The organism is Flavobacterium sp., from assembly GCF_044373165.1.
In the GTDB taxonomy this organism is placed as follows: domain Bacteria; phylum Bacteroidota; class Bacteroidia; order Flavobacteriales; family Flavobacteriaceae; genus Flavobacterium.
Window position 1 is genome coordinate 1 of record NZ_JBILQL010000011.1, and the last position, 43,053, is coordinate 43,053.

Here is a 43,053-nt window from a genome sequence, read left to right on the forward strand (position 1 = left end):
GGAAGAAAATATTACACCAACATGTTTATAAGAAAATAGTTTGATTATTGTTTTGTTTGATTTTGACAGATCACGAAAAACCCGGCTCTAAACCGGGTTTTTTATTTTGGGTATCAAACAAACAGATTGGTAATTTGGCTTTATTTCCTAAAATACACCAAAGCCCTAGCCCGGATGGGAACAACATCCTTTTTAGCCAATGTTACGGTTGTCAACCGTAATATTGGCTGAAAAGATAGCGTGGACAGCCGGATTAGCTCCTGAAAATTGTGCAAAAAAATGTGGATAAAGTATTTGATAAAATATGTTTAGTTGTTTGGTAAGCCCAAATATTCGGCTTACATTTGCTTATAATTCAAAAAAATTCCGGAAAACATGTTTGAATTTCAACAGTATTTAGGCTTCTTAGCTTTCTTGACAATCTTAACCATTGGTTTTTGGTTGATGATTTTCTTGATTACTGCTATCATCCCTTATTGGGTTTTTGGTGGTGTGAGAGAGTTTTTGCAAGAGAGAAAAGCGCAAAAAGAAGCCGAACAAGCTGAATAATTTTTTAGACAGTTTGTTGTAAAAAAAAGCCTCGAAATATTTCGAGGCTTTTTTTATGTTACATTATCCCGGGTAATCACCGCCATCGTCTTGTTGGCCGCCACGAGTTCTTCTTTCTTTTTCTCTTTCGTTTTTCTGAACGTTGAAACGGTAAGTGAATGAGAAGTTGATTTGTCGTTCTCTCCATTGCATTTCTCCATAGGAATCAACAGTTCCGGCGATAAAGGTTTCCATTAATCGCTTTCTGGAATTGAGCAAATCGCTTACATTTAAAGAAAGTGTTCCTTTGTCTTTTAAGATGTCTTTGCTGAAGGCTAAGTTCATGCTGAAAACGCCCAAACTTCTCCCTTGTGCATTTTTTTGCGGACCATTATAAGTGGCATTGGTTTGCCAATCTATTTTGTAAGGTAAAGTTATTTTGGAGGTCAAACGGGTAAACCAAGCAACAGTGCTGTTATCAAAGTCTTGAATAACTTCGTTTCCGTTGAAGTCAATATAACTGAAATCACCATCGGTTTCATTGTAGAAGAAATTGAAGTTGCTGTTTAGTTTCCACCATTTGTATGGAGAATAATTAAAGGTAAATTCAAATCCGGTTCTGTATTCAGTGGCTAAATTGATAGGAGAACTAATGATTACAGGAATTCCGTTTTGGAAGGTACCGCTTTCTCTTCTAACGAATTGGAAAGAATCGGAAGTTAAATTACCGTAAAGCGATGTACTTAATGTTAGTTTGTTCCAACGTTTGATATAACCAATGTCAACAGCATCTGTAAAAGCCGGATCCAAATCGGGATTACCCACAAAGATATTTACGTTACTCGAGAGATTATTGAACGGATTCAAGAAACGCCCACGTGGTCTTTGAATTCTGCGACTGTAACTGATGGAAGCGCTTGTTTGCTCTCCGATTTCGTAAGTAAAGAAAGCACTCGGAAAGAAATTATCGTATTTTTTATCATTAAAATCGCTTGTAGCCAACTGATTCACTTCGATATTTGAATCTTCCCAACGCAAACCTAAAAGGAAGGAGAACTTTTTGATTTTGGTACCATAACTGGTGTAGAAAGCATTCACGTATTCTTTGTATTCTAGTATATTGGTAAACTGCGGAAAAGGAACACCATTGGTAACCACGCTGTAGTCGGTTATGTTTTTCAAAAATTCACCTTTATAACCCAATTCTATTTGACTGCCTTTGGCAAAAGGATAGACATAATCTGTTTGGATTAAGTTTCGGTTTTGTTTTTGTCTATTGGTGGTTTCATCTACAGTGATTATTGGGGTATTTGTAGCTGAGTCTGTAATGAAAGCTAAATTGTCGTCAGTATTTTTGGCAAAAGAGCCGTCAATAGTTAGCTTATGCCCATCTTTTTTAAATTTTTTAGTAAAATTGGTTGCGTATTCTATGTTTTTACTTTGGCTTTCTTCATCATTAATACGGTTTCTATCGTACTGAAAGTCAAAGTTAACATCATAATACTTTTGCAAAACATCATCTAAATTATTACCACTGCTTCTTCTGTAGTTTACAGTATTGGTCCATGTTAAGCTTTCACTTAAAAACCAATCAAATCCGAAGTTACCATTATACGATTTATTAGCTCTTTCATTTTCACGAGTTTCGTTCATGTAATCTCTGGTAGAGTTGTCATCGTTGAGATATCTGGAATTGGTTAAAGCATTTCCGGGATTATCTCTGTGGTTGTAACCTTGAGTGGTGAATAAGTTGAATTCTTTGGTTTTGTAATTGATGGTTCCGCTTAGACCGTTGTTTTTAGGATAACCGGTTGTTCCGATGAAAGTTCCGTTAATTCCTTGATTTTTGCCTTTTTTAAGAATGATATTCAGTAAACCACCGCCACCTTCAGCATCATAACGAGCGGATGGATTGGTAATCACTTCTACTTTTTCAATAGCATCAGCCGGAATTAATCGTAAAGCTTCCGTGATGTTAATAGCGTTCGAAGGTCTACCGTCGATTAGAATTCTAACATTTTCATTACCTCTCAAACTTACATTTCCTTCTACATCAACCGATACTGATGGAATGTTGTCTAAAACATCACTAACGGTTCCGCCTTTGACCATTAAGTCTTGGCCAACATTGTATACTTTTTTATCAAGTTTGATTTCAACGGTAGTTTTTTCGGCTCTTACCACAACTTCATTTAATTGGGTAGCATCTTCTTCCAAAGAAATAATTCCAAGGTTGGTATTTTCATTCAGACGTTTTTGCTTGATTTCGGTTGGCTTAAACGAAATAAATTCGACTATAATGTCGTAAACACCGGCAGTAGCTTCAACATTGAAGTTTCCTTTATTGTCGGTAATTCCGCCAAAAACAGCTTTGGGATTTTGGGTATTTTTTAAAGTTACGGTAGCGTATTCTAAGGGAAGTTTACTGGTTTTATCAATCACGCTTCCGGTGATGTTGACTTTGGCTCGTCCTGCATTAGGTTGGGCAAAAGCTAAAAATGTGTTACACAATAAAAATAGAACGGTGATAATCTGAATTTTTTTCATTTAAACGGTTTTGATTCTTGCTTTAGAGTGCAAAAATAGACTTTGGTTTAAGTGACAATTCCCAAATCTTTGTTAAATGTAATGAGGTGCTTTTTAGATAAAATCTTTAAGCTTTTCAAGTTCTCTGGCGATTATTGCTTTGTTGTCTTTGATCACTATAGGACGTTCTATGAGAATAGGATTTTCGCTTAATGCTTTAATTATGTCATTGTCGGTTAAGGATTTGTCTTTGTAGTTGTCAATCCAAATATTTTCTTTTTGGCGAACCAAGGCTATTGGTTTTAACTGAAGTTTATGTAACAAATCTTTAATTTGTGACTCAGATAAAGGGTTTTGCAAATAGTGAATCACTTCAAATGTTTGATGTGTTTCGGATAAAAAGGCCAAGCAATTTCTTGATTTTCCGCAGCGAGGATTGTGAAGGACTTGTAGCATATTTTTTAAAGCAAATTAATAGATATTTGTAGAAATAAATTAACTTAGGCGAAATTAAAATAAAGTATTCATGTTTTTAGAAAATAAAATTACTTCACAGCAATCGGCTTTAAAATATTTATTGGGATTTGTAATCATCAGCTTGTTTTATTTTTTAGGGCAAATTCCGTTAGGTGTTGCTTTGGTGGTAAAAACTTTTACTTCAGGCCAACCAATGCCTACTACTGAAGAAGCGATGATGAAAGTTTTCAGTCCGAATGTCACTTTGTTTTTAATGCTCTTGATTTTTGTGGTTACCATGATTGGAATTATCATCGTGGTAAAATTTGTTCATAAACTCAAGATGATTGATATTACTACTGCCAGAGCTAAAGTAGATTGGAAACGTATTTTTTTCAGCTTTGGCTTGTGGGCAATGCTAAGCGGAATAATGACTGTAGCAGCCTATTATGCTGCACCGGAAGATTATGTATTAAACTTTAAACCCATTCCGTTTTTGATTTTGGTTGTCATTTCATTCACCTTGTTGCCCATACAAACCAGCACAGAAGAGTTCATTTTTAGAGGTTATTTAATGCAAGGATTAGGGTTGTTGGCCGGAAATCGATGGTTTCCTTTGGCAATCACCTCTATATTGTTTGGTTTGATGCACATTATGAATCCTGAGGTGGCAAAAATGGGCCATATTATTATGGTTTACTATATAGGAACCGGATTTTTTCTGGGAATTATTACCTTAATGGATGATGGAATGGAACTGGCTTTAGGATTCCACGCGGCGAATAATATAGTTACAGCCTTATTGGTAACTGCTGAATGGTCGGCACTTAAAACCGAATCTGTTTTCAAAGATATTTCAACTCCTTCTGTTGGATTTGAAGTGCTGACTCCAATATTAATTATTTTTCCGGCAATATTGTTTATCTTTAGTAGAAAATACCAATGGACTGATTGGAAAGGTAAATTAACCGGGAAAATCCAATCACAAGTTATTCAACCTACTCAATATCCTGATCAAAATGTATAATCCAACTTACGAAAATGTACACAATCAATTCAAATTGAATGGATTTCACCTCAATCGAGAAGACCTTTGCCGCGTGGCTTACAGCTTTATCAAAGAAGGAGAAGACTTTGAAAAGCCGGTAGGCGATTTTTTATTGGATTGGTTTGATAGCAAACCTTTCATTGAAATGCAAACCTCAGGAACCACCGGAGCGCCTAAAATTATTTCGGTCAGTAAACAGGCTATGGTTGAATCGGCTTTGGCTACCGGAGATTTTTTCGGATTGCAACCCGGTAATAAAGCTTTGCAATGTTTGCCAGTGAAATATGTAGCCGGAAAAATGATGTTGGTGCGCGCTATGATTTTGGGTTTGGACTTAGAGTTTGTTGCTCCAAGTTCACATCCGTTAGAACTTTTAGAGATGGATTTTGATTTTGTGGCTATGGTGCCTTTGCAAGCTCAAAATTCGTTGACTGAACTGAAAAGAGTTAAAAAAATGATAGTGGGCGGTGCAGCTGTCAGTAAAAATTTAGAAAGGCAATTGTTGAAGTTACCCACCCAAGTTTTCGAAACTTACGGTATGACGGAAACCATTACCCATATTGCCGCCAGAAAATTAGGAGAAAAAGTATTTACGGTTTTACCGGGAGTGACCATTTCTTATGACGACAGAAATTGTTTGGTGATACACGCTGCCAGAATTTCGGATGAAGTGATTGTAACCAATGACATTGTTGAGTTGGTGAATGAAAATCAATTCATTTTCATTGGCAGGATGGACAATGTTATCAATAGCTGCGGTATTAAATTAATTCCGGAGCAAATAGAGGAGAAGTTGTCACAAAGCATGACGCATCGCTTTTTTATAGCTTCCAAACCCGATCCTGAATTAGGAGAAAAAGTCATTTTGGTGGTAGAAGGAGCGACTTGTGATTTAGGAAGCGATATTTACAAAGACTTGGACAAATACGAAAAACCTAAAGAAGTACTTTTTATTCCAAAATTTAAAGAAACCGGCAGCGGCAAAATTATGAGAAAAGAAACCCTACAATAAAAAAAAAACGCACTTAATGGTGCGTTTTTTAATTCAATAGTTTTCCAAGTTATTTTTGCATTTTGAAGTAATAATCGGCTGAATGTTTGCCACTACCATAAACGGTGTAAAACATACTCAATCCTAAAACTATTGCGGATAACAATACATTTATACCGTTCATTTCGCCGATAAAATTGATTAGCAAAGCCCCGATTAGAATGGGTAATTGTGCTATTAAAGCCCAACGCGTCAGTAAGCCGAAAACAATCATTATACCGCCCATAATATGTGCCGATGCTACATAATGAAAGGCAAACATACCGCCTAAAAAGTTACTGGCCGGTGCAATTAAATTTTCAAATTCTCCACTGTTACTGACAAAGTAAGTTCCTTTGTAGAATAAAAACGCTCCTAATAAAATTCTGAAAGCGTCAAACCAAATTGTAGAATGAGCATTGGCCCATTTGTTCAAACCTTTTACTGTAGTATCCATAATAAATAAGTTTAAAATTCAATCTAATTTACTAATTATTAACGAGATACAGTTTGTTTTTAAGTTTTTTTATAAAACAGATCAGTATTCAATAAAGAACTTATCAATGGCTACTTTTACTTCACTATGGCTTTTAGCTTTGATGTTTGTTGCTGTCCACAAAGACTTAGGATAGATTCTGATTTTTTTATCTTGATGGAAAATGTCTATCGGCATGTTGAAATCTTCGTTGACATTCGACCATTTGGCTTCCATTTTTCCTCCAATCACTTTAATTTCAAGCTTTGGGATGGTAGTTTTTTGTAAATAATGGTTAAAGATTGGCGTTAAATTCAGACCACTTTCTGTATTGAAAAATGAAATCACAGTTTCGGTATCAATGATTTGGTGTTTGAAAGTATTGGCATAATCTAAAATCATTTTCCACCATTTAGCATCATCATTTACAACATGGCGTAAAGTATTGAGCAACAAAGCACCTTTGGGATACATATCGCCCGAACCTTCACTGTTTACCCCATAATTTCCTAGAATAGGTTTGTCGTTTTTGACATTCTTCTTTGAACCGTTGGCATAAGTCATCGCTTTTTCATAGCCTTGTTGGCATTCTACATAAACTATTTCGGTGTATTGTGTAAAACCTTCATGAATCCACATGTCGGCAATATCTTTCGAGGTAATACTGTTGCCAAACCATTCGTGACCGGTTTCGTGGATGATGATAAAGTCGAATGTTAAACCAACACCTGTACCGGATAAATCACTGCCCAAATAACCTTTAAAGTATTGATTGCCATAAGCTACTGCACTTTGGTGTTCCATGCCTAAGTAAGACGTTTCGACCAGTTTATACCCATCATTTTTAAACGGATATTCTCCAAATTTACTTTGAAAACAATCCATCATTGGTTTTACCTCTTCAAAATGAGCTTTTGCTTTGGCTTCGTTTTCGCGCAGCACATAGTAATCCAAGTCTAATCCTTTGTAGTTATCGTGGAGATGAACATAATCGGCAATATTAACTGTGATGTCATAGGTGTTGATAGGATTTTTAACTTCCCAATCCCAGCGTGTGTATCCATTTTTTAAATCCTCTGAACCTAAAAAACGGCCGTTGGAAACATTCATCAAACCGTTTGGTACTGCTACTTTTATGCTTGCGCCTCTGTCGGGTTCGTCGCTTTGCGAATCTTTTACCGGATACCACAAACTCGCGCCTGTACCTTGAACAGCAACACCAATCCAATCTTTACCATTGGAATCTTGTTTGAACACAAATCCGCCATCCCAAGGGGCATTACGAGCTATTATCGGTTTCCCTGAATAATAAAATCGGATGGTTTGTTCCGGCATGTCTTTTAGTAAAGGTGTTGGAAAATTGATAAAAACAGCATTGAATTCACGGTCATAACTGAGTTTTCGATTATTGTAAATGATACTGTCAACTTTCATGTTTTCGAACAAATCGATTTGAATGGCGGTCGAATTTTCTACCGGTTTAAAAATAATGTCATTGTAGCCAAGGATTGTTTTGGCATTAGGATCAATTTTAATATTCAAGTCATATCGCAAAACGTTGAAGCAGGTTCGTTCCTGACGCAATCCTCCTTGCAGGGTGTCTTTTCGGGTATAATTTTGGGCTATCAATGATTGAAAACCCAATAATAGTAATGAACAACCTATTATTTTTTTCATATGGAAAATGCTTTTTACAATGAGTCTGAAACCCAATAATTGTTACGAATTAAAATTCAGCAGCTATAGAAATTGTAACTATTTCTTTTGAAATGGGATGTTTAAAAGTAATACTTTCTGCGTGCAAATGCAAACGATTAGCTTTGCTTCCGTACAAATCATCTCCAACGATTGGAGTATTTAATCCGAGTTGGTGTGCCGCATGTACTCGAAGTTGGTGCGTTCTGCCGGTAATCGGGTAGAAGTAGACCAGCGTTTGATTGGCACGTCGCTCAATTACTTCCCAATGGGTTTGGGCCGGTTTGCCATTTTCGTAACATACGATTTGATTCGGGCGATTGTTTAAATCTACTCGCAACGGTAAATCGATTATACCCTTGTCTTCTTTTAACAAACCATCAAGCAAAGCCAAATAACGTTTTTTGATTTTTCTCTTAATGAATTGTGATTGAAGATTTTTATGGATTTCACTCGATTTAGCAATCAATAGTAAACCAGAAGTTGACATGTCCAAACGATGCACTACCAATGGCCCGGTAGCTTTAGGATAAAGGTTTTTAACGCGAGTGTATACCGAATCCGAGATTAGTTTTCCCGGTACAGATAAAAACTCCGCGGGTTTGTTGACTACTGCCAAATGCTCGTCTTCAAAAACAACTTCAAGGGTTTTGCCTTCAGCCGGATTGATTTGAAACGGATTGTTTTCCAGTGGAATACCTTTAAGCATGTGCGCTAGTATAGGTTCGCATTTTCCGGTACAAGCCGGATAAAATTGCCCGTGTTTTCGAACTTCTGATTTAGGAGATTGTCCCCACCAAAATTCGGCCATTGCGATGGGTTTCAGCTTATTTTGAAAAGCGTAATGCAGTAATTTAGGTGCAGCGCATTCTCCGGCTCCGGCAGGTGGATTGCCATTGAAAATTGCTCCCAAACTTTTCAGTTCTTGGTATTGGTTTAGAAAAGCATATTCAGCAAACAATTGTTGTTGCAAGGCAGCCGATTTTTGTCGGCGTTCGTCTTTGAGTTGGTTGATTTTCTCCGAGAATTGCTCCACAGTTTGGTTGGCTGCCTTCAGTAAATGATTCCAATAAAGTGTCATTTTTTTGAGTAAAATCCCTTCTTCTTGGCTTTCTTTATTGAGTTGTTCTAAATCGGCTTTAGGGTTGTTTTTACGGATTTCGGCGCGGCGTTTTTTACCGAGTTTTATCTTTTCCTTTTGCTCCAGAATTTCTTTTTCAGCTTGATATTTAGTTTCTTCTAATAATTTAATTGATTTAAGATAAAGTATATCATTTTCAAGCTGTTCAATCTTTTTATTGTAATTGTTTAATAAGACTTCTCCCTGTTTAAAAAAACTGTTTTCTTCCAACATATCAAACACGGTCGGCACAAACATCGAATGGTGATTTTGGTCGGCTAGTTTTCCTGAAAAAGCCCAGAGATAACCTAAAGTTCCTTCCGCATTTTGCACCACCAAAACGCCAAACATTTTTCCGATGACTAATCCGTCTTGGGCTTCTTTGAGTCCGAAGTTGTGCTCAAAATCGGTTTGGGTTTCGAGGTAGTTTTGTAATTCATTAGCCGCAATAATGCTTAACTCATGCGGTTCATAATAGAATAGAAAAGTGAATTTTTCCGGTAGCGGAATACCTGAAATGTCTTGAGAAAAAGCGATAAAACGAGAATTTGACTTCATCGCTGCAAAGCTAATAAGAAATCTAAATAATAATAATTAAAATAGACAATCAGACTTTTGAGATTCTTTTAATCATCCAACCGTTTACATATCAAAGATTATTAGGAGTGGAATTAAAAGCAATTCAATAAAATACACTAAGAGATTATTATCTTGTGTTTCACAGCAGATTTTTTTAAAAATTAATGATTATTGATGAAGTTGTTGAATTCATTCTTTGCTGTTTGGCTTTCAAAAAGTGCTCCATGTCCGGCGCCGGATATTTCAACAAATTGGCGACTCAAACAATTTGTACAATTCATTACCTCTTGTTTAAATGTTGGCCAAGAGTACATTTGAATAGCCATATCATCTAACCCTTGCACAAATAATATATCCGATTTGAAGCCATTGGTGAAATTTAATAATGATCTTTGATAATAGGCATTAGAGTCTGTTACGGTATTTCCGTATTCATTTCTTAAATTATCACAAACATAACTAGATGGGGTTTGACCATTCTCTTCCAATTGGCATCTAAAAACTAAATTCAATGGCCCCGGAGCATTGGCAATTACTCCATTAGTTTGATGCATAGTATTGAGACGAGTAACCAAATATCCTCCTTGAGAATGTCCGGCTAAAAATATCTTTTTAACTGTGATTCCTAATTCTTGGTTTGCTCGGTGTTTCACCCATAATAAAGCTGCTTCTGCTTGATTGATGTTGTCGCCAAAAAGTATATTGCGTTGGGGATGAGCAACACTAACAATCATCATATCTTGTCGACTTAAAATATTTTTGAATTGGTTCAGGGTGTTTTCTGCAGCGGGTAATATATTACTATCACTTTGTACAGTCCCGTGATAAGTAATTAAAACATCCACTTCATTGATGTCTGGTTTGTCGATGATAACATTGACATCAATATTGTTGTAAGTAATGGCTTTTGTTATTCTGTACGCACCGGAGGATTGCTGTGTAGTAGCATCATCGTTGTTACACGACAATAGAAGAAAAGAAAAAAAGATCAATAATCTCATAATAATAAAATTTCATATTCAACTTAAGACGCTAATTTTCATTAATGGTTTAATCTTCAAAAGGATAAACTTATCCTTAAAAATATGCTCATTAATCGGAGCGTAAAAGCTTCAAGTTAGCAATCCAAAAAATTTTGGATTTATAAAACTGTAAAGCAGTTGGAATAATTTTATCCGAGGTATCTCGTGGCGATTTTTTAATTAATCTGGCTGTAGAACCGGAGAAGTTTAAGTTGTGTTCTTTATCTAAATCCGTAGGTTCAGTAGTAAACTTGACTATTTTATTTTCCACGCTCCAAGTTCCCTTTCCTTTTTGAAAATATTCATTTGTATTGTTATTCACATAACTCGTAAAAAGAAACGTATGATCAGCATTCAAGGTTAGCTTGTAGTCTATGATTTCCCCTTTTTTGGCTTTTACATAAAAAGCGTAGCTGCCTGAATACTCATCCGTTTGAGCATTGATTGTACTGCTTAACAATACAATTAGTATGAAAAGTAATTGTTTCATATGTCTTTTAAACTTGTATCACACCTAAATTAAATTTCTTTTCTATTGGTGCATGATTCGCTGCTTCAATTCCCATTGAAATCCAAGTACGGGTTTCTAACGGATCGATAATCGCATCTGTCCATAATCTTGCGGCTGCGTAATAGGGTGAAACCTGGGCATCGTATCGCGCTTTGATTTTGTCAAATAATGCTTGTTCGGTTTTTTCATCTACGGTTTCGCCTTTGGCTTTTAAGGAAGACGCTTCGATTTGGGCCAACACTTTAGCAGCTTGCGTTCCGCCCATTACAGCGAGTTCCGCACTTGGCCAAGCAAATATTAATCTCGGGTCATAGGCTTTTCCACACATGGCGTAGTTTCCGGCGCCGTAGGAGTTTCCTACTACCACTGTAAATTTCGGCACAACCGAATTGGAAACCGCATTCACCATTTTAGCACCATCTTTAATAATTCCGCCGTGCTCACTTTTTGAACCTACCATAAAACCGGTAACGTCTTGTACAAAGACCAACGGAATTTTCTTTTGGTTGCAATTGGCTATAAAACGAGTGGCTTTATCAGCAGAATCAGAATAGATTACGCCACCAAATTGAATTTCACCTTTTTTGGTTTTAGAAACCGTTCGTTGATTGGCTACAATTCCCACTGCCCAACCGTCAATTCGAGCATAACACGTAATGACGGATTTGCCGTAATCGGGTTTGTATAAGTCCATTTCGGAGTGGTCGACCAAACGCTTGATGATTTCCATCATATCGTATTGTTCCGCTCTCGATTTGGGTAGAATACCGTAGATTTCTTTTTCGTCTGAGGCCGGTTTTTGGGGTTTTTCTCGGTTGAATCCTGCTTTTTCATAGTCGCCGATTTTTCCGACTATACTTTTGATTCGGTCTAAAGCGTCTTTGTCATCTTTGGCTTTATAATCGGTCACACCTGAGATTTCGCAATGAGTAGTAGCGCCACCAAGTGTTTCATTGTCTATATTTTCACCAATAGCTGCTTTTACCAAATAACTTCCGGCTAAGAAAATACTACCGGTTTTATCCACTATCATTGCTTCGTCACTCATAATCGGTAAGTAAGCACCACCGGCCACACAACTTCCCATTACTGCCGCAATTTGGGTAATGCCCATACTGCTCATGATGGCGTTGTTTCTGAAGATGCGTCCGAAGTGTTCCTTATCGGGGAAAATTTCATCTTGCATGGGTAAATATACCCCGGCAGAATCAACCAAATAGATAATTGGCAAGCGATTTTCCATAGCGATTTCCTGGGCACGCAAATTCTTTTTGGCGGTAATCGGAAACCAAGCGCCTGCTTTTACAGTAGCGTCATTGGCCACAACGATACATTGTTTTCCTTTGATGTACCCCATTTTTACTACCACACCTCCTGAAGGACAACCGCCGTGTTCGGTATACATTCCATCACCCACAAAAGCGCCGATTTCAATACTTTTGGCTTTATCATCTAATAAATAATCAATACGTTCCCGAGCGGTCATTTTACCTTCGGCATGTAATTTTTCGATGCGTTTTTCGCCTCCGCCGAGTTTAACTTTGACTAAACGTTGTTTTAAATCGGTGACTAAAAGTTTGTTATAATCTTCGTTTTTATTAAAGTTGATATCCATATAGTAATTAGTGTGATATAGTTTGTTGTATTTGGGAGGCTAAGCTACGAAAACGTTTTCAAAATGAGAAATGACTGCGAAATTACTCCCTGATTTAAATGTTAACAAATTGTAAATTGCAGCTAAAACATCAATGGCATATTTAATATTCACTTAACATTAGAGTAATACATTTGCATCAAATTTTAACACCATGTCTATAAACAACCTTTTTCAGTTTTTAGTTCCAAAAGATAAAAAATTCTTTCCACTTTTCGAACAAGCCACAGCTAATTTAGTAATTTTAGCAGAAACACTTCACGAAGCCGTAAATGCACCAAAAGCAGAGCGTGAAGATTATTTCAGAAAGATTGAAGAATTAGAAGCAACTATAGAAGAGATTACCCACAAAACTCACTTGGAGTTAAGCAGAAACTTTATCACGCCTTTTGATAGAGAAGATATTCATGCTTTGGTTAAAGCCATTGATAATGTAGCCGATTATATGCATGGTGCGGCCAGCAGAATGCGTTTGTACCAAGTAGAGAAAATCACCAAGTCTATCAGAAAACTAACTGAAATTAATTTAGAGTCTTGTCAGTTAATCAATACCGGTGTCAAACAATTGAAAGACATGAAAGACCACAAGGCAATAAAAGAGACTTGTAAAAAAATCAATAAGTTGGAAAGTAAAGCAGATTCAGTATTTGACAAAGCTGTTGCCGATATCTTTGAAAATGAAACCGATGTTAAAAACATCATTAAGTACAAAGAAGTGCTTTCAGCATTGGAATCAGCTTCTGATAAATGCAAAAGTGTTTCCAACGTAATGGAACAAATTTCAGTAAAACATTCATAAACAGTTTCAATAAAACCGACTTTTTATGGACTTTACTTTATTATTAATCATAATATTTCTTGCTCTTGTTTTCGACTACATCAATGGTTTTCACGATGCAGCTAACTCTATAGCAACGATTGTAGCCACCAAGGTTTTAACGCCATTTCAGGCTGTTCTATGGGCAGCTATTTTCAACTTTTTAGCCTATTGGGTTTTTGGATTTGGAGTGGCTGATACGGTAGCTAAAACCGCTCACACAAGTAGTATTGACTTGACGGTGATTTTGGCCGGTGTCATTGCAGCTATTGTATGGAATTTAGTCACTTGGTGGAAAGGAATTCCATCTTCATCCTCTCACACTTTGATTGGTGGATTTGCCGGAGCAGCCATTGCACATGGTTTTAGAGATGTAACTGATCCTGAACACGCTGGGTTCAAAATTGTAAATTGGTTAAAAGATGCCAAAGAAGGAGAATTATTGCCTTCGGGGGTTTTTATAGTCATCTTATTTATTGTATTCGCACCCTTGTTAGGAATGTTGATTTCCTATTTCATTTCTCTTTGGTTGATGTATTCCTCCAAAAAAAATGTATGGCCTAAAGTTTTAACTGTTGTATTAATGCTATTAGTCGGCTGGTTCTTGTACTCGATAATGGTTCCTTTTGAAGACATTAAAAAGCCTAGATTCGAGAGTGAATTTTGGAGTGTAATTACTGAGCCACACAATATCAAATGGTTCTTAGTAGCCATCATATTTTACAGCTTAGCTGTATTCAACTTATTGTTCAGTAGTTTTTCTACAGCCAAAGCTGAAAAAGTTTTAAAGAAAATGCAGTTGTTATCTTCTGCCGCTTTCAGTTTGGGTCATGGTGGAAATGATTCCCAGAAAGTAATGGGAATTATTGCCGCTGCGGTTGCAGTTTATATCAAATCAAATCCGAATATTGACATGTCTGCCGGTTGGTTGGATTTGAATGTGGTTTTGCCTTCTGAAAAAGATGGGGTTAAAATCGAGGGTGTGATGCCGGGTTGGATTCCGTTAACTTGTTATACGGTTATTGCTTTAGGGACATTAAGTGGTGGTTGGAAAATTGTAAAAACAATGGGCTCCAAAATTACTAAGGTAACCGCTTTTGAAGGTGTTGTTGCAGAATCAGCCGGAGCTTTGACCTTATTTTCAACAGAACATTTTAAAATCCCTGTGTCTACCACGCACACTATTACTGGTTCTATTATTGGGGTTGGTGTGACCAAAAGGGTTTCAGCCGTTCGTTGGGGTGTGACTGTTAAGCTATTGTGGGCTTGGATTTTAACCATACCAGTCTCAGCCGTTTTAGCCGCTTTAGTTTATTATTTACTTAAAATGTTTATTTAAAAAAATACATATTAAGAGGCCAACTGTATTGTTGGCTTTTTTTATAACCAATTCTTATTTGTTACCAAATCATTTACAAAACATCAAATTATTATTAAGAATAAACACAATACACGCAACTAAAAAATGAAAAAAATAGTACTGATTGTTACGCTATTCGTATCAATTTCACTTTCGGCTCAAATTACCATAGAGCAAACCAAACATGATAATGACATCAAATTATCAGCATTGCCATATTATAGTTTTGGAAAAGGGATTGGGATGACATCACCCGACAGTATTTTTCAAATGAATATTCGCTTCAGGATGCAAAATCGTGCTACCTATTTAAATGAAGAAGGGGAAGACGGAGCTTATGACGGCCAGGTAAGACGTTTGCGTTTGCGATTTGATGGTTATGTTGGTAACCCTAAATTTTTATATGCCATTCAGCTTTCTTTTGCACCGGGTGATGTTGGTGAAGTGAAAGATGGAGAAAACATCAATATCATCCGTGATGCGGTAGTTTTTTACCGACCTAATAAAAACTGGAACATCAGTTTCGGTCAGACCAAATTGCCGGGAAACCGTCAGCGTGTTAACTCTTCAGGCGGTTTGCAGTTAACAGACAGAACCATCAATAACGCCAAGTTTACTATTGATCGTGATTTTGGTTTTCAAGTACATAATATGAACGAGTTTAAGGGTAAATTTTCCTACAACTTGAAAGCCGCTCTTTCAGGTGGAGAAGGCCGAAATCAAACCGGAAAGGCCGATGACGGTGTTGCGGTTACCGGAAAGATAGAACTATTTCCTTTCGGTGCTTTTGCCAAAGACGGTACTTATTTTGAAGGAGATATTTTACGAGAAAAGAAGCCAAAGCTGTTAATGTCAGGTGCTTTCCAACAAAACAATCATGCTCAACGAACGCAAGGACAACTCGGAAATGATTTGTTTGAGAGAAGAACCATGAAATCTGTTTTGCTCGATGCCATGTTCAAATACAATGGTTGGGCTGCTATGATGAGTTATATGTCAAGAACCACTAACGAAAATGCCATAACGGTCAATCCCGATGATCTGACGGAACGCAGTTTTGTTTTTGTGGGTAACGGATTCGATTATCAAGCCAGTTACAACACCAAGTCTAACTACGAATTCATAGCGCGTTACTCCATCCAAAATGTTGGTGATGATATTGCTGCTTTGGCACCCAATACCCGTGAATACTCGGTTGGCGTAACCAAATATATTTGGGAGCACGCTTTTAAATTGCAAGCCGAAGTGAATTATGATACTTTGAAATATTTTGATGGCAGTACCAAAAACAATTGGTATGTTCGATTTCAGATTGAAATAGGAATTTAAAAATAGAGATTTTATGTGTTTTTTCTCATAAATATCTTATGTTTGTCTACGAATTAATCTCCATAATTATGAAAAAATACATTTTTAGCCTTATTTTATTAATTTCTTTTCCAATGTTTTCTCAACAAGTTCGTTCAGGTTATACAATCATTACAGCTAAACAAAGACTTGATCTCACAAGAACCTTTGAAACTGAGGAAAAAAACATACAAGGAAGTCCTTACTTAGCCGAAACATTTTTACCTGCCAATGTTTCAGGATATCAAGGTGTTTTTTTACTACGATACAATGCTCATAAAGATGAAATGGAATTTCAAAAGGATGAACAAATTCTCTATTTGGTTAAATCAGATAGTTTAGAAGTTGATTTTTTAAATAGCAAAAAAAAGTATAGCTATTTAGAGTACAAACCGGGTAAAGAAATTATTAAAGGATTTTTGATTGTAGTAAGTAATGGTGAAAAAATTTCTTTATTCAAGAAAGAAAAAGTTAATCTGATCCCAAAAGTAGAAGCCACGAATACTTATGCAAGAGATTCGCCTGCTCGCTATGAATTACAAAAAGATACTTTTTTTATAAAAATGGATGGTGTAATTGTGCCTTTTCCCAAAAATAAAAAGGAATTAATAAAAATGTTTCCCGACAAAGAGAATCCAATTGTAGATTTTATTAAGAGTAATGACACCTCTTTTTCAAAAGAGAATGATGTAATTAACCTTGTGAAATTTTTAAATTCAATTTAAATCGAGTAGCTTTAATAGCAATACTGCCTTTTGCAATCTGAATTTATATTGATAATCCTCAACGTTTTTTATTTAATTAACGTTTGTTTCGATATGGATTTTTTAATTTTGATTCAAATATTTATGCTATGAAATTTAAATCGATATTTTTAGTTATTCTTATGGCTTTTTCATTGGAAGCTAATGCTCAATTGTCACCGGTTGACTACCAAGATGGTGATAAGGCCCTAAGTGGTTTTGGAATGAAACCTAAAAATGGTTCAAATGACAAACCGGGCGTATTAATATTGCCTGCTTGGCTTGGAGTTGATGAACATTCCAAAGAAACGGCAACAAAACTTGCTGAATTGGGTTATTATACTTTTGTAGCCGATATTTATGGCCTAGACAATCGTCCCAAAGGCACTGCAGAAGCCGGAAAAAATGCCGGCTATTACAAAAAAAATTATGCTGAATACCAAAAACGTATTCAATTGGCTTTGGATCAATTGGTTAAACTAGGAGCTAATCCGGATAAAATTGTAGTTATGGGTTACTGTTTTGGCGGTACCGGTGCTTTGGAAGCTGCCAGAGGGAACTTAAAAGTACAAGGAGCTGTTTCTTTCCATGGAGGTTTGGGAAAAGATTCTTCAAGAGCTTTTGGCAAAATAGCTCCAAAAGTTTTAGTACTTCACGGTGCCGACGATCCTTTTGTGCCAAAAGAAGAAGTTGATAATTTTCAAAACGAAATGAAAGCTTCAGGTGCCGATTGGCAGATGATTTTCTATGCCAATGCCGTCCATGCTTTTACACATAAAGATGCCGGAAGTGACAATAGCAGAGGCGCTGCTTACAATGAGTTAGCAGACAAACGTTCTTGGATTGCCTTAAAAGATTTTCTGAAAGAGGTTTTATAAATTCAATTTTTTTCAATTAAAAAAGCCCAAAACAGTCAACTGTTTTGGGCTTCATCATTGCTATAAAATACAAAAGCCGACCTGGAGCGATCGACTTATGCGGTGAGGTGTAACTTCCTTTACGGAATCCTCATGGCAAATATAAAATTTAATTATGAATTAGGAATTATAAATTACGAATTCTTTCTTATAAATTTTAAACGGTAGTTTCACCAATTTGTAATTCGTAATTATTTATTCGAGTCTCTCACCAATCGTTTTAAAATTGCCCATTGTTTCAAAGCATCGCGTGCATCAACGGCAGGATAACCTAAAACCGTTTTTCCGGCTTCAATGTCTGCCGCCACACCCGAACCAGCACCAATGATGGCACCGTCGCCAATAGTTGTATGGTCTTTTATCGAAGCACTTCCGCCAATAATGACACCATTGCCTAGCGTTACTGAGCCGGCCAAGCCCGAATTTCCGGCCATTATACAGAATTTGCCGAGTTTTGAGTTGTGTCCGATTTGTACCAAGTTGTCAATCTTACAACCATCACCTAACACAGTTGAACTGAATTTGCCTCGGTCAACACAAGAGTTAGCACCAATTTCCACACCGTTGCCTAAAATAACATTTCCGATTTGCGGTATCTTAACCAAACCTCTTTCCAGACAAGGTCTGAAGCCAAAGCCATCAGCGCCAATGGTACAATTTGGATGTAAAATACAATGACTTCCTACATGACAACGTTCGCGTATCACTGTCCCCGACCAAATGATGGTGTTTTGGCCAATAGTACACTCGTCTAAAATAGTAACATTAGGATAAATAGTTGTATTTTCACCAATAACAACATTGGGACCAATATAACTACCGGCACCAATTCTAACGCCGTTTCCGATAGATACAGTATCATCAATAATTGCTGTTGGATGAATGTCTACAGAAAATATAGGAGGAGAAGGAGCAAAGAGTTCTAATACTTGCGACATCGCTAAATCAGCATTCTTTACTTTGATAAAAGCGCGCTGGTCTCCGGGTTCAATACTAATGTCCTGGTTTACAACGGCAGCACAAGCTTTAGATATAGCCCAATGCTTTTCATATTTTTTGTTGCCGATAAAGGATATTTCAGTCTCCGAAGCAGATTCTAACTGCTCCGGAGCTGTAATTTTATGTAAAGTACTACCGACGATTTCGCCTTGTATCACCTCATTTATTTCTTCAATTGAGTAAGAACGCATAGTGGTTTTGGTTGGTTATAGATTTCAAATAAATGAAAACAGATTTGAATATCCTAATAATCCAAAACAGAAAATAACGTTATTCTTCCTCTTTCTGTCCCATCATCATCAGATAGGCTTTCAAGAATTCATCAATATTACCGTTCATTACGCCGTCAACATCACTGGTTTCGTAACCGGTGCGAACATCTTTTACCAATTTATAAGGATGCATCACATAATTGCGAATTTGCGAACCCCATTCAATTTTCATTTTCCCGGCTTCAATATCACTACGCATTTCCTGACGCTTTTTCAATTCAATTTCATACAACTGCGATTTTAACATTTGCATGGCTCGTTGGCGGTTGTCTTGTTGCGAACGTGTTTCCGAACACTGTATCTGAATACCGGTTGGTTTGTGAAACAACTGTACTTTGGTTTCAACCTTGTTAACGTTTTGTCCACCGGCACCACTTGAACGTGAAGTAATAATTTCTATATCGGCGGGATTGATTTCAATTTCAATAGTATCATCGGCTAACGGATACACATAAACGGAGGCAAAAGAAGTATGACGTTTTGCATTACTGTCAAAAGGGGAAATACGCACCAATCGATGCACACCGTTTTCACCTTTCAAATAGCCAAAAGCAAAATCGCCTTCAATTTCCAAAGTCACGGTTTTTATGCCAGCCACATCGCCTTCCTGAAAGTTAAGCTCTTTGATTTTATAGCCTTGATTTTCGGCCCACATCAAATACATTCGCATCAACATCGAAGCCCAATCACAGCTTTCCGTACCACCGGCTCCGGCCGTAATTTGCAATACAGCACTCAAACTGTCGCCTTCGTCCGAAAGCATATTGCGGAATTCCAAATTCTCGATATGTGTATTGGCTAATTCGTATTGGTGGTCGAGTTCTTCTTCGGTGGCATCGCCTTCTTTAAAAAACTCGTAAGTAATTTGCAATTCTTCCGCTAAACTTTCGGTCTTGTTAAAATCTTCCACCCATTTTTTCTTCGAGCGAAGGTTTTTAACAATAATTTCGGCTTCCTTAGCGTTGTTCCAAAAGTCGGGTGCAAAAGTTTTTTCCTCTTCGTTGGTAATTTCAATCAGCTTGGCATCAATGTCAAAGATACCTCCTCAACGCACCAAGGCGTTCTACAATACCTTTTATTTGTTCGGTATTTGTCATAAATAATGTAGTTTTGTGTTTTTAAATTAGAAGCTTTTTCCCGCTGTCCACTATATCTTTTGCCTCGTTTGGCAACGAAACAAAAGGATGCCGTTCCCATCGGGGCTAGTAACAACTCACAAAAGTAGACTATTATTCTTTATATGGAAATAAATTTAATCAGCGATACTGTAACCAAACCGTCACCCGAAATGCTGCAAGCCATGTTCAACGCCAAAGTTGGTGATGACGTGTTCAAACAAGATCCCACTGTAAATGCTTTTGAAAAAATGGTGGCTGATTTGTTTGGGATGGAAGCAGCGCTTTTTTTTCCATCCGGAACTATGGCCAACCAAACCGCGATTAAATTAAATACCAATCCGGGAGACCAAATTATTTGCGATAAATGGTCGCACATCCATTTATATGAAGCCGGTGGCGCTTCCTTCAACAGTGGGGTGAATTTTAATTTATTAGATGGTCATCGCGGCATGATTACCGCCGAACAAGTAGCTTCAGGTATCAATGATCCCGAGTTTTACCACGCGCCATTATCCAAAATGGTTGGCATTGAAAATACCACCAATAAAGGTGGCGGTGCTTGTTATGATATTACCGAGTTGCATAAAATCAAGCAAGTCTGTGTCGATAACAACTTGAAATATCATTTAGACGGTGCGCGTTTGTGGAATGCTTTGGTGGCCAAAAAGCAACATCCCAAACAATATGGGGAACTATTTGATACGATTTCCGTTTGTTTCTCCAAAGGACTAGGCGCGCCCATAGGTTCTGTTTTGGTTTCCGATGCTGAAACCATGCACAAAGCTTTACGCATCCGAAAAATATTTGGTGGTAACCTCAGACAATCGGGTTATTTAGCCGCTGCGGGTATTTATGCTTTACAAAACAACCTCAACCGATTAGAAGATGACCATCGCAGAGCCAAAGAGTTAGGGCAAATTTTAAAACAGTTGGATTGGGTAGAAAGTGTGTCACCAACTGAAACCAACATCGTGATTTTTGAAGTCAGAAAACCTTTAACAGAGAAACAAGTTATAGAAACCCTTAAATCCAAAGGTATTCTCATCAGCTCTATGGGACAAGGCAAATTACGCATGGTGACGCATTTAGACTACAAGCAGGTGTTGCATGAATATGTTTTGGAGCTTTTGACCAAAATCAAATTCTGATTCAAATCAAAAGAACTTGTCCATGCCCGGTATATTCGGCATGCCTTCTTTGGCCACGGCAGCCAATTCGGCTTCATTAATAGTAGTCGCTTTTTCAATGGCTTTGTTCAGTACCAAAATCAAGTAATCTTCCAGTTGCTCTTTGTCGGCCAACAAACTTTCATCTATAGTAATCGAGCGTATTTTGCGGTTAGCGGTAACAGTCACATTTAATAAGTTGTCATTGCTTTTTTCGTCAATCAATACGCTGTCTAAGCATTGTTTTGTAGCTTCAATTTTTTGTTGGGTTTCTTTGAGTTTACCCATCATGTTCATCATGTCTCCAAACATAGGTATTCATTTAAATTAAAGTGCTAAGGTATGAAATACTGTTAATTTCTAAGTGCATAACTTCCGCAGATTTGCTAAAGTCATGCCGGCATAATACTTATTTTTGTTCCTATATTAACTATTACAATACTAATGTCAAACGCCATACAACCGCCCAAAGCGAAAATCATTCCTAAATTACTCGAAAAGCATGGTCATTCGAGAACTGATAATTATTATTGGTTAAACGAAAGAGAGAATCCTGAGGTTATTGATTATCTGAATAAAGAAAACGAATATTACCAAAAATCAACTGCCCATACTAAAGATTTCCAAAACAGTTTATTCGAAGAGATGAAAGCCCGCATCAAGGAAGATGACGAGTCGGTGCCTTATTTTTACAATGGTTACTTTTACATTACCCGATTTGAAAAAGGCAAAGATTATCCGATTCATTCCCGAAAAAAAGGCAGTATGGAAGCGCCTGAAGAAATCATGTTTGATTGCAACGAAATGGCCAAAGGACACGCTTATTTCAACTTATCAGGTTTGAGTGTAAGTGAAGACAATGTATGGGCGAGTTTTGGCGTAGATACGGTTTCGAGAAGGCAATATACCATTCAAATCAAAAATTTGCAGACCGGAGAAATCTTGCCAGTTGCCATAGAAAACACTACAGCCGGTGCAACTTGGGCAAGTGACAATCAAACCTTATTTTATTCGAGAAAAGACGAACAAACCTTACGAGCAGATAAGATTTATAAACACAAGTTAGGCACTGCAGCTAGTCAGGATGTTTTGGTGTTTTTTGAAAAAGATGAAACCTTTGATGTTTCGGTGTACAAATCGAAATCGAAAAAATACATCATTATCAACTCCAACAGTACTATGACCACGGAATATCGAATGGTTTTATCAGCCACACCGGATGATAAATTTACCATTTTTCAAAAAAGAACCCGGGGTTTGGAATATTCAATGTCGCATTTTGGGGATCATTTTTACATAGTAACCAATAAAGACAAGGCCACCAACTTTAAGTTGATGAAAACTCCGGAAGACGCCACCGCAAAAGAAAATTGGGTGGATGTTATTCCGCACCGAGACGAAGTGCTGCTGGAAGATATTGATATTTTTGCAGCATATTTGGTGGTAACTGAACGATACAATGGATTGAATCAAATTCGCATCATGCCTTGGAGTGGGGAAGGAGCTTATTATTTACCTTTTGAGAGTGAAACATTTACGGCTTATACGACTACCAATCTCGATTTTGAAACCGAAATACTTCGTTACAGTTTCCAGTCATTGGCCACGCCATCATCGGTTATTGATTTTAATATGCGAACCCAAACCAAAACCATCTTGAAGGAACAAGAAGTATTGGGAGGAGAGTTTGATAAAAATAATTATACGGAAGAACGAATTTGGGCCACCGCAAAAGACGGAACCAAAGTACCAATATCATTGGTCTATCGAAAAGGATTGAAAAAGAACGGGCAAAATCCGACCTTATTATATGCTTATGGGTCGTATGGAGTAACTATGGATTGTTATTTTTCCTCGGTTCGGTTGAGTTTATTGGACAGAGGTTTTATTTATGCCATTGCTCATATTCGAGGTGGTGAAGATTTAGGCCGACCTTGGTATGAAAATGGTAAACTCTTGAAAAAGAAAAATACCTTCACGGATTTTATAGATTGCTCTCAATTTTTAATTGCTCAAAAGTATACTTCGAGCCAACATTTGTATGCCGAAGGTGGTTCGGCGGGCGGCCTTTTGATGGGAGCTATAGTCAATATGGCGCCTTCTTTGTATCACGGCGTAATAGCTCAAGTACCATTTGTTGATGTAGTAACCACTATGTTAGATGACAGCATTCCGCTGACTACCGGAGAATATGACGAATGGGGTAATCCGAATGTAAAAAAGTATTACAATTATATGCTTTCGTATTCGCCTTATGACAATGTTACGGCACAGGAATATCCAAATATGTACGTTGCTACCGGTTTGCATGATTCACAAGTGCAATATTGGGAGCCGGCCAAATGGGTTGCCAAGTTGAGAAATTTGAAAACAGATAATAATATATTGTATTTAGACACCAATATGGATGCAGGTCACGGAGGTGCTTCGGGAAGGTTTGAAGCTATTAAGGAAATAGCTAAAGAATACAGTTTTTTGTTAGATTTAGAAGGAATAAAAAGATAATTTAAAATATTTTATTAAATTTGCAACGTTTGGGAGTCTGTAAAAATGGCTTCATAACTACGCCTTGACTAATTTATTTTATGAAAGAAGATATAAAAGCTCACGATAATGTGCTAAGTTTGATAGGGAATACGCCTCTTATCAAACTTAACAGAATCACAGAATCTTTACCCGGAAATTATTATGCGAAGGTTGAAGCTTTCAACCCGGGTCACTCCACTAAAGACAGAATTGCATTATATATTATTGAAGAAGCTGAAAGACAAGGAATTTTAACGCCCGGTGACACCATTATTGAAACTACCTCCGGAAATACCGGTTTTAGTTTGGCTATGGTTAGCATCATCAAAGGATACAACTGTATTTTAGCGGTAAGTTCAAAATCATCGAAAGATAAAATAGACATGCTTCGCAGTTTAGGAGCTAAAGTGTATGTTTGTCCGGCACACGTTTCTGCTGATGACGAACGTTCCTATTATAATGTAGCCAAACGTTTACATGAAGAAACTAAAGGTTCGGTTTACATCAATCAGTATTTCAACCAATTGAATATTGATGCGCATTACAAATCAACCGGTCCTGAAATTTGGGAGCAAACCGGTGGAAAAATTACACATTTAGTAGCTTGTAGCGGAACCGGTGGAACCATTTCAGGAGCTGCCAAATTTTTAAAAGAGCAAAATCCAAACATCAGAATCTTAGGGGTAGATGCTTTTGGCTCGGTGTTGAAAAAATACCACGAAACCAAAGAGTTTGATGCCAACGAAATTTATCCTTACCGCATTGAAGGTTTGGGTAAAAACTTGATTCCAACTGCCACCGATTTCGATTCGATAGACCATTTTATGAAAGTAACCGACGAGGAAAGTGCCCACACTACTCGTGATATTGCTAAAAAAGAAGGTTTGTTTGTAGGCTATACTTCCGGAGCGGTAATGCAAGCCATTAAGCAATACGCTGAAGAAGGTGAGTTTGATGAAAACAGTAACGTGATTGCTATTTTCCCGGATCACGGTTCTCGTTATATGAGTAAAGTTTTCAGTGATGACTGGATGAATGAGCAAGGTTTCTTTGACAGTATTAATGTAGAAGAAGCGCAAAAAGTAGAATTTATTAAATAGATTTAAATATTTAAGATAAAAAAAACGCCGAGTGCAGACTCGGCGTTTTTTTATGTTTATAAGAAAGCAGTTTGGTGTTTTTAGCCCCGATAGGAGCAAGCTACCGTGTAGCGTGGATAGCGGGAGCAGGGTTTTAAAATAAGACAATCGTTCTGCTCCTAAAAAACAAAACGCTCAGCAAATGCCAAGCGTTTCTACCTAATATCTAAAATTTAATATCTAATATCTAATATTACTCTTGCATCGTGTGATACACGTTCATCACATCATCGTCTTCTTCAATTTTTTCCAACAATTTTTCTACGTCGGCTACTTGCTCTTCGGTCAATTCTTTGGTGATTTGCGGAATTCTTTCGAAACCTGAGGATAAAATTTCTAAACCGCGGTTTTCCAATTCTTTCTGGATGGCACCGAAACTTTCAAAAGGCGCGTACATTACGATACCTTCTTCGTCATCGGCAAAAATTTCTTCCACCCCAAAATCAATCATTTCCAATTCTAGCTCTTCTACATCTTGTCCTGCGGCCGGAATGCGGAAGTTACAAGTGTGATCGAACATGAATTCTACCGAACCTTGCGTTCCTAAAGTACCGTTGCATTTGTTGAAATAGCTGCGGATGTTGGCCACCGTACGGTTGTTGTTGTCGGTAGCAGTTTCAATTAATATAGCGATGCCGTGAGGTGCATAACCTTCGAATAAAACTTCTTTATAGTTGGCGGTGTCCTTATCGGTTGCTTTTTTAATGGCGCGCTCCACGTTTTCTTTCGGCATATTGGCCGCTTTGGCATTTTGCATTACGGCTCTTAAACGCGAATTGGCTTCCGGATTTGGTCCGCCTTCTTTCACCGCCATAACGATGTCTTTTCCAATACGAGTAAACGCTTTGGCCATGGCCGCCCAACGCTTCATTTTTCTTCCTTTTCTAAATTCAAATGCTCTTCCCATTGCTGCTAGAATTTGTTTTAATTTGAGTGCAAAAATAAAGTATTAATCGATTAATGCAAATGATAGTCGACACAAATTATCCTAACGGAACGTGTGTAGAAATAAAGGTGTCACCGGTAGTATTCCACTGATTGATAATGGCATTTTTTTCTTGAAAATTGACACCGTTTATTTTATTATAATTGTCGATTTCTTTGTTGACTTGCTTCACCATCGCGTTATAGTTATCAATCTCTTCATTGGTGCGGTCTTTATCGGCTTTGGATTCCAAAGATTTTTTGGCGTTTTCAAACTTTTCGTTGAACATCATAAACTCAACTATTTTCGGCGCAAATTGTTGTCCTTGTTTTTTATAGAATTCTAAAGCTTTTTTGGTTATTAAAACCATTGAATTATCGGAGCCAAAGGGTTTAATAGATTTTAATTTTTCCAAACCTTCATCGGCATATTGGATCAAAGTCGTCGCATTTTGTTGGATGCCGCCTATATCGTTTTTTTCAATGGCATTAGACAAGTATAAATCGGTTATATTGGCTTTGAAAAAAATCAAATAAAGTTCGGTGTGATAAGCAAATACTTCGTTTGAGATTTTGATTTTTTGGCCTAACTCACTTGTGTTTTCAGATAGTGTAATATTATATTTGGCACAGAAATTTTTTTGAGCTAATTCGGCTTTTTCGTTTTCAGCATCTATCTTTTTGTTTACCAAATCGCGTGTCATGATGTAAGCTTCCATAGCATCATAAGATTGCTCTGCTACTTCTTGCATGTCGATGATTTTATCGTATTCTTCGTTGATGTTTTTTTCGGATATACTCAAATATTCCAGCGTTTGGTTACGGTATTCAATATCGCCTTTGTAACCGTCTTTGAGTGCGGCTATTTTTTTGCTGGCGGTTTGTATGCTTTTTACCAATAATTTACGGGTGTTATCAATGCGACGGGCACTTTTGGAATGGGCCACTGCCGAGGTGTATTTCCACATGCTTCTCGAAATGTTTTCTTGTTCTTTACCGATATAATTGAGGTATTCTACAGGCGTTTTGAATTCTTGAGCATTTAAGCTGAAACTGATACAAAAAAATAGGACTAAAAAAAGACGGTTTTTCATAAATTATGGTTTAAAGGTTATGCTGTCGTTTAAGATATGCAACGCTTCGGCAATATGGTAATTTTGTTTGATTTCCTTACTTCTTTCGATATTGGTACTTTTTAAATAGTCATCGAACTTTTGATTCTCAATATCGATAGAATTTTGAACTATGGTAATGTCTTGTTCTTTTTCACCGGTGGATTTAATGGTTTTCCAAAGGGAATTTATTTTGTTGACATCATCAAAAACGGCAGTAAACTGTAAAGTGATTGGAGGTAAATCGCCATCAAATAGCGGATTGATTTTAGCATTAAGTTCATTTACTTGCTTGGCATAATCGCTATTTTGAAGACGAGTCTGGCTTAATTGTACCAACTTTGATTTCATTGCTTCGTTTGCCAAACGATTGTACTTTAACTGTATGTTGAGTGCCTCGTTTTTTAAAGCTGTTTTATTGCTGTCTTCACGCGGCATTTGTTTGTCAAATAAAAGCGGTATTTCAACATCGGGTATGATGCCAGTATATTGATTGCTTTTGCCGGTAATGCGATAAAAGGTTTCCAAGGTTAGTTTTACAAACTCTTGATTTTGTTGGTCTAATGGAATGATTCGCTGCATTGAGGCTTTCCCTAAAGAGCGATTACCAACAATAATTGCTCGGTTATAATCTTGCATGGCATTGGCAAAAAATTCACTAGCAGAAGCCGAAAAACCGTTAATCATGACCACCATAGGTCCGTTATAAATGGTGCCGCGATTTTGGTCTTTGAGGATTTCTCGTTTTTGTTTTCCGTCGCTCATTACAGCTAATGGTCCAACGTCTATAAAAAGACCACTTAACCTAATCGCTTCTTCCATCGAACCGCCGCCGTTGTTTTGAATATCGATAATAATTCCGCTGATACCGTCTTCTTGGAGTTTGTAGACTTCTTTGGCGACATCATTACTAACACTCGATTTTCCGTTTTCGAAAGTGGCATAAAAACTCGGAATTCTGATGTAGCCGAAATGAGCATCACCTTTTTTAAGTTTGAAACTGTAAACGTTATTTTGATAGTCTTTCATGACTTTTTTATTCAATTTAACGCTGTAGATTTCACCGCTTTTTTTTCTGAAAGTAAAATCGGCCGTTGTGTATTCTTTAGAGCTGATGATTTCATCAATTTTTTTCATTGAAGAACATGCAATCTGGTATTCATTGTTTTGGTGAACCACTTTCAACAATTGATCACCTTTATCAATTTTTTCACTAAAATAAGCAGCACTGCCGGGAATGACTTCTTCTACAGTCATTTCATCTTTTTCGCTCATGGAAAAGTAAAAACCGAAAGTCATATTGTCTGAACTTACGGTAGCATAGAAAGACGATTTATCACTCTCTGAGAAATAATCGGTGTGCGGATCGAAGTAGGAGCAGAAGGTACTGAAAAACAAACTGTAGAACTCGGTTTTTGTTAAAGCATAACGCTCTGTTTTGCATTCGAATTTTTCAAATACTTTCGCTTTGCTGTCGCCGGCTAATTTTTCAAAGTGTTGGGTAAGTGAATCTTTGTTAGTACTCAATTCGGCAACATCTCTAAGAACATTGAAGAGCAATCTTTTTTTATAAAGATGTTTTAGTTCTTTTTCTTCTTTGGCATACGGAAAAGCATTGCGGGAAAACTGTACTTGTTCGCTACTGCTCAAGGGAAAAGGCTCTTTTTTTATATTTTGCAATAGTCTGTTGTATCGCTCAGTAGTTTTGGTGTAAGCCAAATAAAAATCTTCTAAAAAAGCACACGAATTGTTGTTCAAATAATCATCAATTTGGTATTGGTGCTTCTCCAAGGCTTTGATTTCGGGTTCGATAAACAAACGATTGTCTTCGTCGAGTCGACTTAAAAAAGTTTTAAAAACATAAACCGATAAACTGTCGTCTATCGGTTTAGGCTTGTAGTGAAAATCCTGAATCAGCTTGTTGATTTTTGAAACCGTTTCACAAGGATTCTTTTCGGTTTGCCCAAAGAGAAAGAAAGGAAAAACTAAAGCTGTTAATAAGGATTTTATCACATTATTATTTTTTGTAGAAAGGGAGTTTGACTACTTTGGCTTTTACATTATTATTTCTGATTTGGATGAAGATATCCGAATCAACGGCTGCGAATTCGGTTGTAACATAACCCATTCCGATGCCTTTTCCTAATGATGGCGCCATGGTTCCCGAAGTAACTATCCCAATCTTATTACCATTGGCGTCAACAATTTCATAATCGTGACGCGGAATACCTCTTTCTACTAATTCGAAGCCAATGAGTTTGCGAGAAACACCTGCTTCTTTTTGTTTTTTCAGATTTTCGGAATTGGTAAAGTCTTTGGTGAATTTGGTTATCCAGCCCAAACCGGCTTCGATGGGTGAAGTGGTATCGTTGATATCGTTGCCATACAAGCAGAATCCCATTTCCAAACGAAGGGTATCGCGAGCGGCTAAACCAATTGGCTTGATTCCGAAAGCTGCGCCGGCTTCGAATACTTTATTCCAAACTTGTTCTGCTTCCGAATTTTTGCAATAAATTTCAAACCCACCCGAACCGGTATAGCCAGTTGCAGAAATGATCACATTTTCAACTCCGGCAAACGGCCCAACTTCAAAATGATAGTATTTGATAGCGGCTAAATCAATCGAAGTCAGTGACTGCATGGCTTCTACCGCTTTCGGCCCTTGTATGGCTAAAAGAGAATAGTCGTCAGAGAGGTTTTGCATGTCAACGCCTAAATCATTGTGTGAAGCAATCCAGTTCCAATCTTTTTCAATATTAGAAGCGTTTACCACCAACAAATATTGGTTTTCTTTCATTCGGTACACGATTAAATCGTCTACAATGCCGCCGTCATTATTAGGCAAACAAGAATATTGTGCGCGTCCGATTTCTAAAACCGAAGCGTCGTTAGAAGTTACTTTTTGTATTAGTGCCAAGGCATGGTCACCGGTTAGTAAAAATTCACCCATGTGTGACACATCGAAAACGCCTACACCATTTCTCACGGTTTCATGTTCGGCATTCACACCTTCATATTGTACCGGCATATTGTATCCGGCAAACGGAACCATCTTAGCTCCTAAACTTTCATGAATGTGTGTTAAAGCGGTATTTTTCATTATAATTGAATTGTGTTGTTGTTTATTTAAATTGTAATGTTGCTCTTGAAAACTATTTTCTGACAAAAGGAGGTAAAAGTTTTGTACTAACTTCACCAAATCCAATTCGGACGGAACTATTTTGACAATGTCCTTTGATAATAACCGTATCATTATCGTTGATGAATTTACGCTCAGTACCATCTTTCATTACGATAGGATTTTTGCCACCCCAAGTCAGCTCCAACATCGAACCAAAGCTATCCGGAGTTGGACCGGAAATGGTTCCCGAACCCATCATGTCGCCCGAGTTTACACGGCATCCGTTTGAAGTGTGGTGTGCCAATTGTTGCGACATTGACCAATACATGTATTTGAAATTGGATTTGGAAACCAAAGTTGGTTCCACATTTTCAGGCTCAATATAAACTTCTAAGCTAATGTCAAAAGCGTGTTTCCCTTTTTGTTGCAAGTAGGGAAGTGGTGTTGGTTCCTGAAGCGGTCCTTTACAACGAAACGGTTCCAAAGCATCCATAGTTACAATCCAAGGTGAAATGGAAGACGCAAAGTTTTTAGCCAAGAATGGTCCAAGCGGCACATATTCCCATTTCTGAATGTCACGGGCACTCCAATCATTTAATAAAACCATCCCGAAAATGTAATCTTCGGCTTCGGTTACCGGAATATTTTCACCCATAATATTCGCATCGGTAGTGATAAAAGCAGTTTCTAATTCAAAATCGACTAAGCGAGACGGACCGAAAACAGGCGTAGGTTCACCGTTAGGTAGTGTTTGTCCCATTGGTCGGTGAATGGGTATACCCGATGGAATAATGGTTGAGCTTCTGCCGTGGTAACCTACGGGAATGTGAAGCCAATTGGGTAACAATGCATTAGCTGGATCGCGGAACATTTTCCCGACATTAGTAGCATGTTCTTTACTGGAATAGAAATCGGTGTAGTCGCCAATCAATACAGGCAATTGCATTTCAACTTCATCCATGGTGAAGATGACAATTTCTCGATGTTCCGGATTATCTCTGAGTTTAGGGTTGTTGCTGTCAAAAATATCACCGATGCGATTTCTTACCAAACGCCAAGTTTTTTTTCCATCGGAAATAAAATCGTTCAGCGTGTCTTGCATGAACATATCATCGGTTAAATCAATACCCTCAAAATAGTTTAATTGCTGTAAGGCACCCAAATCGATGGCGTAATCTCCAATTCGGGTTCCTATAGTGATGACATCGTCTTTAGTAAGAAAAACACCGAAAGGAATATTTTGAATCGGAAAGTCACTATTCTGAGGAACATTAAGCCATGATTTTCGATTGGGATTGTTGGTTGTATTGGGCATGATGCTGTTGATTTAGTTGTTGAAAAATTAGCAATCAAATATATCATTAACTATTAATTTAACAAACGATTTTCGTAATTTTGACCTTAATTTAACGAAATATATTGAAATGCAACGCGACGAACAAATTTTTGACTTAATCCTTGAAGAACAAGAAAGACAAATTCAGGGAATCGAACTCATTGCTTCTGAGAACTTTGTAAGTGATCAGGTAATGGAAGCAGCCGGTTCTGTACTAACCAATAAATATGCGGAAGGCTATCCCGGAAAAAGATATTACGGTGGCTGTGAAGTAGTAGACGTGATTGAGCAAATTGCCATCGACAGAGCCAAAGCTTTGTTTGGTGCGGAATATGTAAACGTACAACCCCATTCCGGTTCTCAGGCCAATACTGCCGTTTTTGCGGCTTGTTTGAAACCGGGTGATAAGATTTTAGGGTTTGATTTGTCTCATGGCGGTCACTTAACACACGGTTCTCCGGTAAATTTCTCAGGCAAATTATACAGTCCGGTGTTTTATGGTGTAGAGCAAGAAACCGGAGTGTTAAACTACGATAAAATCCAAGCAATCGCTACGAAAGAGCAACCGAAAATGATTATCGCAGGTGCTTCTGCCTATTCACGCGATATGGATTTCAAGCGTTTCCGAGAAATTGCCGATAGCGTTGGCGCTTTGTTATTAGCCGATATTTCGCATCCTGCCGGTTTAATTGCCAAAGGATTAATGAATGATCCGATTCCGCATTGTCATATCGTAACTACAACAACCCATAAAACCCTACGTGGCCCAAGAGGTGGTATGATTATGATGGGGAAAGATTTCGAAAATCCTTGGGGTTTAACTACTCCAAAAGGAGAAATCAGAATGATGTCACATGTTTTGGACATGTCGGTTTTCCCGGGAAATCAAGGCGGTCCATTGGAGCATATTATAGCCGCGAAAGCTGTAGCGTTTGGTGAAGCTTTATCCGATGAGTTCTTTACTTATGCGATGCAAGTCCAAAAAAATGCCAAAGCCATGGCGGAAGCTTTTGTAAAAAGAGGTTACCACTTAATCTCCGGTGGAACAGACAACCACATGATGTTGATTGACTTAAGAAATAAAAATATTTCCGGTAAAGACGCCGAAATTGCTTTGGGCAAAGCCGAAATAACCGTGAACAAAAACATGGTGCCTTTTGACGATAAATCACCTTTTGTCACTTCCGGAATTCGCGTGGGAACACCTGCTATTACCACTCGCGGTTTAGTAGAAAGCGATATGGAAACCATAGTAGATTTAATCGACAGGGTTTTGATGAATGCTACTAATGATGAATTGTTAGAAGACATTGCTGATGAAGTTAACGAGATGATGGGCGAGAGAGCGATTTTTGTTTACTAATCCTTTTTAATATTAATAAAAACAAACCTTCAAGAGTTTCCTTTTGGAGGTTTTTTTTATGATAAATGTTAGGCTTTCTCCACCGCAATTGTCGTAAATTTGGAAGACAAAATTCATAAAAACCAAAGTTTAATGAAATTGCTAAAAGTTCTTTATTTATCTGCACTCCTGGGATTATTTTCCTGTTCCTTAAAAGACGATAGTGCGATCCAACCAACCAAAGGGAATATTACACAAAGTGTTTATGCCTCGGGTGTGGTGAAATCAGCAAATCAATATACCGTTTACGCAACGGTAAGTGGTGTGTTGCAAAAAATTAATGTCACCGCCGGGCAAACTATTGTTAAAGGACAAGACTTGTTTCAAATTGAAAGCGATAAAGCAGTTTTGAATACTGAGAACGCAAGGTTGGCTTATCAATTAAGCAACGAAAACAACCGCTACATCCAAGATAAGATAGCCGAAATGGAAACCAAAGTCCAAGTAGCCAAAGACAAGTTGGCTTTAGATCAATCGGTTTACAACAGAAATAAGAATATCAAACAGTACAACATAATTTCGGAAGTGGAATATGAAAGGGTAGAATTGGCTTATAAGAATTCCAAATCCAATTACGAAGCTGCAGTTAAGCAACTATCCCAATTGAAAGCTCAATTAAAAAACGAGCAAAGCAGAAGCAATATCAACCTTAAAATCAACGCCAAATCCCAAAGTGACTTTACCGTGAAAAGTGCCATCAGCGGAGAGTTGTTTGATGTTTTGGTAAAAGAAGGGACTTTGATAAATCCCCAAACACCTTTGGCTGTTATAGGAAAAAACACTTATTTGCTCGAATTGGATGTAGATGAAAATGATATGGTTCGCGTAAAATTGGGCCAAAAACTAGTCGTAACTATGGACAGTTACAAAGGCGAGGCTTTTGAAGCTACGGTGGATAAGATTTACCCGATTATGGACGAACGATCCCGGACTTTTAAAATAGAAGCGCATTTCTCCAATCCTCCGGGTAAGTTGTATCCTAATCTAACTGCCGAGGCTAATATTATTATCCAAACCAAAAAAGAGGCTTTAACCATCCCGAAAAGTTATTTGGTGGATAATGAATTTGTATTAGTCAATGAGGATGAAAAACGCAAAGTTACAATTGGGTTAAGCGATTATCAAAACGTTGAAATTTTAGACGGATTGACTGCTGACGAAACCATTTACAAACCTAAGTAATGAACTTTAAACTAATATTCAATATTGCCTTACACTTACTTCGGGCCCGATTGAAGCAAACCATAGTAGCTGCCGTTGGGGTTACTTTTGGGATAGCCATGTTTATTTCTTTAGTGAGTTTCATGAATGGGTTGAATGATTTGCTCGATGGATTAATGCTCAACAGAACGCCACATATTCGTTTATATAACGAAATCAAACCTTCTGAAAATCAGCCTATAATGCTTTCGGAAAAACATAAGAATGATGTCAATTTTATCTCTTCAATCAAACCGAAAGACCGCGGCAAATCCATATACAACAGCAAAGCCATTATTCATTATTTAAAGCAAGACAAGCGCATAGTGGATGTGGCGCCCAAAATAACTTCACCCGTATTTTTCAATTCGGGTACTATTGAAATTTCGGGTGTAATTAACGGAATTGATGTTCCGGCAGAAGAAAAATTGTTTGCGCTCAGCGATTATATCATTGAAGGAAAAATAGCCGATTTAGAGCAAAACAACAGTATCATTATAGGGAAAGGATTGGCTGATAAAATGCTTTTAGTTAAGGGTGATATTGTAAAAATCACTACTGCTAAAGGCAATTTGGCTTCTTTAAAAATAGTTGGCATTTCCCAAATAGGTATTGCAGAAGTAGATGATGTAAGCAGTTATACTTCTTTAGAAACGACTCAAAAATTATTAGGAGAAGCCACTAATTACATTACCGATATCCAAATTAAGTTACACGATATTACTTCGGCTCCGACTTTGTCAAAGGAATTCCACAACAAATTTGACTTAGATGCCATCGATTACCAAACCGCGAATTCGCAATTTGAAACCGGAAGTTCTGTTAGAAGTATCATTTCTTATGCTGTTGGGATAGTGTTATTGATAGTCGCCGGATTTGGAATCTACAATATCCTGAACATGATGATTTTTGAAAAGATGGACAGTATTGCCATTCTAAAAGCTACTGGATTTTCCGGCAATGATGTAAAATGGATTTTCATTTCCTTATCCATGATTATTGGACTAACCGGTGGTGTTTTCGGATTGGTATTCGGATTTGGGTTTACTAAAATCATTGATAATATTCCTTTCAATACAGCTGCGCTTCCAACTATCAGTACCTATCCAATCAATTATAATCCGTTGTTTTATATTATCGGAATTGTCTTTGCTTTGGTAACAACTTTTATTGCCGGTTTGCTTCCGGCGCTTAAAGCCAGCAAGATTGATCCGGTGGAAATTATTAGAGGAAAATAATTATAGCACGAATGCAGGAGTATTTCGCATATAGATTTAAACAATATTCGAGGCTGAAATTTAGACAAAGTAAAGATGAACGATAAAGTTTTAGAGACCAAAGGTTTAACCAAATATTTTTACGATCCGATACAGTTTCAGGTTTTGAAATCCATTGACATGAGCATCAATCATGGTGAGTTTGTTTCGATTGTTGGTAAATCGGGTTGCGGAAAATCAACTTTACTCTATTTGTTATCCACTATGGATACGGATTATGAAGGACAGTTGTTCATTAACAAAGAACTCATCACCGGAAAATCGGATACAGAATTGGCTAGGCTTCGGAATGAAAAGATAGGATTTGTTTTTCAATTTCATTACCTGCTTTCGGAGTACAATGTCTTGAAAAATGTAATGTTACCGGGCATGAAACTCAACAAACTTTCTGAAAAAGAAATTGAGCACAACGCCATGGAACACCTCAAAACGCTGGGAATGCAAGAGCAGGCTTTGAAAATGCCAAACCAACTCAGCGGCGGTCAAAAACAACGAGTTGCAATTGCTCGTGCTTTAATTAATAAACCGCTAATTATAATGGGCGATGAGCCGACCGGAAATCTAGATAAGAAAAACAGCGATATTGTATTTGACATTTTTAAACACTTGACCCAAGACCATTATCAAACACTTTTGGTTGTTACGCATGACAACGAGTTTGCCGAAAGGACACAAAGAATTATTACCATGGAAGACGGTAAAATTATTTAACTACAATATCGTATTTCTCCAATAAACCTTTCAAACCTTCAACCGAAAAGATGGCTTTTTTAATTTTATTCTTTTCGGGATCAAAAGCGTAATCATAACTGGTGGAAAAATCGGCCTTATTGGCAATGGTGTCAATAAAAACTGCTCTTCGCAAGTTGCAATTGTCCAATAAAGCTTCGGTTAAATCACAAGCCATAAAATCAACCGAAATCATACTACAATTGATGAATTGCATTTTTCTCAATTTTAAAGCATAAAACTTGGCATAATCCAACAAGCAATCTTTAAAGTGAAATTCAAAAATCACTTGGTCGGTCATGGCAAAATTGACATTGGTGAAATTACATTTATTAAACCAAACACCTCGTAGCGAAACGTAGTTGATTTTGGCATCTTTGAAATTACAATCGAAAAAGGTACAATCCACAAACGAAATGGTTTTGAAAGTACAATTGGTAAAATCACAATGTCTGAACGTACAATTTTCAAATTCTTTGTATTGGGTATTGTCGTCGTCAAAAATGTCGAATTGGAATTCTTGGTCTAAAATATAGTCTGAGGCCATAGCGTAATTTTAAGCGGTAAATCTACTAAATAAATTCGCAAGCCCTTACTAACAATTGTTGATAAAATTTAATCCATCTCCATCACTTTTTAAAATATCAAATACCGATAAATGATACATTTGATAGTAATCTAACTTTAGTTGTATGAGAATTGAAACCGACTTAAAACTGGGCTTTAAAGATGTCATGATTCGACCAAAACGCTCCACCTTAAACAGTAGGGCTCAAGTGTCTTTAGAACGTGAATTTAAATTTTTGCACAGCACACATATTTGGACCGGTATTCCAATTATGGCGGCCAATATGGATACTGTAGGTACGTTTGAAATGGCTTTGGCTTTGTCTAAAGAAAAGCTCTTCACTACTATTCATAAACATTACTCAGTTGAACAATGGGGTAACTTCTTAAAAAACGCTCCGGGAAATGTTTGCGATTACATAGCGGTGAGCACCGGAACCGGGGAAAACGACTTTAAAAAAATCAATGCGATTTTTGAACTGCATCCGCAATTAAAATTCTTGTGTATTGATGTCGCTAATGGTTATTCGGAACATTTTGTTGATTTTTTGAGGCAAGCTCGAAAACAATTTCCGGATAAGGTTATCATAGCCGGCAATGTAGTTACCGGAGAAATGGTGGAAGAACTATTACTCGAAGGTGCCGATATTATTAAAGTTGGTATTGGTCCGGGTTCCGTTTGTACTACTCGGGTCAAAACCGGTGTGGGTTATCCGCAATTGTCGGCCATTATTGAATGTGCCGATGCAGCTCACGGTTTGGGCGGACACATCATTAGTGATGGCGGTTGTGCTATTCCGGGCGATGTAGCCAAAGCTTTTGGTGCGGGTTCCGATTTTGTAATGCTCGGCGGCATGTTGGCCGGACATACCGAAAGTGGCGGAAATTTAGTGGAAGTTAATGGCGAAAAATTTAAAGAGTTTTATGGCATGAGTTCGGAAACAGCCATGAAAAAGCACGTGGGCGGCGTGGCAGAGTACAGAGCCAGCGAGGGTAAAACTGTTAAAGTACCTTTTAAAGGTGATGTGATTGATACCTTACACGATATTTTAGGCGGATTGCGCAGTACTTGTACCTATGTCGGTGCTTCAAAATTGAAAGAATTGACCAAACGAACTACTTTTATTAGGGTAACCGAACAAGAAAATACAGTATTCGGTAAATTATAATCATGACAGAAGGCACTTCTTTTTTTAATTATTGTCCGAATTGCAGTTCGCAAAATTTTGAGTACACCAACAATTTTAAATTCCATTGTAAAAGTTGTGATTTTGTGTTATACCATAACATAGCGGCAGCAGTAGCTTTGGTATTTACTTTTGAAGACAAAATCTTGTTTACGGTAAGAAATGTGGAGCCCGACAAAGGCAAACTAGATTTGCCCGGCGGTTTTATCGATCCGGGAGAAACTGCTGAAGAAGCGGCTTGCAGAGAAGTTGAAGAAGAATTAGGCTTAAAAATTAATCAAAGAAACTTACGTTATATAACCACTTCACCCAACAACTACTTATATAAAAATGTCGCTTACCGAACGATGGATATTTTTTATGAATGTCCATTGTTATCAGATAGTGTTGCTGTATCGGCTAAAGACGAAATACAAGATTTGGTTTGGCTAAAGCGAAATGAAATTGATTTAGATAGAATCGGATTTATATCCATAAAAAAAGTTATTAGTGAATGGTTTTCATAACCAGTCAATTGCAAATGTTTTGTCTTTTTTTTAGTTTTTAAATCACTTTTGATTTGCAAGTTTCTCAAATATACCTATATTTGCACCCACAAAAAGGCCTCGTGGCGCAACTGAATAGCGCATCTGATTACGGCTCAGAAGGTTACTGGTTTGAATCCAGTCGAGGTCACTTAAAAAAGCAAAAAGTCTACAGGAGAATGTAGACTTTTTTTATGGTTTAGTTGCCCAAAGCTTTTGTAGTAACATAATACCGCCAAGCCAATATAGCCAATTGCCATTTTTTGGCTTTGGCCGGATCTAACCCTTTTTTGGTGAAACTGGGCAATACTAGTTTGTTTAATTGGGCTAAAACTTTATACATCATTGTTTTATTTGCAGCAAAAATAAAAAAAACCGCGGAGTGCGGTTTTAATCTTTTAAGTCTTTTGCGTTTTTAAGCTTGATTTTGTTTTTTTGATTTCCTTTCTGGCTTCCTCGAGTTCTTTTTTGGCCTTTTCCAATTCTTTTTTAGAATCTTCTAAGTCTTTATCGGTTGATTCTTCATTTTCCAGTTTGTTGTGCTTCATCAATCGGTCGATTTGTTCTTGCATTTTTTTCATTTGTTCAGCTATATCGTCGTTTTGACTAAAGTTAAATCCCGGAAATTCTTTCTTAGAAAACAAATCATTCTGATTGTTTTTTTGGATTTCATCTATTTCTTCTTGAGTGTAATCTTCGCCACCTTCAATTACTTTACCATCTTCGAGAACCAAAGGTTTTCTGTCATCTCTTAAGATTTTGATTCTGGATTTCGCTTGGCTGAAACCTTGTCTTCCCGGGATTTGAAAATCGAATTTATCTACCGATATACTGTCGTTGTCAAAATTGAATTGGAACTTTTTCATCATATCCTCACCCGAAATACTGCTGAAGAAAGGATTGTTGTCCAAACTGTTTTCCGGTTCGCCGAATCCCATGGAATCGCCTTGTTTGTAGAACTTAATTGTTGGTATCGGTTTAGGAGAATTGTAACTCAAATTACCTTTACTGCCGCTTTGGTCTTCAAAAGCAACCTCAATAGCTGTGATTTCGTTTTTGTTATTGCGTTTTACGTTATTGTATTTAATGTTTACACCATACTCTTTTAACGCTTTAATGTCGTCTTTCATTTCCTGCTCAGGAGTGTTCTTGTTCCACGTCATTACTACATTGTTATTGGCAGATTGATGATTTCGAGAAAAAGATTGGCTTTGGGTTTGTGCCATACTGAAAAAGGAAGTCAATGATAATAAGGTTATTAGATTAAATAACTTTTTCATAAGATAAAGAATTTATTTATGGTTAAACAATAATGATTCAAACTTATAAACTTGTGAGATTCAAAAAGGACAGATTGACAAAATTTTAACTTTTTTGAGTTGTTTTTTTGAGATCGGCTTTGGCTTTTTCCAATTCGGCTTTGGCTTTGATCATTTCTTCTTTGGCTTTGATCATTTCTGCTCTGGCCTTTTCCATTTCGGCTTTGGCTTTTTCCATGTCAGGTCTGGATAATTCCATTTCACGACGTGCTCTTTCCATTTCCGGTCTGGCTTTTTCCATTTCTTCTTTAGCACGAAGCATTTCTTTACGCACTAGTTCTCTCCTTTTGTTTATTTGCATGCGAATTTCCGGTTTCACTTTTTGGATTTGGATTTGTGCGTTTTTCATAGCATTGCCTCTGACTTTGGCGATATCTTCACCATTAATGAACACCTGTTTGTCTTCGCCATCCTCATCAGTTTCAATTTTTATATTGAATTCTCCATTGTCATCAGCATCTTTAATGATTTTTTCAATTTCAGTATCATCAGCAATCACTTTACCGTTGATGATTACCAAAGGTTTTTGCGTTCCTTTGCGAATCATGATTTTGGCTTTATCCATATCTTGCCAGGCAAAAGCTTCAGGTAACTCGGGCATTTCCGGGAACTCAGGATGTTCAGGCATTTCGAAATCAAAATCAAAATTAAAGTCATTCATCTCCGCCAAACTGTCTCCGGCAAATTTAAATACTAAGGCTTCGCTGTCTTCACCTTTTAGTCCGGGAACATTAGCCAATACGCGCATTAGTTTGGGTTTGCCGAATCCAATGGTGTCATCGTTTTTGTAAAAATGAATAGGAGCAATCGGTTCATTACCGGCTACTTGTGACACGCCTTTGTTGCCTTTTTTATCTTTGAACTCGACTTTAATTCCGGTGATTTCTCCTTTGTCGTTGCGCTTGATTTTAGAATACTTTAAAGTTACACCGTGCTTTTCTTTTAGCTTTTGAGCTTCTTTTTTAAGTACTTCATCAGTGGCGTTTTTATCGATTACCAAGCGAACTTCTTCCCGGTTAGGATGGGTTTGGCTCAAAACTGTATTTCCTATTTTTTCCTGGGCAATGGTTTTAATTTGGAAAAGCATTACAAAACCGATTAAAGCCGGTAAAATAATAGAGTATTTCCAGGCATTTTTTTGTTGTGATTGATTGGTGTTTAACATAACGATTCGTTTTTTGATTAATGATTGATAAAAATTATTAGTTATTGAAAGGCAATTTTGATTAGAAATTGATTTGAGTAAGGCCATTTGATAAACCTTCGGATTCTCTATTTGTTGTACCGCCTTTTGATCGGCTATGTATTCTAAGTTTTGGATGATGGCTTTTTTGTACAACCAAACCAAAGGGTTAAACCAGAAAACAATACAAAACAATTTAGCAGTCATTACATCGAAAGAATGTTTTTCACGACTGTGCACTTTTTCGTGCAATAAAATGCTGTCCAATTCTTCTTGGGTGTATAAAGTTGAATTGAAAACAATGTAATTAAAAAATGAAAATGGCGCTATATTTTGGTTCAAATCAACAAGGGTAAAGCTCTCATTTTTAGTTTTTTGTTGATTGTATAGCATTTGAAATAATGAAGCGAAATTAATCGCTATTCGCACCAACAAGAACAATGCAATAGCCAAATAACCAAACCAAATCAATGACATCCAATCGAATGATTCAGCAACCGGAACTTGTGGTTGGACAACTGAATTTTGAGTAGAATAAGCCACTAAATCTTCCAAAGCAATTTTAGGTCTTTCAACATAAATTACTTTAGTAAAGGTCAACCAAGGCAATAGGAGCGAAGTGAACAATCCCAACAATAAAAACCATCGATTGCTATTGAAAAAAGTCTCTTTTCGCACCATAAAATGATAAGCCAAATAGAAAAGGGCTATCAGTCCGCTCGACTTTAAAAGGTTGATGAATAAGGTTTCCATATCACTGCTTCTTTTCGATGATAGCTAATATTTCTCGGAGCTCTTCGGCTGAAATTTTTTCTTCTTCCGCAAAAAAGGAAACCAAATTTTTGTACGAACTGTTGAAATAATTGTCAATCGCCGTATTCATAAAACGTTTTCTGTACTCTTCCATTTTTACAATAGGATAGTATTGATGCGTGTTGCCAAAAGCGGTATGTCCAACAAATCCTTTGTCTTCTAAGTTTCTAATGATAGTAGAAAGCGTATTGTAATGTGGTTGGTCTTCGCTAATTTCTGCCAAAACCTCTTTCACGAAAGCTTTTTTTAGCTTCCATAAAATTTGCATGATTTCTTCTTCTTTGTTGGTTAACTTTTGCATGGTGATGTGGTTTTTATTTGCCTTTTCTGAATAGAACAAAACAAACGTATAACTATTTTTGTAGTTGCACAACTAAATTTATAGTTATTTAACTAAATTTTAAGTTTTAAAAAGAAATTATAAAGGAAATCGACTGATTTATAGAGGTTTATTTTCAGCTTGAATGAGTTTAAAAACCCAATAACCACATAAAGTCCCTAGCAATCCCAAGGTTCCCATATAAAGCCAATTCATTTGATAGCCATTGGTTTTGTAGTACTCAATAATTTCCATACCAACTTTAGCACTAAGAATGTGAGCCAAACTGAAGCTCATGGTATAAATGGCCATATAGCGACCTTCATGTCCTTTGGGTGCGCGACTTAAAGCAACTGAATTCGAAAACGGAAAGGCAAACATTTCGGCAAAGGTCATGAACAACATCATAATAACTAATATTCCAGCCCAAGTATTGATTAACATCAGAAACATACTTATGGCCATTAAAAGTGTTCCAAAAGCCACAACTTTTACTTTATTGATTTTCTTTCTTTCTACATAACTTACTATAGGCATTTCGCAGAAAAAAACCAATAAACCATTCATAGTGAGCAACAATCCGGTTTGGAATTCTGATAAATTAAATTGCTCTTTGTGATAGAGTGGAATGGTGGTAAAGACTTGAAAAAACAAGATGCCGGAAACCAAGCAAGTAAACAAAAACAGCCAAAAGGGTTTGTCTTTAAAAACTGAGTACGTTAATATTTCTCCCGGATGTTCTTTGTCGGTGAAAGCCGATTTTTTCTTTTCTTTTACTTTAACCCAAAAGATAAGAATGGCTACAATACAAGTAATCCCGTCCGCCCAAAACAAACCGCTATACCCAAGATTCATGATGATTAATCCACCTAAAGCCGGTCCGGCTGCAAAACCCAAGTTAATAGCCAAACGAACTAAGGTCAACGCTCGGGTTCTGTTTTCGGGTTTGGCATAAGCGCCAATGGAAACAAACATCGCCGGTCGGTACATAT

Annotated in this window: 39 protein-coding genes and 1 tRNA gene; 18 read left to right on the forward strand and 22 right to left on the reverse strand. The window is 37.2% G+C overall.

Annotated features, from left to right (window positions below; translation table 11 throughout):
* Nucleotides 1–375: 375 nt before the first annotated feature.
* The gene (locus ACIQ32_RS02975; RefSeq protein ID WP_396194188.1) at nucleotides 376–549 is read left to right on the forward strand and encodes a hypothetical protein; all 174 of its coding nucleotides are present in this window, start codon (nucleotides 376–378) and stop codon (nucleotides 547–549) included.
* Between the two features lie 63 nt (nucleotides 550–612).
* On the opposite strand, the gene ACIQ32_RS02980 is transcribed toward ACIQ32_RS02975, so the two are convergent.
* Entirely contained in the window at nucleotides 613–3,075 is a 2,463-nt protein-coding gene (locus tag ACIQ32_RS02980; RefSeq protein WP_396194189.1) for a TonB-dependent receptor domain-containing protein, read from the reverse strand.
* A gap of 93 nt (nucleotides 3,076–3,168) precedes the next feature.
* Nucleotides 3,169–3,510, reverse strand: a complete 342-nt coding sequence (locus ACIQ32_RS02985) for an ArsC/Spx/MgsR family protein (RefSeq protein WP_396194190.1) — start codon at nucleotides 3,508–3,510, stop codon at nucleotides 3,169–3,171.
* A 70-nt stretch (nucleotides 3,511–3,580) separates the two neighbouring features.
* On the opposite strand from ACIQ32_RS02985, the gene ACIQ32_RS02990 reads away from it, so the two are divergent.
* Entirely contained in the window at nucleotides 3,581–4,537 is a 957-nt protein-coding gene (locus ACIQ32_RS02990; RefSeq protein ID WP_396194191.1) for a lysostaphin resistance A-like protein, read from the forward strand.
* On the forward strand, nucleotides 4,530–5,570 hold the full coding sequence (locus tag ACIQ32_RS02995) for an AMP-binding protein (RefSeq protein ID WP_396194192.1): 1,041 nt from the start codon (nucleotides 4,530–4,532) through the stop codon (nucleotides 5,568–5,570). Before ACIQ32_RS02990 ends, ACIQ32_RS02995 begins: the two co-directional genes overlap by 8 nt.
* A 49-nt stretch (nucleotides 5,571–5,619) precedes the next feature.
* Here the strand turns inward: ACIQ32_RS02995 and ACIQ32_RS03000 are convergent, their stop codons facing one another.
* From ACIQ32_RS03000 to ACIQ32_RS03025, 6 genes are all read right to left on the reverse strand, one after another.
* Complete coding sequence (locus tag ACIQ32_RS03000) at nucleotides 5,620–6,045, reverse strand: DoxX family protein (RefSeq protein WP_396194193.1); 426 nt, start codon at nucleotides 6,043–6,045, stop codon at nucleotides 5,620–5,622.
* A gap of 81 nt (nucleotides 6,046–6,126) precedes the next feature.
* Nucleotides 6,127–7,740: a M1 family metallopeptidase gene (locus ACIQ32_RS03005; RefSeq protein WP_396194195.1), complete on the reverse strand. Its 1,614-nt coding sequence runs from the start codon at nucleotides 7,738–7,740 to the stop codon at nucleotides 6,127–6,129.
* 49 nt (nucleotides 7,741–7,789) lie between these two features.
* Nucleotides 7,790–9,436, reverse strand: a complete 1,647-nt coding sequence (locus tag ACIQ32_RS03010) for a pseudouridine synthase (RefSeq protein WP_396194196.1) — start codon at nucleotides 9,434–9,436, stop codon at nucleotides 7,790–7,792.
* Between the two features lie 182 nt (nucleotides 9,437–9,618).
* Nucleotides 9,619–10,458 carry an alpha/beta hydrolase family protein gene (locus ACIQ32_RS03015; protein ID WP_396194197.1) on the reverse strand — a complete coding sequence of 280 codons (840 nt, stop codon included), beginning with the start codon at nucleotides 10,456–10,458 and terminating at the stop codon, nucleotides 9,619–9,621.
* Between the two features lie 91 nt (nucleotides 10,459–10,549).
* The gene (locus ACIQ32_RS03020; RefSeq protein ID WP_396194198.1) at nucleotides 10,550–10,969 is read right to left on the reverse strand and encodes a copper resistance protein NlpE N-terminal domain-containing protein; all 420 of its coding nucleotides are present in this window, start codon (nucleotides 10,967–10,969) and stop codon (nucleotides 10,550–10,552) included.
* Between the two features lie 7 nt (nucleotides 10,970–10,976).
* Complete coding sequence (locus ACIQ32_RS03025) at nucleotides 10,977–12,605, reverse strand: acyl-CoA carboxylase subunit beta (RefSeq protein WP_396194199.1); 1,629 nt, start codon at nucleotides 12,603–12,605, stop codon at nucleotides 10,977–10,979.
* A 193-nt stretch (nucleotides 12,606–12,798) separates the two neighbouring features.
* Here ACIQ32_RS03025 and ACIQ32_RS03030 point away from each other — a divergent pair, with 193 nt between their 5' ends.
* The 5 genes from ACIQ32_RS03030 to ACIQ32_RS03050 all read left to right on the forward strand — a co-directional run bounded on the left by ACIQ32_RS03030 (nucleotide 12,799) and on the right by ACIQ32_RS03050 (nucleotide 17,789).
* A complete protein-coding gene (locus ACIQ32_RS03030) occupies nucleotides 12,799–13,443 on the forward strand; it encodes a DUF47 domain-containing protein (protein ID WP_396194200.1) in 645 nt (214 codons plus the stop codon).
* A gap of 25 nt (nucleotides 13,444–13,468) precedes the next feature.
* Nucleotides 13,469–14,800 (forward strand): anion permease, encoded by a 1,332-nt coding sequence (locus ACIQ32_RS03035; RefSeq protein WP_396194201.1) that lies wholly within the window; start codon nucleotides 13,469–13,471, stop codon nucleotides 14,798–14,800.
* A 126-nt stretch (nucleotides 14,801–14,926) separates the two neighbouring features.
* Entirely contained in the window at nucleotides 14,927–16,150 is a 1,224-nt protein-coding gene (locus tag ACIQ32_RS03040; protein ID WP_396194202.1) for a porin, read from the forward strand.
* Nucleotides 16,151–16,218: 68 nt separating this feature from the next.
* Nucleotides 16,219–16,893 (forward strand): hypothetical protein, encoded by a 675-nt coding sequence (locus ACIQ32_RS03045; protein ID WP_396194203.1) that lies wholly within the window; start codon nucleotides 16,219–16,221, stop codon nucleotides 16,891–16,893.
* A 128-nt stretch (nucleotides 16,894–17,021) separates the two neighbouring features.
* Nucleotides 17,022–17,789, forward strand: coding sequence for a dienelactone hydrolase family protein (locus ACIQ32_RS03050; protein WP_396194204.1), 768 nt, complete (start codon nucleotides 17,022–17,024; stop codon nucleotides 17,787–17,789).
* A 230-nt stretch (nucleotides 17,790–18,019) separates the two neighbouring features.
* Here the strand turns inward: ACIQ32_RS03050 and lpxD are convergent, their stop codons facing one another.
* Nucleotides 18,020–19,018 (reverse strand): UDP-3-O-(3-hydroxymyristoyl)glucosamine N-acyltransferase, encoded by a 999-nt coding sequence (lpxD, locus tag ACIQ32_RS03055; RefSeq protein WP_396194205.1) that lies wholly within the window; start codon nucleotides 19,016–19,018, stop codon nucleotides 18,020–18,022.
* A 79-nt stretch (nucleotides 19,019–19,097) separates the two neighbouring features.
* Nucleotides 19,098–20,196 (reverse strand): peptide chain release factor 2 gene (gene prfB / locus ACIQ32_RS03060; RefSeq protein WP_396194206.1). Its coding sequence is split into 2 segments (ribosomal slippage): nucleotides 19,098–20,132 and nucleotides 20,134–20,196, totalling 1,098 coding nucleotides; the frame shifts between segments, so codons are not numbered across the junction.
* Between the two features lie 143 nt (nucleotides 20,197–20,339).
* Between prfB and ACIQ32_RS03065 the strand changes: the two genes are divergently transcribed.
* On the forward strand, nucleotides 20,340–21,365 hold the full coding sequence (locus tag ACIQ32_RS03065; protein ID WP_396194207.1) for a threonine aldolase family protein: 1,026 nt from the start codon (nucleotides 20,340–20,342) through the stop codon (nucleotides 21,363–21,365).
* A 6-nt stretch (nucleotides 21,366–21,371) separates the two neighbouring features.
* Here the strand turns inward: ACIQ32_RS03065 and ACIQ32_RS03070 are convergent, their stop codons facing one another.
* Nucleotides 21,372–21,695: a YbaB/EbfC family nucleoid-associated protein gene (locus tag ACIQ32_RS03070; RefSeq protein ID WP_396194208.1), complete on the reverse strand. Its 324-nt coding sequence runs from the start codon at nucleotides 21,693–21,695 to the stop codon at nucleotides 21,372–21,374.
* Between the two features lie 132 nt (nucleotides 21,696–21,827).
* Here ACIQ32_RS03070 and ACIQ32_RS03075 point away from each other — a divergent pair, with 132 nt between their 5' ends.
* Nucleotides 21,828–23,888, forward strand: coding sequence for a S9 family peptidase (locus ACIQ32_RS03075; RefSeq protein WP_396194209.1), 2,061 nt, complete (start codon nucleotides 21,828–21,830; stop codon nucleotides 23,886–23,888).
* 80 nt (nucleotides 23,889–23,968) lie between these two features.
* Nucleotides 23,969–25,009, forward strand: a complete 1,041-nt coding sequence (locus tag ACIQ32_RS03080; RefSeq protein WP_396194210.1) for a PLP-dependent cysteine synthase family protein — start codon at nucleotides 23,969–23,971, stop codon at nucleotides 25,007–25,009.
* Nucleotides 25,010–25,241: 232 nt separating this feature from the next.
* Here the strand turns inward: ACIQ32_RS03080 and ACIQ32_RS03085 are convergent, their stop codons facing one another.
* From ACIQ32_RS03085 to fahA, 5 genes are all read right to left on the reverse strand, one after another.
* Nucleotides 25,242–25,955, reverse strand: a complete 714-nt coding sequence (locus tag ACIQ32_RS03085; protein WP_396194211.1) for a YebC/PmpR family DNA-binding transcriptional regulator — start codon at nucleotides 25,953–25,955, stop codon at nucleotides 25,242–25,244.
* A 76-nt stretch (nucleotides 25,956–26,031) separates the two neighbouring features.
* Nucleotides 26,032–27,066 carry a hypothetical protein gene (locus ACIQ32_RS03090; protein WP_396194212.1) on the reverse strand — a complete coding sequence of 345 codons (1,035 nt, stop codon included), beginning with the start codon at nucleotides 27,064–27,066 and terminating at the stop codon, nucleotides 26,032–26,034.
* A gap of 3 nt (nucleotides 27,067–27,069) precedes the next feature.
* A complete protein-coding gene (locus ACIQ32_RS03095; RefSeq protein WP_396194213.1) occupies nucleotides 27,070–29,097 on the reverse strand; it encodes a S41 family peptidase in 2,028 nt (675 codons plus the stop codon).
* Nucleotides 29,098–29,101: 4 nt separating this feature from the next.
* On the reverse strand, nucleotides 29,102–30,184 hold the full coding sequence (gene gcvT, locus ACIQ32_RS03100) for a glycine cleavage system aminomethyltransferase GcvT (protein WP_396194215.1): 1,083 nt from the start codon (nucleotides 30,182–30,184) through the stop codon (nucleotides 29,102–29,104).
* A 52-nt stretch (nucleotides 30,185–30,236) separates the two neighbouring features.
* The gene (fahA, locus tag ACIQ32_RS03105; RefSeq protein WP_396194216.1) at nucleotides 30,237–31,520 is read right to left on the reverse strand and encodes a fumarylacetoacetase; all 1,284 of its coding nucleotides are present in this window, start codon (nucleotides 31,518–31,520) and stop codon (nucleotides 30,237–30,239) included.
* 109 nt (nucleotides 31,521–31,629) lie between these two features.
* Between fahA and glyA the strand changes: the two genes are divergently transcribed.
* The 4 genes from glyA to ACIQ32_RS03125 all read left to right on the forward strand — a co-directional run bounded on the left by glyA (nucleotide 31,630) and on the right by ACIQ32_RS03125 (nucleotide 36,131).
* Nucleotides 31,630–32,904 (forward strand): serine hydroxymethyltransferase, encoded by a 1,275-nt coding sequence (gene glyA, locus ACIQ32_RS03110; RefSeq protein ID WP_396194217.1) that lies wholly within the window; start codon nucleotides 31,630–31,632, stop codon nucleotides 32,902–32,904.
* Nucleotides 32,905–33,036: 132 nt separating this feature from the next.
* Nucleotides 33,037–34,125: an efflux RND transporter periplasmic adaptor subunit gene (locus ACIQ32_RS03115; protein ID WP_396194218.1), complete on the forward strand. Its 1,089-nt coding sequence runs from the start codon at nucleotides 33,037–33,039 to the stop codon at nucleotides 34,123–34,125.
* Complete coding sequence (locus ACIQ32_RS03120; RefSeq protein WP_396194219.1) at nucleotides 34,125–35,381, forward strand: ABC transporter permease; 1,257 nt, start codon at nucleotides 34,125–34,127, stop codon at nucleotides 35,379–35,381. Before ACIQ32_RS03115 ends, ACIQ32_RS03120 begins: the two co-directional genes overlap by 1 nt.
* A 75-nt stretch (nucleotides 35,382–35,456) precedes the next feature.
* Nucleotides 35,457–36,131 (forward strand): ABC transporter ATP-binding protein, encoded by a 675-nt coding sequence (locus tag ACIQ32_RS03125; RefSeq protein ID WP_396194220.1) that lies wholly within the window; start codon nucleotides 35,457–35,459, stop codon nucleotides 36,129–36,131.
* Here the strand turns inward: ACIQ32_RS03125 and ACIQ32_RS03130 are convergent.
* The gene (locus ACIQ32_RS03130; protein ID WP_396194221.1) at nucleotides 36,124–36,696 is read right to left on the reverse strand and encodes a pentapeptide repeat-containing protein; all 573 of its coding nucleotides are present in this window, start codon (nucleotides 36,694–36,696) and stop codon (nucleotides 36,124–36,126) included. The two genes, ACIQ32_RS03125 and ACIQ32_RS03130, sit on opposite strands and share 8 nt — an antisense overlap.
* Before the next feature lie 145 nt (nucleotides 36,697–36,841).
* Here ACIQ32_RS03130 and ACIQ32_RS03135 point away from each other — a divergent pair, with 145 nt between their 5' ends.
* The 3 genes from ACIQ32_RS03135 (at nucleotide 36,842) to ACIQ32_RS03145 (ending at nucleotide 38,578) form a co-directional block, all read left to right on the forward strand.
* Nucleotides 36,842–37,885 carry a GMP reductase gene (locus ACIQ32_RS03135; protein ID WP_396194222.1) on the forward strand — a complete coding sequence of 348 codons (1,044 nt, stop codon included), beginning with the start codon at nucleotides 36,842–36,844 and terminating at the stop codon, nucleotides 37,883–37,885.
* A 2-nt stretch (nucleotides 37,886–37,887) separates the two neighbouring features.
* Nucleotides 37,888–38,409, forward strand: a complete 522-nt coding sequence (locus ACIQ32_RS03140; RefSeq protein WP_396194223.1) for an NUDIX domain-containing protein — start codon at nucleotides 37,888–37,890, stop codon at nucleotides 38,407–38,409.
* 95 nt (nucleotides 38,410–38,504) lie between these two features.
* Nucleotides 38,505–38,578: transfer RNA gene (locus ACIQ32_RS03145), tRNA-Arg, on the forward strand.
* Between the two features lie 48 nt (nucleotides 38,579–38,626).
* Here the strand turns inward: ACIQ32_RS03145 and ACIQ32_RS03150 are convergent.
* The 5 genes from ACIQ32_RS03150 to ACIQ32_RS03170 form a co-directional block, all read right to left on the reverse strand.
* The gene (locus ACIQ32_RS03150) at nucleotides 38,627–38,770 is read right to left on the reverse strand and encodes an SsrA-binding protein (protein WP_396194228.1); all 144 of its coding nucleotides are present in this window, start codon (nucleotides 38,768–38,770) and stop codon (nucleotides 38,627–38,629) included.
* Nucleotides 38,771–38,825: 55 nt separating this feature from the next.
* A complete protein-coding gene (locus tag ACIQ32_RS03155; RefSeq protein WP_396194224.1) occupies nucleotides 38,826–39,707 on the reverse strand; it encodes a hypothetical protein in 882 nt (293 codons plus the stop codon).
* An 85-nt stretch (nucleotides 39,708–39,792) separates the two neighbouring features.
* Complete coding sequence (locus ACIQ32_RS03160) at nucleotides 39,793–41,682, reverse strand: M56 family metallopeptidase (protein WP_396194225.1); 1,890 nt, start codon at nucleotides 41,680–41,682, stop codon at nucleotides 39,793–39,795.
* 1 nt (nucleotide 41,683) lies between these two features.
* Nucleotides 41,684–42,043, reverse strand: a complete 360-nt coding sequence (locus tag ACIQ32_RS03165; RefSeq protein WP_396194226.1) for a BlaI/MecI/CopY family transcriptional regulator — start codon at nucleotides 42,041–42,043, stop codon at nucleotides 41,684–41,686.
* A gap of 138 nt (nucleotides 42,044–42,181) precedes the next feature.
* Nucleotides 42,182–43,053 (reverse strand): MFS transporter (locus ACIQ32_RS03170; protein ID WP_396194227.1); only part of this gene is annotated, 872 nt, incomplete at its 5' end.

Coding starts and splice junctions, on each gene's coding strand:
- ACIQ32_RS02975 (WP_396194188.1), top strand. CDS start 376: ATGTTTGAATTTCAACAGTATTTAGGCTTCTTAGCTTTCTTGACAATC.
- ACIQ32_RS02980 (WP_396194189.1), bottom strand. CDS start 3,075: ATGAAAAAAATTCAGATTATCACCGTTCTATTTTTATTGTGTAACACA.
- ACIQ32_RS02985 (WP_396194190.1), bottom strand. CDS start 3,510: ATGCTACAAGTCCTTCACAATCCTCGCTGCGGAAAATCAAGAAATTGC.
- ACIQ32_RS02990 (WP_396194191.1), top strand. CDS start 3,581: ATGTTTTTAGAAAATAAAATTACTTCACAGCAATCGGCTTTAAAATAT.
- ACIQ32_RS02995 (WP_396194192.1), top strand. CDS start 4,530: ATGTATAATCCAACTTACGAAAATGTACACAATCAATTCAAATTGAAT.
- ACIQ32_RS03000 (WP_396194193.1), bottom strand. CDS start 6,045: ATGGATACTACAGTAAAAGGTTTGAACAAATGGGCCAATGCTCATTCT.
- ACIQ32_RS03005 (WP_396194195.1), bottom strand. CDS start 7,740: ATGAAAAAAATAATAGGTTGTTCATTACTATTATTGGGTTTTCAATCA.
- ACIQ32_RS03010 (WP_396194196.1), bottom strand. CDS start 9,436: ATGAAGTCAAATTCTCGTTTTATCGCTTTTTCTCAAGACATTTCAGGT.
- ACIQ32_RS03015 (WP_396194197.1), bottom strand. CDS start 10,458: ATGAGATTATTGATCTTTTTTTCTTTTCTTCTATTGTCGTGTAACAAC.
- ACIQ32_RS03020 (WP_396194198.1), bottom strand. CDS start 10,969: ATGAAACAATTACTTTTCATACTAATTGTATTGTTAAGCAGTACAATC.
- ACIQ32_RS03025 (WP_396194199.1), bottom strand. CDS start 12,605: ATGGATATCAACTTTAATAAAAACGAAGATTATAACAAACTTTTAGTC.
- ACIQ32_RS03030 (WP_396194200.1), top strand. CDS start 12,799: ATGTCTATAAACAACCTTTTTCAGTTTTTAGTTCCAAAAGATAAAAAA.
- ACIQ32_RS03035 (WP_396194201.1), top strand. CDS start 13,469: ATGGACTTTACTTTATTATTAATCATAATATTTCTTGCTCTTGTTTTC.
- ACIQ32_RS03040 (WP_396194202.1), top strand. CDS start 14,927: ATGAAAAAAATAGTACTGATTGTTACGCTATTCGTATCAATTTCACTT.
- ACIQ32_RS03045 (WP_396194203.1), top strand. CDS start 16,219: ATGAAAAAATACATTTTTAGCCTTATTTTATTAATTTCTTTTCCAATG.
- ACIQ32_RS03050 (WP_396194204.1), top strand. CDS start 17,022: ATGAAATTTAAATCGATATTTTTAGTTATTCTTATGGCTTTTTCATTG.
- lpxD (WP_396194205.1), bottom strand. CDS start 19,018: ATGCGTTCTTACTCAATTGAAGAAATAAATGAGGTGATACAAGGCGAA.
- ACIQ32_RS03065 (WP_396194207.1), top strand. CDS start 20,340: ATGGAAATAAATTTAATCAGCGATACTGTAACCAAACCGTCACCCGAA.
- ACIQ32_RS03070 (WP_396194208.1), bottom strand. CDS start 21,695: ATGTTTGGAGACATGATGAACATGATGGGTAAACTCAAAGAAACCCAA.
- ACIQ32_RS03075 (WP_396194209.1), top strand. CDS start 21,828: ATGTCAAACGCCATACAACCGCCCAAAGCGAAAATCATTCCTAAATTA.
- ACIQ32_RS03080 (WP_396194210.1), top strand. CDS start 23,969: ATGAAAGAAGATATAAAAGCTCACGATAATGTGCTAAGTTTGATAGGG.
- ACIQ32_RS03085 (WP_396194211.1), bottom strand. CDS start 25,955: ATGGGAAGAGCATTTGAATTTAGAAAAGGAAGAAAAATGAAGCGTTGG.
- ACIQ32_RS03090 (WP_396194212.1), bottom strand. CDS start 27,066: ATGAAAAACCGTCTTTTTTTAGTCCTATTTTTTTGTATCAGTTTCAGC.
- gcvT (WP_396194215.1), bottom strand. CDS start 30,184: ATGAAAAATACCGCTTTAACACACATTCATGAAAGTTTAGGAGCTAAG.
- fahA (WP_396194216.1), bottom strand. CDS start 31,520: ATGCCCAATACAACCAACAATCCCAATCGAAAATCATGGCTTAATGTT.
- glyA (WP_396194217.1), top strand. CDS start 31,630: ATGCAACGCGACGAACAAATTTTTGACTTAATCCTTGAAGAACAAGAA.
- ACIQ32_RS03115 (WP_396194218.1), top strand. CDS start 33,037: ATGAAATTGCTAAAAGTTCTTTATTTATCTGCACTCCTGGGATTATTT.
- ACIQ32_RS03120 (WP_396194219.1), top strand. CDS start 34,125: ATGAACTTTAAACTAATATTCAATATTGCCTTACACTTACTTCGGGCC.
- ACIQ32_RS03125 (WP_396194220.1), top strand. CDS start 35,457: ATGAACGATAAAGTTTTAGAGACCAAAGGTTTAACCAAATATTTTTAC.
- ACIQ32_RS03130 (WP_396194221.1), bottom strand. CDS start 36,696: ATGGCCTCAGACTATATTTTAGACCAAGAATTCCAATTCGACATTTTT.
- ACIQ32_RS03135 (WP_396194222.1), top strand. CDS start 36,842: ATGAGAATTGAAACCGACTTAAAACTGGGCTTTAAAGATGTCATGATT.
- ACIQ32_RS03140 (WP_396194223.1), top strand. CDS start 37,888: ATGACAGAAGGCACTTCTTTTTTTAATTATTGTCCGAATTGCAGTTCG.
- ACIQ32_RS03150 (WP_396194228.1), bottom strand. CDS start 38,770: ATGTATAAAGTTTTAGCCCAATTAAACAAACTAGTATTGCCCAGTTTC.
- ACIQ32_RS03155 (WP_396194224.1), bottom strand. CDS start 39,707: ATGAAAAAGTTATTTAATCTAATAACCTTATTATCATTGACTTCCTTT.
- ACIQ32_RS03160 (WP_396194225.1), bottom strand. CDS start 41,682: ATGGAAACCTTATTCATCAACCTTTTAAAGTCGAGCGGACTGATAGCC.
- ACIQ32_RS03165 (WP_396194226.1), bottom strand. CDS start 42,043: ATGCAAAAGTTAACCAACAAAGAAGAAGAAATCATGCAAATTTTATGG.